Below are 53,770 nucleotides of genomic sequence, written 5' to 3'. Positions count from 1 at the left end.
CCGATCTTCCTCTACCCGGAGCTCGATGACAGGGGATGGAGCCACGAGCTCATGGCGTCCTCCTGCGGCAGTCCGGATTGCGAGGACAGCGTCACGCTCCGCATGGAGCGGTGGGGCGCATGAATATCGCGGCAGGCTTTCTCGGTGGCGCCAAGAGCCGTTTGTTGCCGCGCTCGATCCCCTTCCGCTTTTTTGCCGCCGCTGCCGCGTTCCATGTCATGATGTGGATGGAGCTGATTATCGGAGCGAGCGAAGCGGTGGGTTTCCGGGGCGGTCTTGGGCCTGCGCTCGCCTCCGTGCATCTGTTGACGCTTGGGGTGCTGACGACCGCCGCAATTGGCGCTTCGGTCCAGCTTCTGCCTGTTGCAACGCGGCGCACGCTGCACGCGGTCTGGCCAATCAAACTGATCTTCTGGCTGACCGTGCCGGGATTCACGGTGCTGATTGTCGGCATGCATGCGGCGCAGACGAATCTGCTGATTCCGGCCTCCGCAGCCACCGCGGTCGGCCTGCTGCTGTTCTGCGCCCTGCTCGCAGACAACCTGCGCCGCGCGGGCAGTCTTGCCGTAGTCGGCGCCTATGGCTGGGCGGCGCTGGTGATGCTGGTTCTGGTGATCGCATTAGGGGTTGTCCTGTCGTTCAACGAGGAAGCGGCCTTCCTGCCGGATCATGGCGCGGTCGCGCTTGCTCACATGATCCTCGGCGGCTTCGGGTTCATGGGGTTGCTCGCTCTTGGCTTCAGCCACGTCTTGATACCGATGTTCGCGTTGGCGTCCGCGCCGCCGAAACAGCCGAGTTACGCCGGCTTTGCGGCGGCCTCGACCGCGGTCATTCTCGGCGCGCTGGGTGCGCTTGCCGGCAGCCGAAGTCTTCTGACCCTCGCCCTGCTCGGCGGTCTCGCCGCAGCCGGTACGCATCTCTGGCTGATGCAGCGCGTGCTCAGCACCGGGATGCGCAAGCGGCTCGGACTCTCATTCATCCTCGTACGGGCAGCCTGGATCATGCTGCCGGTTACGCTGTTTGCCGGCCTTGCCGCGATGTACGGCTATGCAGGCCGCGGTGGAGGCACCCTGTTCGGCTTCCTGCTGCTGTTCGGATGGCTGCTCACCTTTCTGCTCGCGATCCTTCAGCGCATCATGCCCTTCCTCGCTTCGATGTTCGCACCGCCGCAGGCCAGTGGCGGCACTGCCATCGTTTCCGAGCTTGCCAATGCGCGATCGCTGAAGGTCCATGCGGTCTGCCATGGCCTGGCGTTGACGTTGCTATTGGCCGCAATTCTGCTCGGCGACGCCACGCTGGCGCGCGTGGGCGGCGCGGTTGGGTTGATCGGCGCAGTCGCCTTCGCCTGGTTCACAGCCGACGTCATTCGGAGGATCGTGCCAGCGAGCTAGCCAAATTCGACAAAGGCCGACATCGGGCGCCGGGCCGGGTGGCAAACCGTCAGCTCGCTTTGTCAAACGACAGCGATCAGCCCAGGGATCGATCAAAACACAGCTGTTGCGAGGGACGAAAGCCGCATCGATCGAGATAGCCGAGCAACACCCTGTCGTTCCAGTCGACCTCAGTTCGCAGGTTCTCAACCCGCAGCGTGCCCAAATTCATCAGCAATTGCGAGATCAGGGCTTGCCCGACGCCCCTGTGCTGGTAGTCGGGATGAACACCGATGGTGTCCAGCACCGCCGTGGTATCGACACGACCGAATTCGCCGAGGTCCACGCGAGCCATGATGAAACCGACCGCCACGCCGTCAAGCTCGGCGACGAGAGACACGCGCACGTCGGATTCACTCAACGCATCCTGGAGCTTGCGTTCGAAATACTTGACCCGTTTGCGACCGGTGATCCGGGAGTCGATCTCTACCAGGGCAACCAGGTCGCCTGCGGCCATCGAACGAACCGGTATCCGGTCGCGCGCAAGCGGTCCAAAGTCCGGTGCGGCCTCGGCGTAGCTGACCTCGAATGCCTCGTCCACATGATGAGGGATGAAGATGGCTTCGGTGCTTTGGGCCATGTGCTCCTTCCAATCCTGTTTCAATCGCCAACGGCAGTTTCGGGGAGCGGCGTCAGGGCCGACCGTTCGAGCACCAGGCGCGGCGCCAGGTTGAAGCCGCAGGCATCGAAGAAGCGCAGCAGGGCATGGTTGGTCCAGCCGGCCTGCGATTGCACTGACTGCACGCCCGCCTCGCGCAACTCGCCGGCGAGGCCGTCCATCAGGGCATGGCCGAGGCCCTGCTCCCGGCTGCTGACCATGACCCCGACGGCGTCGAGCGTGGCGATGGCCCGGTCGCGGCCATATTCACCGCGCAGTATGCGGGCGAAGGCAAAGCCGGCCAATACGCCGTTTCGGTCGACGCCAACCTGTACGTAATCCTCCGGATGCTTTCTGGCCTGAGCCAGCCGTTTCTCGAAGAACGCGCGGCGCGGTTCACCGAAGTGATGCGAATCGATGGCGATCACCTGCTCGAGATCGGCCGGACGCAGCCGCCGTACTCCAGTTTCGATTTTCAAGGCGGCGTTACCCATGCGAAAGCTCCCTCGGTGCAAAGCCCTTCACGCAAATGTCTCATGCATTCTCGACGTATTCCTGATAGAGCCGCGCCTCGGTTTCGGCATCCATGCTCTCCTCGATCACCGGGAGCAGCGCCATTTCCTCTTTCTGGACGTGGGCAAGCATGCGGTCGCTGAGATCCTGGGCCAGATGCTTGAATTCTTCCCACTCGGCCGGCGCGAACCCGTTGGCCGCCGCAGTGCGCGCGATCTCCGCAACGCGTGTGCCGATCGGGCGAATGGCGGCGTGCTCGCCGGTCAGGTGCTCGCCGATGCCGGCATCGCCGGCGGCCTCCAGATAGGTGAAGATGTGATCCTCCTCGAACGCGAAGTGGCGTTCGATCTCCGCCTCCATGCCGGCCGAAAGGTCGGACAATAGCCGCGCGACATTGCCGTTGGCCATGTCGGGAGGCCCGCCGCGCCGTCCCCGCGCCAGCATCTGCTCCAGCCGCTCCATCAGGGCGACCGTCGCGCCGTGCTCATCATGCAGGGCCTGGCTGATTCGGTTGGAGTAGCTCATCGGGTATCCCTCAAGACGATGCGGTCCGGCCGGGACCGGCCGACCGTCAGCCATGCAGCTGCTCGTACTTGACGAGCAGATCGTCCTTCGATTCCTCCCAGTCCGGATTGGGCAGGATGCAATCCGCCGGACAAACCAGCTTGCATTGCGGCTCGTCCTCGGCGCCGACGCATTCCGTGCACTTCATGGGATCGATCACGTAGATCGGATCGCCGGCAGAAATCGCCTGGTTCGGGCACACCGGCTCGCAGGCGTCGCAAGCCGTGCAGGCCTCGTTGATCATCAGTGCCATTGCGTCATCTCCCTACGCTGTCATGCGGCCCTGGAAACGCGGCTGCCTGCCGCGAGCTTTTCATGGCGGAACGCACCCCAGAGTGCGGCCCCGATCGCGCCCGCATAGATCGACTCCGGATGGCTGCGGACCGCAATCGACATGTCCTTGATGTGCGAGATATCCTCCTCGAGCGCCGCAATCAGGCCGCTATCGAGCGCAAGCCCGCCGGTGACCATGACCACGCCATCGCGCGCGCCGATCGATTTCAGGAGTTTCGACAGCCGCGCTGCCATCGACAGATGGATGCCTTTCAGGATGTCCGGCGTCGAGATACCGCGCGAGACCATGTTGATGACGTCGGTCTCCGCCAGCACCGCGCAGATGCTGCTGACGACCTCGGGATTCTTGCCCTGGCAGGAGAGCGATCCGATCTCCTCCTGCGCGATGCCGAGATAGCGCGCGATGTTTTCCAGGAACTGTCCGGAGCCTGACGCACACTGGCTGGTCATCTTGTAGCTCAAGACCTTGCCACGCTGGTCGATCAGGATCGCGCGGCCATGCAGGGCGCCGATGTCGAGCGCCGCCCGCGACTCGGGATCGAGATGGATAGCGCCGCGGGCGTGGGTGGTCATCGAGTAGAAATGGCCGGTGTGAAACGGCACGCTTTCGCCCTCGCCCGTGGTCGCGACATAGTCGACGTCGTCGGGGCGCATCTTCGCGTCTTCGAGCACGGCGTCATAGACGACGCGCGCCAGCTCCAGCGGATCGCGCTGCCGGATGCGCATCAGATGGCGCGAGAGCCAGACTTCCTCGCCGTTCTCGACCTTGAACAGCGCCGCCTTGATCGTGCTGGTGCCGATATCGATGCCCGCTGCGACCGTCATTGCTCGCTCCCGTCCGCCTGTCCCAGATGCGCCCGGCGCGCGAACTCGGCGGCGCCGAGTGCGCCGGTATAGATCGAGTCCGGATTGATATTGATGACCACGTCTCCGTAGTTCTCCTTGATCACCTTGCGCAGTTCGCGCACGGCGGCCTCGTTCTTGGCGACGCCGCCAGTGAAGGTGAACTCATTGGTGATGCCGCCCGAGCGCGAGATGATCGAGATCGCGCGCAGGATGATGGCGCGGTGCAGGCCGGCCAGGATGTCCTCGCGCTTCTCGCCGAGCGAAAGCCGGTCGCGCAGCTCGGCGCCGGCGAACACGGTGCAGGTCGAGTTGATGCGCGCCGGCTTGTCCGACTGCATCGCCAGCGGACCGAGCTCATGCAGACCCATGTTCATCTCGTCGGCGATATAGCCGAGATAGCGGCCGCAACCCGCGGCGCAGCGATCGTTCATCTGGAAGTTTTCGACGATGCCGGCGGTATCGATCTGGATACCCTTGGTGTCCTGGCCGCCGATATCGAGCACGGTGCGCGTTTGCGGATACATCAAATGGGCACCGAGGCCGTGGCAGAGGATTTCCGAGCGGATGTGCTCCTTGGAGAACGGCAGCGTAACCCGGCCGTAGCCGGTGCCGACCAGGTAAGTTTCCTCCAGCTCCACGGCGAGCGCCCTCTCGATCATCTTCTGGATGTCGTCGGCTGCCGATTTGACCGACGGCTCCGATTTCAGCACGCGCCCGAGGGCGCGGCGGAATTTCTCGCTCAGCTCACCTGCCGGCGGCCTGTTCTCCACCTCGATAATCGATTTGTCATAGACGTTGAGCAGGAGGTCATAGGGCAGCCCCGCCTCGCGCGCGACCTCCTCGGCATGGCTGTGGTAACGCGATCCCGCGATGTCCCGGAAGAAATCCGACTTGCGCTTGGCACCCGGCGCGTAGAGTTCCGGCGCTTCCTGGCGAAGCCGCTTGAACACCTCGCCAAGCGAGCTCTTCACGCCGGACCCGACCTTGGCAAAACGCTCGCCCTGGACCTGTCCGACACAGGTCTGCTCGAGATCGTCGAGCTGCTCCAGAAACTGCTCGAGACGGAAGGCCCGCTCCAGCGCTCCGAGGAACGTGTCGAGCTCGATCAGGCCGTTGGCGTCGGTCAGCGCCCGGCGAAAAAGAGTGAACTGGGCGTCGACGCGGGCCTCCTGGCTCGCCACGCGCGCGGCCGTTGCGTAGTTGGAGCGCGAGTTCGTGATGCCATGGCCGATGGCATTGCGGTCTTCATCGAGCAGGACCGCCTTGGTCGTTGTCGAGCCGAGATCGATACCGACGAATGTCTTCATGCGTTCCTCCTCAAGCCGCCGCGTTGGCGCCCGAGCGCTTCTGATCGATCATCTGGAAGTAGCTCTCGAGGCGGTTCTTGATGTTGGCCGCCGAGAAGTAGCGCGGATCCACCAGGTCCGATTCGACAAAGGCCGCAGGCTTGCCGGTACGCTTCTCCACTTCCCGCATCATCAGCAGCTGCCCGGCCGAAAAGCTGTTGCAGCTCTTGATCGAGTTGATCAGAAGCCCGTCCGCCTCGTACTCGTTGATGTAGTTCACCAGCATGTCGATCCGCATCGGCAGGCTGCGGTTGGTGTACACGCCGAGGCAATATTCGGCGAGCGTCTCCAGCGGATTATTGGGATCGTGGCGGAAGCCGAAGTCGTAGACGCCGCCGACCTTGGTGTAGCTGGAGGCGACGACAACGGCACCTTCGTCGTAGAACATCTTCCAGAATTGCCGGAAGCTCGTGTAGTTGGGCGGCCCTTCCACCACCAGGCGATACTTTTCCTTACCCATGTCGCCGTCGGGCGTGACGGGGCCCTGCCCCTTGGCCAGGCGATCCTCGACTTCCTCGCGCAGGAAGCGGTAGTAGTCGATCGCGTCCTGGGTGCCGCGGAAGGCGCCGAAGATCGGCCCGATGTAGTAGATGCCGCCGAAATAGGCGTCGATCGGCGACGGCTTGGCCTTGGCGCTCTGCAGCACGCGCACGAGATCGTCCTCGGCCTTGCTGGATCTCTTCAGGTTCTCGCGCAGCCGGTCGATGTCGAATTTCACGCCGGAAACGCGTTCCAGCGTCGGGATCACCTCCTCGCGCAGCTGCTTGACCATGTAGTCGATCATGCCCTTGGTGATCTTGCCGTCGCCCATGTAGGGCGTGTGCAGCATGATGGTCTCGCACTTGTATTGCTCGCGCAGCAGCTCGAACCACTTCATGAAGGTGAAGCAGCCGGTGTAGGAGAGCAGCAGCACGTCGGGATTGGGAAACTTCTTGCCATTGGGCGCGATGTTGCCCTTGGCCATCATGCCGATATCGGACTTCACATAGGTGCAGACGTCCTCGGAGTGGCCGATCTTCTCCGCCTCCAGCACGTAGCTGCCGCTGACGCGGCGCAAGCCGCTCTGGATGGCGTTGACCTCGGGCAGGTTGTTGACGAGGTCGAAGCACATCACCAGCTCGTTGAGATTGCCGGGGACGAAGGTGGCTGCCACCTTGGCGCCCGTCTCGGGCGCGCTGGTCAGGCGGTCGTAATGCGCCGCCATCATCTCCTTCTGCTTCAGCATGGAGGCATCCTTGATGACCTCCTTTGCCGGCGCTCTTGCAGCCGCCTTCACTGCCGGCTTCACTTCCGCCTTGGGCGTCGCGCTCCTGGCCGTCGTCATGCTGCGCTCCATAGTTTGATCGAATCGGCGAAGGTGCCAGCCTGCTCGCGGATCGGCTGCATCTGCCCTGAATTCTCCGCGTATTTGAACGCGATGTAGGGGATGCCCGCTTCCTTCAGCACGTGCTGCAGCATCGGCCGCTCCAGCAGGGCCGGATCGCAGAAACTCGGGGCGGCGAAGATCACGCCCTCCGCGCCGGTGCGTTTCACCGCACGGACGAGGTGCTGCCCCTTCTCCTTCTGGTTCGGCTCGTACTTGGCCGCGGTCGACTCGGAATGATGCAGGAAGGCGTTCGAAAGATTGCGCAGCGGATCGCCTTCGACCGCGACGTCACCGGTCAGCCAGCGCGTGACCAACAGCAGATCGTCGTCCACCACGTAGCAGCCGGACAGTTCCAGCGACTTGATGAGGTTGAGCGGCGGCTGCTCGCAGAACATGCCGGTGAGCACGACGCGGCAGTTGTCGCGCACCGGCCGCTCTTCCGCGCGCACGGCGGCAAGGTAGTCGCGCAGCAGATCGCTGTGCTCCTCGACCGGCACCAGGAGACCGGCGCGCACCATCAGATAGACCTCGGCGGCGGGCGCCTGCCAGGGCCGTTCCGCGCGAAGGCCGTAGAGCTCGCGAATCAGCCTGCGGTTCTCGTTATAGACCGCGATCGAGGCGCGCAGCTCATCGTCGGTGATCGGCTTGCCGCGGAGTTCGCCGAGGTCGTGGCGCAGCTCGGCGAGTTCGTTGACGTAGAAATTTCCGCCGATATCGTCGCGATAGTTCTGCGGCACGTCGAAGTAGCGCGAATAGACCTTCGGGAACATCAGCTTCCACATGCCCGACAGATTTCGGATAACGTCGCAGATCGACGGGAACAGCATGCCGTCGACGAAATCCAGCCGGCCCGACACGCCGAGCTCGATGGTCGAGCGCGGAATGCGACAGATGTAGCTCTGGTAATAGGCGTCGCCATGGATCACCTCGAGCTGGTCGCCGCCGCCGACAATGCCGAGCGGCAGCATGCCGGCGGCATGAATGATCTCGCGCGGCACGTAGATCGGCATGTAGCCGACCACCTTGCGGCTATCGTCGGCCGCCTTCCACTCACGGGCAGCCGTAAAGGAGAGATCCTCAAACAGCGCGCTGGCGCGTGCGACGATATCGGCCGTAGCCGAGGGGTTCAGCGATGTAGCCATTGCGGCGGCCTCTTTGCGATGAATGCCTCGAGGCCAGCCACGGCATCGTGGGTGGCCATCAGTTCCTCGAGATAGAGCCGTTCGACGGCGCGGATCTTGTCCTTGACGCGGGCGACGTAATCGAGCCGCGCGGCTTTGACGGCGTAGCGCAGGGAGCTTGCGCTCTTTGGCCTCAGGTGCTCCTCGAAATAGGCAAGCGCGGCGTGCTCGGGATCGGCGGCCGCGTCACACGCGATGCCCATGGCCGCCGCTTCGGTGCCGGTGACGCTGCGGCCGGAAACCAGGAGATCCAGCGCGCGCTGCGGACCGATCAGCTCGGGCAGCAGGCAGCTCGCCGCCGGCGCGAACACGCCGAGCTTCATCTCGGGCTGGCCCAGCGTCGCATCGGGAGCTACGAACAGCAGATGCCCAGCCAGGGCGACTTCCAGCCCGCCGCCGAGACACTGGCCGCGCACGGCGACCAGCAGCGGCACCGGGAATTCGATCATGCGCGCGACGAGGCCGTGCAGCCCCGCGAGCATCGCCGCGCAATGCTCCGGCATATGCTCCTCGACGCTGGCGCCGAAGCTGAAATGCGGTCCTTCGGCATCGAGCAGGACCGCGCCGAGCCGGTCATTGCCGCTGTGCCGCGCCAGCGCCGCATCGAGCGCCGCGATCATCGCGGCGTCGATCAGGTTGGCCTTGGGTCGGTTGAGCCGCAGCCGCAGCAGCCGGCCATCGGCCTCGAACCATGTCTTGAGCGGCCCGGTCACCTCTATGCCCTCGCGCGCGGCTGAATGCTTTCGGTGAGCTCGTCGGTCCACGGCGCGTTCGCCGCCAGCGCCCGGCGCAGCGCGACGAAGTCGATCTCCCTGCCGGTTTCGCGGGTGCCCTCGTTGAAGGCGCGGAAGCCGGCGCGCGCTTCGGTCATCATGTTCAGCGCCAGCCAGTCGCGCGCGTTCTCCTTGTTGCTGTTCCAGGCGTTGAGCTTCGGCTTGCGCAACTCCTCGACCGTCTTGGTCGTGCATTCCGGGAACGTGTAGAGCAGCTTGGTGCAGAGCGCCTCGACCCGCTCATCGAGCAGGCTGAGGTCGATGGTGCCGCGCTTCAGCAGCGCCTGCCCTTCGGCCGCCGCTGAACCGGACTTGAACTCGCCGTGGACGATGCGGCCATACTCGTCGAGGAATTGATCGGTGACGACCGTCGGATTGGCGACGAATTCTCCGTCGATCTTCAGAGCAGGAACGATCTCGCTGACGATGCCGAGACGATAGGCCTTGTGTGCCGAGAACGGCTCGCAGAGGAGGCCCGACACCATCGCCTGCTCGCAGCCGATCATATAGGGCAGGAAATCGGTCGCCCCGCCGATCGGCGCCGAGCCGTGCTTCGGTCCGGCCTGGCCGAAACGGGCGAGATCCTGCGCGATCGAGAAGTCGCAGGCCATGCCGATCTCCTGGCCGCCGCCGATACGCATGCCGTTGACCCGGCAGACCACCGGCTTGTCGCAGCCGAGGATGGCCGAGACCATGTCGTTGAACAGCCGCATGTAGCCGCGGTACTCCTGCGGATTGCCGGCGTAATACTCGGCATATTCCTTGGTGTTGCCGCCGGTGCAGAACGCCTTGTCGCCGGCGCCGGTGAAGACTACCGCCACGACGTCGCGCGCCGCGCTCGCGGCGCGAAACGCCAGGATCGTCGCCTTCACCATGTCAGTCGTGTAGGAGTTGAACTGGCCCTGATTGTCGAGCGTGATCCACGCGTTGAACAGTCCGGGCACCGGCTTGCCGTCGATGCCCTTCACCGGGCGCTTCTCGTAGTGCACGTTCCTGGAAACGGTTTCGCGCACTGCATCGGCGACGAGATCGTGATCCTTGGCTTCGCCATTCTGCGCGGCAATGACACGGGCGACGGTTGCGGTCATGGAATGATCCTCACAGTTGGGGAACGAGTACGGCGCGGCGCTTCAGGGCGCCCGTATGCGCCGCCTCAAACACCTGATTGATCTCTCCGAGCGGATGCTTTTCGACGAACTGGCCGACCTTGATGCGTCCGTCCATGACCAGCTCGAGGGCGGCCGGATAGAGATCGGGCGGGCAACCCCAGTTGCCGATCGCGCGCGCGTGGAATGCCATCAGGTTCGACAGCCGGATTTCCACCTTGTCCATGGTGAAACCGACGACGGCGAGGGTCGCACCGTGGTTGATCAGGCTGAATGCGGTTTCCTGGCCGGCGCGCGTGCCGGAACATTCGAAGATGATCCACTCGGTCTGCGGCAGGCCGTGCCGCTTCGCGTAGTCCTGGATCGTCGCCTTGATGTCGCGCGGCGTCATCTGCCTCGCGTTCAGCGTCAGCGCGATGCCGGGGCCGGCAATGGCGGCGAGCTTGTCCTCGTTGACATCAAGCGCGATGACGACCCCGCCGAGCGCGGCGGCGATCTGGGCGGCGTAGCCGCCGACGCCGCCGACGCCGTTGACGACGACGAGATCGCCCTTCTTGACCCCCGCCTGCACGACTGCCTGATAAGGCGTGGTCACGGCGTCGGCGATCACGGAGAGGTCGGCAAGCTCGATTCCGACCGCCGCGAGGCGCCGTTCATCGACGACGCAGAGACCGTGCGCCGGCACCGTGATATGAGTGGCGAAGCCGCCATGAATATCGTTGCCCGGCATCTTCTGGTTCGGGCAGATCGTCGCCTTGCCGCGCCGGCAGGCGTCGCATTTGCCGCACGGGATCACCGCAGGAACGATCACCGCCCTGTCGACGTAGAAGAGCGCGTCGGCGCCCGCCTCGATGACGCGGCCGCTGATCTCGTGGCCGAGCGCCAGAGGCAGCTGGTGCTTGGTGCGCACGCCGTCGTAGTAGTAGCCGAGATCGGTATGGCAGACGCCGCAGCCGGCGATTTCGACCACGACTTCGTCGGCAGCGGGAGCCGCGAGTTCGAATTCGGCCGGGACCAGGGGCTTGCCCGTGCCCGTCATCACCCAGCGTACTGGCTTGGCGCTCATCCCGATGTCCTCCGCTTCTTGGGGGCTTGCGTCCGTCGCTCGAAACGCGCCGCCTTTGTCCGCATTCTCCGATCAACAACCGCGGCGGCGCCTTGACTGAAGGCAAGGCGGAGCAAAAAAACGTATTCTAGTACTTAAATACATATTGGGCCGGGAAAGAGCCCAGACCAGGAGGCAATCGCCATGGCAGCTTCGCCAAGCATCTCGGTCGCGATCGTCGGCAGTGGCGGCGCCGGCGCCCTTACCACGGTGAATTTGCTGCTCGAAGTCGCCAGTTCCGCGGGTTGGCACGGACTATTCACGCGTACCCTCGGCCCGCAGATTCGCGGCGGCGAGGCGGCGGGCCTGCTGCGGCTGGCCGTGCATCCCGTCGATTGTCTGCCGGATCAGTTCGATCTGATCATCGGCATCGACTGGCTGAACGCGCACCGTTTCGGCGCCGAGATCAAGGCAGGTCCGCAGACACTGGTGATCAGCGATCCCCGCGGCGGCGAGCCGCCGCCGATGGTGACGCAGTCCGGAGCCCGCGTCGTGGAAGTCGAGATGAAGGAAATCGCCAAGTCCATTTCGGGCGGGCGACCCAACATGATCGCGCTCGGCATCGCCAGCCGACTGCTGGGCTTTACGGTCGAACAGGTGTTCGTCCTGGTCGAAAAGCAGCTTGGCGGCAAGGGCGCTGCGGCCATTGAGGCCAGCCGTGCCGGAATCAAGGCCGGTTATGCCGCCGCCGCCGGCATCAAGTTCGATGCGCAGCTCGCCGCGCCCGTTCCCAGCAAAGCGCGCCGATGGCTGCTTTCGGGCAACGAAGCTACGGCGCTCGGAGCCATCCGGGGCGGCATTCGTTTCGCCGCCGCATATCCGATTACCCCGGCAACCGAAATCCTCGAATGGCTATCGCCGAGCCTTGCCAAAGTAGGCGGGATCCTGCTGCAGGCCGAGGACGAACTCGCTGCGATCAACATGATCATCGGCTCATCCTACGGCGGCACGCCGGCATTGACGGCGACCTCGGGTCCCGGCCTCTCGCTGATGATCGAAGCCATTGGCCTGGCAACCGCCTCCGAAATCCCGATCGTGGTCGTTGACGTGATGCGAGGCGGTCCATCGACGGGTATTCCCACGAAATCCGAGCAAACCGATCTGAATATCGCCATTTACGGCCTGCACGGCGATGCGCCCCATCTCGTGCTGGCGCCCCAGTCGGTCGCCGATTGTCTCTTCACTACTCAATGGGCGACCTATCTCGCCGAAACGCTGCAGGCGCCGGCTATCGTCCTCTCCGATCAGTTCATGGGACAGGCACGGGCAGCCATCGAGCGCCCTGCCGACGTGGCGTTCATCGGCGCACGCGCGACCGCGGCCGGGATAACCGGCGCCTACAAGCGTTATGCGCTGGCCCCCGGCGGCGTTTCGGCGATGGCACTTCCGGGGATGCCGGGCGGCCAGTATACGGCAGACGGGCTGACCCATACCGAGCGCGGCATCCCGACCAGCGGGGCCAATGACCATCTGGCCCAGCTCGACAAGCGGCGCGACAAGCTCGATCGCTTCAATTTCGGCGACCACTGGGCGAGCGTTGAAGGAAGCGGCGACCTCGCGATCATCACATGGGGCTCGCTCACCGGCGCTGCGCGAGAAGCGGTCGGACGCGCTGCCGCAGACGGAACAGGCGTCCGCGTGATCGCGCCGCGCCTGCTGGCGCCGGTGCAGCCGGAGCGGCTCGCCGCGGCCCTCGACGGGGTCAAACGGGTCCTGATCGTCGAGCAGACGCATAGCGGCCAGTTCCTGCGCTACCTGCGCGCCCATTACGACCTGCCGGCCCAGGTCCGCGCATTCCACCGGCCGGGGCCGCTGCCGATCACCGCCGGCGAAATTCATCGCGCCATCATGGACTGGAGATGACGATGTCGGGGCTTACCACACGCCTTGCCTGCAAGCCGGCGGACTACAAATCGGATCTGAAGCCGATCTGGTGCCCCGGCTGCGGCGACTACCACGTGCTGATGTCGTTCACGCGCGCTTTTGCGCAGTTGCGGCTGCCGCCGGAAAACATCGCGGTCGTTTCCGGCATCGGCTGCTCGTCGCGAATCCCCGCCTACACGAACTGCTACGGCTTCCACGGCGTGCACGGTCGCTCGCTGGCTCTGGCTGCCGGGTTGAAAGTCACGCGGCCCGATCTCACCGTCGTCGTCGCAAGCGGCGACGGCGACGGATATTCGATCGGCGGCAACCATTTCCTGCATGCCTGCCGCAGGAACATCGACATGACCTATGTGGTGATGGACAACCGCATCTACGGCATGACCAAGGGCCAGCCCTCGCCGACCACCGAGCCGGAATTCGACACGGCGCTGACGCCGGGCGGCACCGGCGTTGCGCCGTTTCACCCGCTCGTCGTCGCACTTGCCTCGGGCGCGAATTTCATCGCGCGCTGCTTCTCGGGCCAACCGAACGAGACCGCCGACGTTCTGGCGGAAGCCATCAGGCACCCCGGATTTTCCTTCGTCGAGGTTCTCAGCCCCTGCGTGACCTTTCGTCCGGACGAAAAGGAGTGGAAGGACCTGGTGCGCCCGGCGTCCGTGCCGGAGACCAGCGATCAGGGCAAGGCGGCGCGCCGCCTCATGACCGACGACGGCTTCAATCTTGGGATTCTCTACCGTGGCAACCGCAGGCCGTTCCAGCCCGCTGTCGGCGCGAGTGAAGTCGACCTGGCGGAGCTGGAGAAGGATTTCGAGCTATGAGCAAGCCGGCCGGTCCAAATATCTCCAACCTGCACGATCTCCTGGCCGTGGCCTGGCAGATCGAGAGCGATGCGGTCGAGCGCTACAACCTGCTGGCCGATCAGATGGAAACCCACAATAGCCCGGAACTGGTGAGGATCTTCCGCGATCTCGCGCGGGCCGAGGGCATCCATGGCGATGAGATTCGCCGTCTCGCCGGCAGCTTCGATGTCGTCAATCATGCCCGCCAGATGGCGCAATTCGGACGCTTGGAGAGCCCCGAGGAGGCCGAGCTCGATGCTGCGCATTATCTGATGACGCCCTGGCACGCCTTACAGCTTTCGCTCGCCGGTGAAAACCGCGCGCTGGCCTACTTCGCTGGGATCGTGGAGACGGCAACCGATTCCAAGGTCAAGGCGCTGGCGGAGGAGCTGGTCGAGGAGGAAGCCGAGCACGTCAATCTGGTGAACCGGCTGTTGCGTCGCTATCCGCGTCCCGCCGACTCCTGGGCGGACGACCCGGATCCGCCCGCTTCGCCGGAGTGAGCGCCGGCGCTCAGCTTGAGGCCTTCCGCAGGTCCTTGACCCTTACTGCCTTGCCCTGCGAGCGCGGCACCTCGCCTTGCCGCTTCACGGCAATATCGCAGGTCACGCCGATCATCGACTTGATATGATGCCGCACCTCGGCCGCCTTGCGTTCGCGCGCTTCGTCGCCGTCCGGCGCTCCCGGCGCGAGCTCTACTTCCACCGTCATGGCATCGAGCGCGCCGGCGCGCCTCAGCACGATCTGATAATGCGGCGAGAGCCCGGGGAAACCCACGAGCACGGCCTCTAGCTGCGAGGGGTAGACGTTGACTCCACGGATGATCAGCATGTCGTCATCGCGTCCGGTCACCCGCATGATGCGCAGATGGGTGCGGCCGCAGGCGCAAGGAGCGTCGTCGAGCCGCGTGATGTCGCGCGTCCGGTAGCGGATCATCGGCAGTGCTTCCTTGGTGAGTGTCGTGATGACGAGCTCGCCGACCTCGCCGAATCGTCTCGGCGCCAGCGTCTCGGGATCGATGACTTCGAACAGGAAGTGATCCTCCCATCCATGCAGCCCCGACTGGGCAACATGGCACTCGCAGGCGACGCCCGGCCCCATGATCTCCGACAGCCCGTAGATGTCCACCGCCTTGATGCCGAGCCGCTCCTGCAGATCACAGCGCAGGGCTTCGCTCCATGGCTCCGCGCCGAACACGCCGCAGCGCAGCGGCGATCGCCGCAGATCGACGCCGACTGCTTCCGCCACCTCGGCGATGTTGAGCGCATAAGACGGTGTCGCGCACAGAACGTTCGCTCCGAAATCATTGAGCAGTGCTACCTGGCGCTCGGTGCCCCCGCCGGACATCGGAACCACCGTGCAGCCGAGCCGCTCCGCGCCGTAATGCGCGCCGAGCCCCCCGGTGAACAGGCCATAACCATAGGCGTTGTGAACGAGGTCGCCGGGCGCGGCACCCGCGCAGGCGAGCGAGCGCGCCATCAGGCCGGCCCAGCGGTCAAGGTCGACGCTGGTATAGCCGACTACGGTCGGCCGGCCGGTGGTTCCGGATGAGGCGTGCAGCCGCGCCAGTTGCTGGCGCGGCAGCGCAAACATTCCAAAGGGATAATTGTCGCGCAGATCCGTTTTCAGGGTGAAGGGAAAGCGGACGATGTCGGCGAGAGAGGTGAGACTTTCGGGCTCCACCCCAGCCGCGTCGAAGGCGCGCCGGTAGTGCGGCACATTGGCATAGGCATGTTCCAGCGTGCGCTTCAGCCGCTCGAGCTGAAGCCCGGCCAACGCAGTGCGCGACATCGTCTCGGCGGCAGGATCGAACATGAAGACCTCCGCATCGCGCATTGCGCTGTGTCTGTTCATGACGTGATCTCCCTTTGGTTCGGGGGGCCGCTCTATTGCAGCCCCGCCGAAGTGACCGCTGACGTCCATCCCGGCTTCACGGCCGGACCGGCCCGCCCGGTGCCGCGCACCGGAGTGTGCGGCAGCGCAAAGCCCTGATTGTAGCCGGCTCGCGTGATCAGCAGGAATTTGAATGCGAGTCCGGCTGCGGCAGCCGCGACACTAGCGACGATGAATAGTGGCGCTGCCAGACTGTGAATGAGCAGGCCGGATATGACGCCGACGGCCGGAACAACGAGACCTCCGACCAGCAACCACGGACGATAGCCATCAAGCGCGGCAAGCGCCTTGGCTGGCGCGCCGCTCCGCGCCAGCGCGCGGCGATAGGCGAACCAAGCCGCAGCCCGCACCGCCGCGAGCGCGACGGTTGCGATCGCAGCACCAAGCGTCAGCGGTGCAAGCGCCGGCAACAACAGGCAGGCAACCAGAAGCGCGCCGGCTCCCTCGGTCAGCCCGGTGGCGACGATCAGCGGCACGATACGAGCTTCGCGCCAGGCGGGAATGCCCTTTGCCTCGCGCAGGATCATTCCTTGACAGAGCAGGAACGTCAGCGCGAGCACGGCGGCCACAAGCCACAGCGCGATATTTTCGGTCCACACGGCGGCGAGCGCGACCGGAAAGAAGGCCATGGCGACCCACGCTTCGCGCGACATCCACGAGCGTTGCGGCTGGCGCAGCACCGAGTACGCCCGCAACGGACGGCCGATCTTCATCACCACCAGCAACAAGCCGACCCCTATCAGCGCCATGGCGAGCAGCCCGAGCAGAGCTGGCGGGCCGACGGTCACCGCAGCCACCGCGGCGCCGGCGAACAGGCCCGGACCTATTCCGCCGGTCAGGAAATTGCCGGCCGCTTTCCAATCCCAGTGCTTCTGGTGCCACGGCTCGACGCCGCGCGAGCGAAGGCGCGACGGTGTCGTCGGCACAGGCGGCTCATCGCGATCCCCGTCAACGATCAGTGCGCCGGCGTGTTCGTAGAGATAGTAGAACCCCGGCCCAGTACCGATCTCCTCATGCATACGGAAATGCTTGTGCTGCTTGAGCAACATCGAGACATTGCTGGAGGGGTCGTCGAGATCGCCGAACTGCAGCGCGCTGGCGATGCAGGCATTCGCGCAGGCGGGCGTCGCGCGCGGATCGACGCCTGGGGTGAGGCCGTTCTCCAGGCCGAAGTCGATACGGTCGGAGCAGAAGGTGCACTTCTGCGCGACGCCGATCCGTGCCGGATCCTCCCGCTCGGCCTCGTTCTGCATCTGCCGGCCGGGGCCATAGGCGAAATCGGCAGCATCGACCTTGAAACGCGCCTGGTACGGACAGGCCACGTCACAATAGGCGCAGCCGATGCAAACGTCGTAGTCGATCGTGACGATGCCGTCGGCGCGCTTGCGCGTCGCCGTCGACGGGCAAACGTGCATGCACGGCGGATCTTCGCAGTGCTGGCAACCCACTGGAACATAGCTGCGCGATACATCGGGATACGAGCCCGCCTCGACGTCCAGCACCTTGCGCCATTGCACGGCCGGCGACGTCGCGTTGGCATGCTTGCATGCCGCCGTGCAGGTCTGGCAGCCGACGCAGCGCTCGAGATCGGCGATCATCGCCCAGCGCGTCATGCCGCGCTCCGAAGTTTCGTCACCTTCACCCGGACGAGGTCCGCGGCGGAGCCAGTGGCATCCGTGAGGTCGAGCAGCATCGGCACCAGCGCGTTCATGCTCGGGGCGTCGAAGTCCTTGGCATAGGGCGTCGCCCAGTGCTCGAACTGCCCGATGATCAGCAGTGTGTCGGGGCGAATGCCCTCGCGCAGCACGACGCGGCCTTCCGTGGCATTGAGCGGGGAGCGTACCTCGATGCGGTCACCGTCCTGGACTCCCATCCTGGCGGCCGCGCTCTCGCTCATGACAACGCTGCCGTGGCCGATGACGTTGTCGGCAACTTCCCTGATCAATTGCAGGCCGACATTGTTGCCCCAGGAATACTGCATGCTGCGCGAGGTGACGAGCCAGAACGGATAGTCCGACATGTCGACCTTGAAGTGGCGGGCGAGCGCGTCCTCCCACAATTTGCCGAGGTCGCGCCAATGCGGGATCGCCTCGTATTCCTCGAGTTGGCGGTCCCACCAGGTGATGCCCTGCTCGTGCAGGCGGCGGCCGAGCTCCTTGCCGACGCGGAACAGACGCTCTTGATAGGGCTGTTCGAAGCGCAGCCCCTGCTCGACGAGACGCGGATAGAGATACCACATCAGGCGCGGGAAGCGCGTGACGCGAAAGCCATGCTCGCGGAACCAGTCGAGGCCCTCGCTCGATTGACCTTCCGTGATCTCCGCGCTCGCCGCGCGGCAAGTCGCGTCCCAGATCTCCTCGACCCCGTGCGGCATGGAAGGGTCGAGCGAGAAATCGTAGTTCCTGCCTGACAGCTTGACGCCGTGACCGCCGCGGTTGATCGCGGCATTGTAGGCTTCGAGGATACCGGAGCGGCGCGCCAGCTCGGTCGCGATCCAGGTGAAGTCGCGCGCTTCGCCCTGAGGTGTGACGGCGGGGTCTCGCAGCGCAAAACCCTGATAGTCCCAAAATTGCTCGATGTATTTGGTGCCGCCGATCCGCAGCAGCTGAAGCCCTTCGAGGTCCGTGCAGTCGGGCAGCAGCACGTCAGCCATGTGATTGGTCTCGTCGCGCGTCAGCGCGAAGCAGACCGTGAACGGGAAGTTGGCGACCGCCTCGCCGATCCGCTTGGTGTCCCAGAAGGAGATGACCGGGTTGGTGCGGTAGACGAACCACACGTCGGGCGGCGATGCATGGGGGAAATGCTCGAAGTCTTCGCTCTGCTGCATCCAGGCGAGATGGGTCGGACCCAGCGCCTGGCTCCAGGCCGAGTTGGCGACGAGCGGCACCAGCGTGCGATGACCTGAGCGCGCCGGCGGACGCGATATCCAGCCCTCCTTGCTGGTCGGATTCATGGGATAATCCATAAAGCCGTCCGCACCCGGCTTGACGCTCGACCAACGATTGTCGGCCGGGCGGTTGAGCCGCACGGTGCTGCCAAGCGTGCCACCCGGCACTTCAAGCGCGCCGAGCAGGCACGGGATCAGGGTGCGGGCCCAGCAGCATTCATAGCCGCCCCAGCCATTGTTGACGGTCTTGCCGAAGGAAATCGACACCGGCCGGAACGGCAAGGTGACGCCATCGATCTCGATGGTCTCGCCGACATGGGCATGATCGAGGAATTCGTTCGTCACCCGGCGGATGGTGGCCGCCGGCACGTCGCAGATCGAGCTCGCCCATTCCGGCGAATAGGACTTTACGTGCTCGACGAGGTGCGCGAAGGCCGGGCGAACCTCGATGCCGTGATGCACGATCACCTCGTTGTCCGGCCCGACCTCGATGCCGTCGACCTTGAACGTTCCCTCAAGCGCGGGATCGACGCCCTTGGCATCAAAAGCCACGGCGCGCCCGCTTCCGCGGTCGAACATCAGCGGCTTGCGGCTCTCGACGCTGCGCAGGAAATAGCCATTCGGTCCGATCAGATAGGGCGACGAGGTGACGTTCTTGAGAAACGGCAGGTCGAGCCGCTGGCGCGGGTGCTCATGCAGCAGCACATAGATCATGGCGAACAGGAACGCCACGTCCGTCTTGGGCTTGATCGGTATCCATTCGGCCGACGCGCCGCCGGTGACCGAGAGATGCGGTTCGACCTGCACCCGCTTCATGCCGCGGTTGCGCGCGTCAGCGTGGCGCTTGACGCCGCACACGCCGCCGGACGCTTCGACATTGGCGCCGAACGAGATCACGTATTCGCACAGGGGCGTATCCGGTGCGACCGTGAATGCGCGATGCCATAGTTCGCCGTACAGATGCTCCGAGTGCGTGCACTTGACGCCCTGTCCGGAGCCGAAGCTCATGTCGACCGGACCCCAGGCGCCGAGAAACGCCGGCAGCGTCCCCATATAGGCCGTCGGCGTACCGCCACCACCGAAACTCGCCGCGACACGGGGATAGCCGGCCTGGTCGGTCAGACCGGCGGCGCGCGCCGCATTGAGTTTTCCCGCCACGAGATCGAGCGCTTCATCCCACGAGATGGCCACGAAGCCGGGATCCTCGTTGCGCCCCTTCTTCGGATTGGTGCGCTTCATCGGGGTCAACACGCGATTGGGCGTATAGGCCTTCTGCACCAGTCCGAACGCCTTGACGCATACCTTGCCACCGGCCGGGTGAATGTCTGCAGCGTCGAAGTTCGGACCTATCTCAGTGGCGACATTGTCCTGAATGCGCACCTTGAGCAGGTCCGGACCGGCGACGCACTGATAGCAATAGGTCGATACCGTTCGTTCGTTGTGCACCGGCCTGCTTTGCGCCGACTTGCCCGGCATCGCCTCTATCCCGCTTTGACGGCTCGTTTGGCAGCCTTCGCTTTCAGACGTTCGATCGTCTTGCCGACGTCGACGACGAAGCGTCCATGCGTGCCGCTGCAGATCGGCTCGATCTCATCCGTGGCCGTCACGTCGAACGAAACCTTGCGTCCTTCGACCGCAGTCACGGTGACCTTGATCTCGACCGACATTCCAAGCAGGGTCGGCGCAGCATGCTTGATGGCGATGTCGGTGCCGACAGAATCCTCGCCGGCATCGCCGTACTCGAGCAACAGATCACGGCAGGTGTGCTCGATGTCGCGCACCAGATACGGCGTCCCGTAGACACGACCCTCCTCGCCCATGAATCCAATGCTGCGGTCGCGGTCCACGGTAAGCCGGCTCGTGCGTGAAACTCCCGGCCGGAGATTCGCCCTCATTGCTGCTCTCCCTCGAATTGCTCCTTGGTTCTTTCCGATTAGATTGATTTTGCGAATTGACTTTCTTGACCGATGTCAACGGCTGCTCGCATTTGCTCAGATTCCCAAATACGCTTCGCGGACTCGCTGATCGCTCTGGACATCGGCCGCATTTCCGCTCAACGCCATCCTGCCGGTTTCCAGCACGTAGGCACGGTTGGCGATAGCCAGCGCAGCGCTGGCATTCTGCTCCACCAGCAGGATGGTCAGACCTTCGTCCTTGAGCGACCGGATCACCGCGAGCACGTGATCGACCAGCTTGGGTGCCAGCCCCATGGAGGGCTCGTCGAGCAGCAACAGGCGGGGCTTCGCCATCAGGGCCCGTCCGATCGCCAGCATCTGCTGCTGTCCGCCGGACAACGTTCCTGCCGGCTTTTCCCAGAACGCCTCAAGCATCGGGAACAACTGCAGGACGCGCGTCAGGTCGTGCTTGAGATCGGCCGAACGGCGCGACCACGCACCCAGCCTCAGATTATCCTTCACAGACAGCGGCTCGAACACCTGCCGGCCTTCAGGCACCTGGGAAATGCCGGCCGTCACGCGCGCATGAGCGGGCAACAGCTCGATCGGCCGACCCTCGAACCGTATGGTGCCGCCGGTGATCGGTTGAACGCCCGAGACGGCGTGCAGCAACGTGGTCTTGCCGGCCCCGTTTGCGCCGATCAGCGTCACGATTTCCCCTCGCTCGACATGCAGGCTCACGCCGTGAAGGACCTCGATGCGGCCGTAGGCGCTCCTGACGTCTTCAACGGAAAGCACGGGCAGCCTCCCTTGCACCGTGTTCGCCCAGATAGGCTTCGATCACCGCGGCATCGGCGCGCACCTGTTCGGGCGCGCCTTCGGCAAGCGCCCGGCCCCTCGCGAGAACAAGGACGCGGTCGGAGATATTCATCACCAGCCGCATATCGTGCTCGACCAGCATGACCGTGATCCCATCCCTCACGAGCGAGCGGATGACGCGATCGATCTCCTGGGTTTCGACCGGATTGCAACCTGCGGCCGGCTCGTCGAGCAGCAGCAGCTTCGGATCGCTCGCCAATGCGCGCGCGATCTCGAGGCGCTTGAGTGCGCCATAGGAAAGCGCAGCGGACGCACGCCCTGCTTCATCGGCAAGTCCGACCCGGGCGAGCGCCGCGAAAGCCACTTCACGGGTCGCTGCATTCTGGCGCCTCACCGACGGCCAATGCACGAGATCGGCCAGTATCCCCGTATCCTCGTGGCGATGGTGACCGACCATCACATTTTCCAGCACCGACATTTGCGAGAATATCTGGAGGTTCTGAAACGTCCGGGATAATCCCCGGCGCGCCAGTTGATGAGGCTCGAGCCCCGTTACGGTTTCGCCGGCAAAGCGGATGCTGCCGTGGTTGGGTGCATAAATTCCAGAAACCAGATTGAACAACGTCGTCTTGCCGGAACCGTTCGGCCCGATGATCGAAAACACCTGTCCGGCTTCGACCGCGATGCTGATTTCGTCAACGGCCCGCACTCCGCCAAACGAGACCGACAGCCGGTCTGCCTCCAGGATCTTCATCTGCGCCACCCCGCAAGCGACGCGGCAATCGAAGGCACAATGCCGCGGCGCAGGAAGATCATGAAGACCATTACGATCAGTCCGAGCATGGCCTGCTCATAATCGTGGAAGACGGTGAGCGCCTGCGGCAGCACGACCAGCACGAAGGCCCCTACCAGCGAGCCGACGATCGATCCCATGCCGCCCAGCACGACCATCGCGACCAGTTCGATCGAGCGCAGGAATCCGGCAGCATCCGGCGTGATGTACCCGTTGAACAGCGCGAGAAACGATCCGGCGACCGACGCATACATCGCGGAGATCACGAAGATCGTCAGCTTCTTGCGTGCCACGTCGATGCCGAGCACGCGTGCTGCGATCTCGCTGTCGTGTATGGCCTGCAACGCACGGCCGGTGGGGCTGTCCATCAAGTTGAGCGCAAGCAGGAACCCGACGACAAAGGTCGCGCCGGCGATCCAGTACCAGGTGGTCGCACCTCGCACACTCCAGCCGAACAGCACCAGCCTGGGCACGCCCATGCCGTCCGGCCCTCCGGTCCAGCGCGCCTCGTTGGTCAGCACGATGGCAAGGAGCAATCCCAGCCCAAGCGTCGCGACGGCGAGATAATGCCCCCTCAACTTCAGAATCGGCCGGCCGACCAGGAAGGCTATGGCGCCCGAGAGCAGTGCGCCGCCGAGCAGGCAGAGCCATGACGGCACGCCAAGATGGACCGGACCGATGGCGACCGAATACGCTCCGATCCCGAGAAAGCCGGCATGGCCGAGGCTGACCTGACCGGCAAAGCCCATCAGCAGATTGAGGCCCACGACCGCGAGCGCAAAGATGAAGACAAGCACGCCGATGCGGTAGTAGTAGGTCGACGGAAAGAACAGCGGCAGGATCACGATCAATGCGCCGATCACGATCGCCGGCATCAATCGGGTTTCGAGCAGCGCACGCAATCTACACCCGCTCGACTTTGGCCCGGCCGAACAGGCCCTGGGGAATCAGGATCAGGACGACGAGAATGATGAGGAACGCGACCGCATCCTTGTAGTTCGAGGAAACGTAGCCGGCCGCAAAGGCCTCGAGCATGCCGATCAGCAACCCGCCGATGACCGCTCCCGCGGCACTGCCTATTCCGCCGAGCATGGCCGCGGCGAATCCCTTCAACGCCAGCAGCGTTCCGGCATCGTAGCTGGTCAGCGCAATCGGCGTGATCAGTACGCCCGCAATCGCCCCGATCGCCGCCGATACGGCAAAGGAGAGCGCGACGACGCGCCGCGTGTCGACGCCGATCAGCCGCGCGGCGAGGCGATTGGCGGCGGTGGCGATCACGGCCTTGCCCAGCAGGGTGCGGTCGATGAAAAGCCAAAGCAGGGTCACGATGACGGTCGCGCTTGCCAGCACGACCAGGCTTTGCGGCAGGATGGCGGCTCCGCCGAACTGGATCGGTTCGGCACCGAGCAGCGGCGGCAGGCTGTGAAAGCGCCTGTCGAATACGATCTGCGCCATGCCGCGCAGGAAGATCGAGGCACCAATCGTGATCATGATCAGGGCAACGGGGCTCGCGCCCCGCGCCGGCTCGATCGCAAAGCGGTGCAACGCCAATCCGACGGCTGTGGTCGCAACGACTGCGACAAGCGCGGCCAGCGGCAGCGGCACGCCGGCAATCGCTGCGAACACCGTCGTCATCCCGCCCAGCATGACGAACTCGCCCTGGGCAAAATTTATGATGTCGGACGCCTTGTAGATCAGCGTGAAGCCGAGGGCGACCAGCGCGTAGATGGCGCCGACGGTCAAGCCCGACGAAATGAATTGCAGCAACTCGGCCATCGTTCCAGCGGCCTCGCATGACTCGGTTCGATCGCAGCAAGGCAGCGCGGGCAGGCTCACTTGGCCTGCCCGCCCCTGCTGCTCAGGTATCGGGGATCAGCGTCCAGTCGCCGCCCTTGATCTCCAGCACGCGGAATGCCGACAGATCGAGGCCCATGTGATCGGCCGCCGACATGTTCACGATGCCGCCGGTTCCAACGTAACCCTTGGTACGCTCGATCTCGTCACGGATCTTCGAGGAATCGGCGCCCTTGGCGCGCTGCATCGCCCCGACCAGGATCATGAAGCCGTCATAGGCATGTCCGCCGAAGGTGGAAACCGCCTGGCCGGTTTTCGCCTGATAGGTGCGGGAATAATTCACGACGACGGACTTCTGCGGATCGCTCGCCGGGAGCTTGTCGGCGATGAGAAGCGCCGCAGCAGGCAACCGCACCCCCTCGGCCGCGGGACCTGCGAGCTCGATGAACTGCTTGGAAGCCACGCCATGGCTCTGATACAGCGGCAGCGTGATTCCGAGCTGCCGGTAATTGCGCGTCACGATCGCCGGTCCCTGGCCGAAGCCGGGATTGACCACCGCCTGCACCTCCGCCTTGTTGCGGATGTTGGTGAGTTGCGGCGTCATGTCGCTGTCGCGCGGGCCGTAATTCTCCTCGGCGACGATATTGATTCCCGCCTTTGGCGCCACCGCGACGCACTGGTCGCGCATCGACTTTCCGAACGCGTCGGTGCCCGAGATCAGCGCCACCTTCGTCAGCGAGCGACGCTTGAGGTCGCCGAAGATCTTTTCGCAGGCCATCTTGTCGGTGTGCGGCGTCTTGAAGACCCATTTTCGCACGGGCTCGATGATCTGGATGGCGCCGGCCAGGGAGATAAAGGGAATCTTGGCCTCTTCGAAGACCTGGACCATGGCAAGCGTCGTGCCGGTGGTGCTGCCACCGACCATCGCGACAACCTTGTCCTCCTCGACCAGGCGCGTGGCAAAGGTGCGTGCGTTGTCGGCGCTGCCGCCGTCATCGTAGACGACCAGCTGCAGCTTCTGGCCGTTGACGCCGCCCTTGGCGTTGATTTCGTCGACGTAGATTTCGAGCGTCTTCTTCTCGGGATCGCCGAGGAACGATGCCGGCCCGGTCACCGAGAGAACGGAGCCAATCTTGATTTGAGCCGATGCCGGATTTCCGGCAGTCAATAGCGCGACCAAGCCGACGGTCGCAGCTGCGGCGCAGCGTTGCAACACACCCATGGGAATCCCCCTTGATAGTAGTTTTTATGTATGGATGCTTATCAGAACCGCCGAACGCCTAACTTGACCGAATTCAAGACAGTGGCTTCCGGGCTGCCAGCTGCTCGGCCGCGACTTGCCGACGAGCCGCCGTCGCGCCCCATATCAATGCAGCCGCAAATGCCGCAATCGCCATCACGGTCGCAACGCCACTCCATTGCCTGGGCACATCCCATTCGCCGAGGCCGCCGGCCATTCGCATTGCCAGCGAACCGTGCAGGATGGCGAGCGGCACGTAGAGCGCGGGGCTGTAGCTGATCCTCAGCCGGATCACCGCAGGCAGAATGATGAGCGCATGCCCGAACACCATCGAAAGGACGAAGCCGATCAGAACGGCATGCAGCATCATGTCGTACCTGAACGCCGCAGCTGGCGTCGCGATTGCCATCAGTACGCCCGCGACACCGAGCCACAGATAGCCCGCCAGCATGCAGGCGGCGAAATATCGCGGTGCGCCCGCCATGCGTATGTTGCGGCGCGCGATGTCGTGGCGCAGCAGCCATAGCGTGCAGGCGAGCAGGCCGAGACCATAGAGGCGGGCGCCGACATCGTCGTCGATGCCCAGGCCTGCACCGACCACGATCAGCGCGACGGAGATCACGAAGAGAAGCCGGCTGCCGCGTCGCGACGGCAGCAATCGACTCATTTCAAGCCGCTCACCGCCGATGGTCAGCACGAGGAAGGCGATCCACCAGCCGACCACCGACGGCATCCCCGCGCCGGCCAGCCACAGCGCGCTTCCTGCGCCCCACGACAGCGCACCGAGAAGCAGCGCGGCGGTGAATATGGCAGGTTGCATCCGTAATATCAGAGCCGATACGGCGGCGAGCATGCCGGCAGCCGCCAGGTAGAGCGCTGCGCCCATCGATGACGTCGCTCCGGCCAGCAGCGCGAGCGTGCCGAGCCCGGAAAGGACCGGCGCCGCGTAAGGCCATCCCTTGCCGAATGCAACGGCGCGCTCGACGCCGATCACCGTTCCGAACAGACCTGAGATCATCAGCGGTCCATGCAACGCGGCAAGCCAGGCCACGCCCGGCATATCCCAGCCCAGACGCCACAGGCCGCCGGCAAGCCCGGTCGCGAGCGTCACCGGGGCAACGGCAAGAGCCGCAAGCCTCAACCGCCACCAGTCCGGCCGGCCCGACGCATGTGGTGCCGGGCTCATCGGAGTTGCCGGAGGCGACGTAGTGCGCATGGAATGCGTTCCGCCACGATCACATCGCAAGCGATTCCCGCCCCGCCGCCGTCATCATGGCCGGCGCCCAGGGTGGCTCCCACACGAGGCTCACCGTGACGACCAGGGTCGGAAAACGCCGCGACAGGGCGGCTCGCGCTTCCTCCAGCATCATCTCTCCCAGCGGACAGGCACGGGTCGTCATAGTGATGGCGACATCGATTGCGTCGGCCGTCCGCTCGGCTTGATAGACGAGCCCGAGATCGACGATATTGATGCCGATCTCCGGATCGATGATGCCGCGCAGCACATCCAGAATGTCAGGATCCCGTGTCATCGGTCGTCCCTCGGAGCTGACCTTCGATAGCAGCTGCGGACGGCTCCTTATTGATCCGGCACAAACTCGGCGGCGAGGCGATCGCGCAGCGAACGGCGAGCTGCGGCGGACAAGTCGCTCGCAATGACTGGAAACACGCGCTGACGGTGAACATGAGTTCACATTCCCGCGACTCGATTTTCGTCCGGGTCTTGCGATTTCGTTTGCTCCCTCTTGAACAGAGGGCGCGGAGAAGGCCGGGCGCCGGCTGCGCCCGCAGCACCGTGTGCAACGGTAGTAAGAAAACGCACACGGATTTGACAGGTACAGCCAGGACATCCCGACCTTCCCCGCGCAATGGTTTTCGGATTATACGTGATCTCCCCGGGGAGCGGCCTTTCTTGCCCCCGTAGCCGGCGGGAATCTCCCAACCGGTGTAGCGCCAGGGTCGCGGCGCCAGGACCACACGATTTCACCGTCCGCCGCCGACGTTTCGCCTGGCATGCGAACACACCTGACGCCGGCAGCGGCCCATCGCAACCCGCACCACGTTTCGTGACGATCGCGAAACGTCCCTCACGGTGGCACGGGCTGGGGAGACGTATAACGTAAATCGGAATTCCGGTAAAGAGAAATATTTTTGATTTAGGGGCTTGACACGATTCCGGCAAACCGAAGTGATTTGCCTCGTCGTGTTGAATTTGCAACACTCGCTCCACACTCCATGATAGGGGCTGGCGGCGCACGTTCCTATGCCGCGAGCCGCGGACGGGCCGGATTTCAGGCGGGAATCGCGTGCTCCGGGCAGTTGGTCAGCCGCGCCGGCACGCCGACGGCGGTGCATCCTGCGGGCACGTCTCGCGTGACGACGGCGCCGGCGCCGATCTTGGCGAAATCGCCGACGCCGATATCGCCGATCACGCTCGCGCCGGACGAGAGCAGCACGAAGCGGCCGATGCGCGGAGCGCGCGCGGGATTTTCCGCGGTTCGGCCGATGGTGACGTTCTGCAGGATGGTGACGCCGTCGCCGATGGTGGAGAGCGCGCCGATGATGATGCCGGTGGCATGATCGAGGAACACGGAGGTGCCGATCGATGCCGAGGGATGGATGCTGACCTGCAGCCGCTCGGAGGAAGCGCTCTGCATCAGCAGCGCGAAGTCGCGGCGGCCGCATTGCCAGAGCCAGTTGGAGACGCGAAAGGCCTGCAGCGCCACGTAGCCCTTGAAGTTCAAGAGCGGCGGCAGCAGCGCCGTGGTCGCGGGATCGTGATCGACGATGCCCGCAAGATCGAGGCTCGCGGCCCCGACCAGATCCGGCGCGGCGGCAAACGCCTCGTTCGCCACGCCGGCGAACCGCGCGCGATCGTCATCCTTCGCCCCGAGCCGCTGGCCGATTTGCTGCGCCAGCGCGCCGCCGAGATCGGCATGACGGAGGATGGATTGCTCGAGCGACGCCGCAAGCACGGGATCGCCGGCCGCGATCGCCTCCGCCTCGCGGCGGACCGATTGCCAGAGTTGTTCGGCTGACGCCATCCTGCGCTCCCGCTGACGCAGGGAATGTAGGATGGGCCGAGCGCCAGCGAAACCCGTCGCGCTCTGCAACAAAGGTGACGGGTTTCGCGAAGAGCTCAACCCGTCCTACCGACCCCCTTGACGAGAATCGGAAATCGTCCCATATTGCCCGGGCGTGACGATCGCACCTGCCCCCAAAGGGCAGCTTAAGGCCGCCCAGGGCTTCGCCCGGCGGCCTTTTGCGTTTCAGGGTGCCGCTTGCCCAACAAACCCGGTCATTCCGGGGCAAGGCGCCGCATCGAATCATGGTGCGCACTCGCGCGTCCAAGAGGCCCCGGAGTTTTACGGGCGCATGGTTAACGGCCTCGAAACCAAACCAAGTCTATGTTCCATCGACAGGTTTTGAGGTCCCTCCAACGCCGCAGGGATCTGACTGGCGCGATCCGTCCGCGCACTCGGTCGGGTGCTTTTTCGAGGGACTCCATGCGGCACAGCATTGCCTGGCAGATGATTCTGCCAGTTCCGGTCGTCACCGTCGTTGCCCTTCTGCTTGCCTGGCTGTTGCTGCCATCGGTCGTCGCCCAGCACGCAGTCGATGGCGCGATCCAGTCGGCGCAACTGACGGTCCGGCAATTCAAGACGCTGCGGGCCTACTACACAAAGTTCGTCATCGGCAAGGTCGTCAATCAGGGCGGCGGCCTCAAGCCCAATTTCGACCACCAGACCAATCCGGCGGCGATTCCCTTGCCGGCGACCATGATCCTCGACCTCGGGGACATGCTCAGGAAGGAAGGTACCAATCTTTCGCTCTATAGTCCGTACCCCTATCCCAACCGTCAGGATCGCCAGCTCGATGCGTTTGCTCGCGCAGCCTGGGACTATCTGGTCGCCAATCCCGACGGCGTTTTCAGCCGACGCGAGACGATCGACGGCAAGGAGGCGGTTCGTGTCGCGGTTGCCGACCGCATGACCGATCCATCCTGCGTAAGCTGCCACAATGCCCGCGCCGATTCACCGAAGCGGGACTGGAAACTCGGCGACGTGCGCGGCGTGCTGGAGAACGCAACCGCGATCGACGGCGCGATGGCGCGCGGCAGTGAGCTGACCAACCGCATCCTGATCGGGATCGCGCTCGCCGGAGCGATGCTGGCCGCAATCGGCATGCTGATCGCCCGTCGCATCGGCTATCCAATTCGGACCATCACCCACGCGATGCACAGGCTTGCGGATGGCGACGAGACCGTCGAGGTGCCCGAGAGCCACCGCAAGGACGAGATCGGCGTCATGGCCAGCGCGCTGAACGTCTTCAAGGAGAATGCCATCAAGGCGCGGCACCACGCCCAGGAGCGGCAGGAGCAGATCCGCCGGGCGGAGGCGGAGAAGCGCGCAGCAATGTTGCAACTCGCCGATACGTTCGAGCATAGCGTCGGCGCCATCGTCCATACCGTCGCCAACGCAGCCGGCGCGATGCAGGCGACCGCGCAAACGATGTCCGCAACCGCGGGGCAGACGACGCGCCTGGTCGACGTCGTCGCCGGTGCGGCAGGCAAGGCCAGCGGCAGCGTCAACACCGTCGCCGCGGCAGCCGAGGAACTCAGTACTTCGATCGGCGAGATCACCCGGCAGATGGCACAGTCGACCACAATCGCGGGCAAGGCCGTCGACGAGGCGAGGAGCACTGACGCTACCGTCGAGGGTCTGGCGCAGTCGGCGCAAAAGATCGGCGAGGTGGTCGGGTTGATCGAGGAGATCGCCAACCAGACCAACCTGCTCGCCCTGAATGCGACGATCGAGGCCGCTCGCGCCGGAGAGATGGGCAAGGGTTTCGCGGTGGTGGCGAGCGAGGTGAAAACACTGGCGGCTCAGACCGCCAAGGCCACCGAGGAGATCAAGGGCCAAATCGGCTGCATCCAGGGCAGCACCTCGGTCGCGGTAGAGGCGATCCGCAGAATTGGCGCCACGATCGCCGAGATCAATCAGATCGCCGCCGCGATCTCCTCGGCGGTCGCGCAACAGCGGGTCGCCGCCACGGAGATCGCCGCCAATATCGGCCAGGCGGCTCACGGCACCAGCGAGGTCTCCTCAACGATCGCCGGCGTCGCGCAGGCCTCCAGCGAAGTCGGCACCGCTGCGGACCTGGTGCTTGGCGAGACGCGCGAATTGGCGCAGCAATCGGACAACCTGAAGCGCGAAATGACGGCGTTCCTCGCATCGGTCCGCGCGGCGTAAAGGCGAGCCCTTTCTCGGATCGTCCTCGCGTTGATCTGGCAGGCGGCACGTACAACCCGCCCGCCCCGCCCTCGTTCAACCGCGCGGCTATACGGTTGACGTACATCGTCCAGGAGGCTAATGGTTCCCGGCGATGATCTTGAGCTTCCAGGACAAGCGCACGGAGCGATTCGCCAGCGGCGAATACGTCCCGGCATTTAAGGGGTTCGAGCGGCAGGGCTGGAAACGGCTGGAGATACTTGAGGCGGCCGCCTCACTTGCCGATTTGGCAGGCCTTCCAAGCAACCGGCTGGAAGCCTTGAAGGGCAATCGTGCAGGCCAATATTCGATCCGCATCAATCAACAATGGCGGATCTGCTTTGAATGGCCGAAATCGGCCTTGGGACCATTGAACGTAGAGATCGTGGACTATCACTGAGAGAGTCGAGCCATGGCCCGCCCTGCAATCCACCCCGGCGAAATCCTCGCCGATGAATTGAGCGAACTTCAGATCACTCCAACCGAACTGGCGCGGCAGATCGCCGTGCCGGCGAACCGTATTTCGCAGATCATTCAGGGTAGGCGGGCGATCACCGGTGACACTGCGCTTCGTCTCGGGCACTGGTTCCAGACCAGTCCGCAATTCTGGCTGAACCTGCAATCGGCCTATGAACTGCGCGTTGCCAGCGATGCTGTCGGAAATAGGGTAGCTCAACTCCCGACCAGGCTGGGCAAGCGACGCGCCCGGGGATAAGCAAACCGCCCGTCTGCTTTCGCAAACGGGCGGCTCGTGGCCATCAGGACTTTGGGGGCATTACGCCTGAAGGCTGGCTGGTGGGATCAGCCCTGCGGCGGCTGGTCGTTCGGCGGCGTCGGGCGGGTCTTGTGCTGCGCCATGAAGGCGTCGAACTCTTCCTTGTCCTTGGCGTGGCGCAGGCGCTCGAGGAAATTCTTGAACTCGACCTGCTCCTCCTCAAGGCGCCGCAAGGTTTCCGTGCGGTACTCGTCGAAGGCGCGGTTGCCGCTCGACGGCGGGCCAAAGCCCCAGCCGCCGCGCTCCATGCGGCCGCGCATGCGGTCCATCCTGTACTGCATCCGCTCCATCTTGTTGGCCCAGCGATCGCGATCGTGGTGGCTCCAGCAACCCATTTTTCTGCTCCCGAGTGTGAAAAAGAGAAGGGCAAGTCCGATCGGCCACCAGATGATGAAACCGAGGATCGTCACGATGATCCAGCCCGGATGCCACGGCGATTCGAGCATGCGCGGGCGGTCGTAGCGTTCTTCCCCCTGGGGGGTCGGGCCGCCGCGCCAGCGATTGACATCTGCGGTGTAGGCCATTTCCCTTCTCCATCACGGCATCACGCCGTTGTGAATGTAAATAACATTTACATAGATAGCCCAACCATTGGGATTGTCAAGCGGTCGCCCAAGGGCGTCCGCCAACTTATTTTTGGAATCTTATTTCGGGCGGCCCCAAGGACCGGAAGCAGGACCGGCCGGTGCATCGGCGGGCGGGACCGGCGGCGGCTCGGCCGGCTTTGCGCCCGCCTGCCCGTTCGGCCTGCGATCGGTCGGAAAGCCGAGACCGCGCAGATAAATCAGCACCTCGGCCTCGAGCAGATCTTCCGGCGACATCGGCAGCTTGCGGCGGGCCGCATCGCCGCGCCCGAACAGCGAGGCGATGCCATGCGACATCGACCAGATGTGCAGGGCCATCATCATCGCCGGCGGCCGCGGCACGCCCGGCGGCGCCAGCGCGGCGAGCCGCTCGGCGGCGGCGCGGATGATGGCGAATGCGCGCTCGGAAGCAGCCTGCAGCGTCGGATTGCCATCGACCGGCAGGCCGGATTCGAACATCGCCGAATAGAACGAAGGCTCCTCGCGGGCGAAGCGCAGATAGGCCTTGCCCACCCGCTCGAAGGCGGTGACGGTGTCGGGGCGGCCGTCGTCCCACGCCTGCGCCAGCATCGCCTCGAACTGCTCGAAGCCGCGCTGGGCGATGCTGGACAACAGCTCGTCGCGATCGCGGAAATGGCGATAGGGCGCCGCCGGGCTGACGCCGGCCATGCGCGCGGCATCGGCGAAGGTGAACCCGGCCGCGCCCTTCTGCGCGATCAGGTCGAGCGCCGCCTGCAGCAGCGCCTCCTTCAGATTGCCGTGGTGATAGCCGCGCTCGGCGCGCTGCTGATCCTTGTCCTTGCGCCAGCTCATGTGAAAGGGTTTTACATGAGCCGGGTGCAAAGGTCACTAGCGGGCAATGCCGGGGGCGCGGGCCGTTAATGAACGTTAACCGGCGGGAATCGGCAGCACCGGCATGATCTCCACGCGTTCGCCGGGGAAGATCAGGAAGTGCGGGTGGTCCTCGAACATCCTTGCGGCGGCCTCGTGCGAGGCGGCGCGCACCACGGTAAAGCCGCCCATCTCGTTGGCGATATCGACGACGCCCCTGGCATCGACCTTCTTGGTCTTGCCCAGCGGGCCGCCCATCTCGAGGATGGCGCCTTGGTGCCTTGCCACCCAGGCCTTCCAGGCGGCGATACCCTCGCGCTCTTTCGCCTGGCGCTCGGAAGGCGGCATCGCATTCCAGGCGGCCATTTTCGGATTGGTGTTGCTGCCGAGGAAAACGGCGAGATAGGTGTCGTTGCTCATGGAATTCTCCCTTGCGGTGGTGCGGACGAGCAGGGCTAGCGGCGGACGGCCCTGCCCTGCAGCACGGTGAAGTCGGCGGCGACGCGCTGCATCTGTTCGGGATAATCGGTGACTTCGTGGACCTGGCGAACCTCGATGATCTCGTTCGCCGAGGCCGGACATCGCTTGGCCCACCCGATCGCCGCCTGCAGCGAATCCACCTCGATCATCCAGTAGCCGCCGAGCACTTCCTTGGATTCGGTGAAGGGGCCGTCGGTCACGACCGGCTTGCCGGTGGCAAAGGAGACGCGCGCGCCCATCGAGGGCGGATGCAGGCCGTCCAGCGTGATCAGCACGCCGGCCTGCCGCAGTTCTTCGTTGTAGCGCATCATCGCCGCCATCCGCTCGGGATCGAGCTGCACGTCCGGCGGCGCGCTCTCGTAGCCGAGCGGGATCAGCAACATCATGAATCGCATCGTCTGCTCCGTGTCGAACCCGTAAAACCCGCCCTTCGCCGGCGCTCCTCCACATGACGAACGGAGCCTTGCGGCACCGACAGGTCGGGCGAAATTTTTCTGGCGGTATTGCGTTGCAGGACGGCAGCGTCCGGCGGACGATCGCTTCGCATGGAACCGCCTTCCCGGCCGGATCAACCTGCCTTAAGAGGGCACACGCGGCGCATTCGCGTCGGCGAGCCCCAATGACAAAGCCGGAACACCCGATGACCTCCTCCACGTCCAAAGTCGCCCTCGTCACGGGAGCAGCGCGCGGCATCGGCCTTGCGACGGCCAGGCGCTTCCTCGCCGAGGGCTGGCGCGTGGCGCTGCTGGACATCGAGGGCGAGCTCCTCAATGGCGCGGTCGCCGCGATTGCCGATCCCGAAAACACGCTGGCGCTGCATTGCGACGTCTCCGATGCAAGGGGCGTTGCGGATGCCATCGATGCCATCGGCAAGCGCTTCGGCCGGCTCGATGCGCTCATCAACAATGCCGGCATCGCGGTGTTCACGCCGATCATGGAAACCTCCGATGCCGACTGGAGCCGGGTCATGGAGGTGAACCTCACCGGCCCGTTCCTGTGCACCAAGGCCGCCGTGCCTGTCATGCGCGAGCAGGGCGGCGGCGCGATCGTCAACATCACCTCGATCTCGGCGGTGCGCGCCTCGACGCTGCGCTCGGCCTACGGGACCAGCAAGGCCGGGCTGGCGCACCTAAGCAAGCAGCTCGCGGTCGAGCTGGCTTCGCTCGGCATCCGCGTCAATGCGGTAGCGCCCGGACCGGTCGAGACCGCGATGGCCAAGGCCGTGCACACGCCGGAGATCCGCGCCGATTATCACGATGCGATTCCGCTCAACCGCTATGGCCTCGAGGAGGAGCTGGCGGAGGCGGTCTTCTTCCTGTGCAGCGACCGCTCGAGCTACATCACCGGGCAGGTCCTCGCTGTCGACGGCGGGTTCGACGCCGCCGGCATCGGCCTGCCGACGCTGCGCGGGCAGCGGCGGAACGGGTGACGACCTCGCGCTCTTGCGCCAGGCGCGGCGATGCCCAATTTTCATCGCATCGGTGGTACAGGTTGAAGAGATGAGAATCCTGGTTGCAGCTTTGGCGCTGTGCGCGGGCATCACCGCCGCGCGCGCGGACGTGCGCATCCTCTCCAGCCCGGGCGGGCAGGTCGGTCCGTTCATCGAGCTGTTCGACAAGGTGCGCGAATCCGGCGAGCGCGTGGTGATCGACGGGCCGTGCCTGTCGGCCTGCACGCTGGTGCTGATGACGGTGCCGGACGAGCGCATCTGCGTGACGCGGCGCGCGGTGCTCGGCTTCCACGCCGCGCGCTCGATGGACCGGCGCGGACGGCTCTATGCCGAACCGGAGGCATCGAAGGCGGTGCATCAGGCCTATCCCGAGCCGATCCGCAACTGGATCAGCCGGCGCGGCGGCCTGAGCTCGCGGATGCTGCTGCTGCGCGGGCGGGAGCTGGCGGCGATCTATCCGCGCTGCCGGTAGATGAATTCGTCGCTGGCTTCGTAGGGTGGGTTAGCCGGTCCACGAAAACCAAGGCTTCATCGAGTCAAGGTAGCAGGCGTAACCCACCATTCCGCGCAAGATGGTGGGTTACTTGCACCTTCGTGCGCGGACAGATTGGCGGGCGTGGTGCGGCTAACCCACCCTACGGTTCGCTGCCTCAATAGTCCTTCAGCAGCCGCTCGATGTAGTCGAGCTCGATCTGCGGACGGTTGGGATCGGCGAGGCGCCGGCGCAGCTCATCGAGGATGCGGCGGACGCGCTCGACGTCGATCTCGCCGGGGATCTTCACGGTGAAGTCGTCGCCGAACTCGCGGCCGTGCAGCGGCCGGCCGAGCGGATCGGTCTGGTTGCCGCCGCTCTGCTGGCGGCCGGCGCGATTGCCGGGGCCGTCCATCTGGCCGTCGCCATCGCCCGGCTGCATCGATTCGGCAAGGCTCTGCGCGCCCTTGCGCAACGCATCGAGCGCCTTGCCCTGCGCATCCACCGCGCCGTCGGCATTGCCCTCGCCGAGCCGGCCGGTGGCATCGCCCATCGCGCCGTCGGCCTGGTCGAAACCGTCCTCGCCCTGCTCGCCTTGCCCGCCCTGTTGTCCCCCTTGGCCCTGCTGACCCTGCCGGTCGCCGCGCTGGCCCTTGTCGCCGCGCTGCCCCGGGCTCATGCCGCGCTTGGCGAGCTCTTCCTGCAGCTTCTTCAGGCGGTCGCGCAGCGCCTGCTGGTCCTGCTGCAGCTCGCCCATGTCCTGGTTGCCCTGCTTGCCGCGCAAGCGGTCGCGCCGCGAATCCTGGCCCTGCTTGAAGGTCTTGTCGCGCAGCTGCTGCTGCTTGCGGATCATGTCGCCGAGCTCGTTGAGCGCCTGCTCCATCTCGTCGTCGCCGCCCTGCCCGGGCCGGGCCATCTGCAATTCGCGCATCATGTCGCTGAACTGCTTGAGCAGCTCGGCCGCCTTGGCGTGATTGCCGCGGCGCGCCTCCTGCTCGATCTGCCGCAACATGCTGTCGAGATCGCGCTGCGTCAGCATCTTGGTGTTGCGATCGAGCGGCCGCGAGAGCTGCTGCGGGTTGTTCTTGAGCTGCTCGGCGAGCTGGCGCAGGTACTTGTCCATCGCCGCGCGCAGGTTCTCGGCCAGCTTCTTGATTTCCTCCTCGCTGGCGCCGCGCTCCAGCGCCTGCCTCAGCGCTTCCTCGGCCGCGCGCAGCGCCTTCTCGACGTCGGAAATGTCGCCGTCCTCGATGGTGACGGCGAGCGCCCACAGGCTGGCGACGACGGCGCGCATCGCATCGTCGGTGCGGGCCGCCTCGAGCTCGCGCGCCACGCTGTAGAGGCCGAGATAATGGCCGGCCTGCGGGGTGAACAGTTCCGGGGCGATCATCAGCGCGTCGAGCGCGGCGTAGACCGCGCCGTTCTGGTCGGCGTCGAGCGCGAGGATGCGGCGCTGCTCGATCAGCGCGCGCGCGAGCGGCTTGGAGAACAGTCGCTCCGGCAGGCGCATGTTGAACGGCTCACTGCTGCCGGTGTTGCCGGCCTCGTCCCTGGCCGTCAGGGTCAAGGTGACGTCGGCGCCGGCATAGGGGTCTTCGCTCAGGTCCTTCAGCGTCTGGCCGACGCCGTTGCGGGTGCGCGCGTTCGGCAGCACCAGCGAGAACTGCGGCGGCTCGAACAGCGGCCGCGGCGCAGCCGCGCTCTTGCCGCCCTTGTCGGCCCCGGTGCTGCGCGCGACGAACCGGGCGCGGGCCTCGGTGACGCCGTAGTCGTCATCGATCTTGTAGGACATCTGCAGCGCGCCGCGCGGCTGGCGCTCGGGATCCTTCGCAAGGGTAATCGTCGGCGCGCGATCGGGCGTCGCGGTGAAGCGCCACTGCGGCTGGCCGGAGGGCGCCCGGACGTGGACCGTGCCGTCACCCGCCACGGTGAAGTGCCGCTCATTGGTGCCCTTGGGCGCCTGCTCGGTGGCGGCAGCTTCGCTCACGCCGCCACCTGCGACGACGTCGAGGGTACCGCCCGACGAGCGCACGATCACCGTGCTGCCGGCGGGCACGGCCAGCGGGCCGCCGACGGGAGCCGCGCCTTCCTTGTTGGCGGAAGACAGGATGATCGGCGGCTTGCCGGTATAGACCGGCGGCGTCACCCAGGCGTCGACGCGAATATTCGTCGGTGTCAGCACGCCGCTCCAGTCGAAGGCCGAAGCGACGCGCAGATTGCGCTCATCGCCCGCGGCGAAATAGGCGGCGACCATCATGACGATGACGAGGCCCCGCACCGCCCAGGGATCGTGGATCGCAAGCCGCGGCGACGGCAGGCCGGCACGGATGCGCGTCAGCGAGGCGAGCGTGCGGGCGCGGCTCTCCTGCCACAGCGCCAGCGCGATCGGGTCCTTCGTGGTGACGGTGTCGGTCAGCGCCGTGGCGGGGCGATGGCGGACGCCGGTGCCGCGGTCGAGGCGGCCGAGCGCCTCTGTGCGGGTCGGCCAGCGAAAGCGAATCAGCGGCCACAGCGCGACAGCCGCCGCTGCGGCAAACAGGATGAGCCCGGCCGTGCGCGCCAGCGAAGGCAGCGGCAGCCACAGGCCGGCCCAGGAAACCGTGAGGAACAATCCGGCAAGGGTCAAAAGCCGCGCCAGAGGCGGCCAAGCGCGCTCCCACGCAATCGCGTAGGTCGCCCGATCGAGGGCCTGCGACAATTTCAGCCGCGCCACATCGTCCGGCTCATGCGCGGGCTTTGAGGGATCGGGATTGGCGCCGTTCAACAACATCTCCGAAGTTGACCGAAGCAGACACTAACATAACGGCGGCCCTGAGGCACGCGTTCCCCGCCCTATCCCACCTCTTTCGACGCATAACACGAAGGCGTGACTGCCGCGGACAGACCCCGTAATTTCCCGGCCGAACCGCTGCAAAAAGCTCCAATAGAGGAAACGTCATGGATCAGAAGATGTGGGACAAGGGATTGGGCATCCGCAAGGCCGTGCTGGGCGAGGCTTACGTCTCGAACGCCATGAAGAGCGTCGACAACTTCAACGCACCGTTCCAGGACCTGCTCAACGAATATTGCTGGGGCGCGGTGTGGGGCCGCGAGGAACTGCCGCGCAAGACCCGCAGCATGCTCAACATCGCCATGATCTCGATCCTCAACCGCCCGCACGAGTTGCGCGCGCACCTGAAGGGCGCGCTGACCAACGGCGTCACGCGCGAGGAGATCCGCGAGATCCTGATGCAGGTTGCGATCTACGCCGGCATGCCGGCCGCGGTGGACAGTTTCCGCATCGCGCGCGAGGTGTTCGCGGAGATCGACAAGGGGTGACAGCCACCGCCGTCATTGCGAGCGAAGCGAAGCAATCCAGCTTCCTTCGCAGTCCCAACAAGAATGGATTGCTTCGTCGCTTGCGCTCCTCGCAATGACGAACGGGAGGGCCTTCCAAATGGATATCGGATTCATCGGCCTCGGAAAGATGGGTTTTCCGATGGCGCGGCGGCTGATCGAGGCCGGGCACACACTCACCGTGTTCGACACGCAGAAGGCGGCGATGGACCGGCTGGCCGCGCTCGGCGCCACAGCCGGAACATCGCCGAAGGACATTTCGGATAAAGTCGAGACCGTGATGGTGAGCCTGCCCTCGCTGCAGGCTTCGCTCGAAGTCGCCACCGGCAAGGGCGGCGTGATCGAAGGCCGACGCGTCAAGCGCTTCATCGACCTGTCCACCATCGGCTCGCAGATGGCGGTGAAGATCCATGATCTGCTGGCAAGTGCGAATATCGTGCAGATCGACAGTCCCGTGAGCGGTGGCGTCGCCGGCGCCGAGAAAGGCACGCTGGCGGTGATGGTGTCGGGCCCGCGCGCCGAGTTCGAGGCGGTGAAGGCCGCGCTCGCCGTGTTCGGCAAGGTGTTCTACATCGGCGACAAGCCCGGCGCGGGGCAGACCATGAAGCTCGCCAACAATTTCCTTTCGGCCACCGCGATGCTGGCGACCTGCGAAGCCGTGGTGATGGGCACGAAATCCGGCCTCGATCCGGCCGTGATGATCGACGTCATCAACGCGGGCTCCGGCATGAGCACGGCGAGCCGCGACAAGTTTCCGCGCTCGGTGTTGCCGCGCAGCTTCGATTACGGCTTCACCACCGCGCTGATGGTGAAGGACGTGCGGCTGGCGGTGGAGGAGATGCGCTCGCTCGGGCTGTCGATGGAAGTCGCCGAAGCGGTCGGCCGGCTGTGGGACGTCGTCATCCGCGAGCAGGGCGCGGAGTCCGATTTCACCGAGGCGATCAAGCCGATCGAGAAGGCCGCCGGCGTGGTCGTCGGCGGCGCGAAGAGAAGCCACGCGGCGAAGTAGACTCGCCGTCGTCCCTTTCGTCATTGCGAGGAGCGCAAGCGACGAAGCAATCCAGCTTTCTTGTTGGCGGCGTAGGAAGCTGGATTGCTTCGCTTCGCTCGCAATGACGGTCTGGCGACGGCCGCACTCACAACCACGGCGCGGTGCGATCCATCGCGATCAGCGCGTCGACGTCGATGCGGGGGCGGACCACCGCGTACTGATCGTCCTTGACCAGCACTTCCGGCACCAGCGGCCGCGTGTTGTAGGTGCCGGACTGCACGGCGCCATAGGCGCCCGAGGTCATGATGGCGATGAGGTCGCCGGACTTCAGCCGCGGCAGCTTGCGGTCCAGCGCCAGATAGTCGCCGGTCTCGCAGACCGGGCCGACGACGTCGGCGGTGAGCACGGCCGCTCCCGCGGCCGGCTGGCGCACCGGCAGGATGTCGTGATGCGCCTCGTAGAGCGTCGGCCGGATCAAATCGTTCATCGCGGCGTCGATGATGACGAAATTCTTGCCGTCGCCGTGTTTCATGTAGATCACGCGGGCAACGAGGATGCCGGCATTGCCGACGATCAGCCGGCCCGGCTCGAACATCAGCGTGCAGCCGAGATTATGGGTGACGCGCTTGACCATGGCGCCATAGAGATCGGGCGTCGGCGGGGCCTCGCGGTCCATATGATAGGGAATGCCTAAACCGCCGCCGAAATCGATATGCGAGATGGTGTGGCCGTCGGCGCGCAGCACATGCACGAAGTCGGACAGGATGCGGTAGGCAGTCTCGAGCCGGCTGAGATCGGTGATCTGGCTGCCGATATGCATGTCGATGCCGGTGACCTGCAGGCCCGGCAATTTGGCGGCGCGTGCGTAAACCTCTCGCGCGTGCGCGATCGGGATGCCGAACTTGTTCTCGGACTTGCCGGTGGCGATCTTGGCGTGCGTGCCGGCATCGACGTCCGGATTGACGCGCACGGAAATGCGCGCGGTCTTGCCGGCTTCCACCGCAAGGCGCGACAGCAGCTCGAGCTCCGGCTCGGATTCGACGTTGATGCAGAGGATGTCGGCGGCGAGCGCGGCGCGCAGCTCATCTTCCGTCTTGCCGACGCCGGAAAACAGGATCTTGCTCGGCGGGATGCCGGCAGCCAGCGCGCGCTTCAATTCGCCGCCGGAAACGACGTCGGCGCCGGCGCCGAGTTTCGCCAGCGTGCGCAGCACCGACTGGTTGGAGTTCGCCTTCATGGCGTAGCACACCAGCACCTTTTCGCCGGCGAAGGCTTCGGTGAAGACGCGGTAGTGCCGCTCCAGCGTCGCGCTGGAGTAGCAATAGAAGGGCGTGCCGACGCCGGCGGCGATATCCACAAGGCTGACCGCCTCGGCGTGCAGCACGCCGTGGCGATAATCGAAGTGATTCATGGCGGCGTAGCTTAATTGCCCAGCAGGGGATCGAGAACAAATGGTCGTTTGCGGCCTCTGGACGCCGCCGGTCCCGGCTCGGTCACGCTGGGCGGCGCGGCACCGCGGTCCAGCGCAGCCTCCGGCGCGGCATCGGACGCGGCGTTCATGGCGTTCGGCGGCAGGTCGAGGCCGCCCTTGCGGCCGCAGCCGCCGAGCGCGAGCGCGCTGGCGCTCAACACGAGAATGGCCCACCCCGACGGGGTCAGGCGCCGCTTGCTCTTCACTGTCGAAATCCCCAATGCGGGCCGCACCATACAAAGATTGCCTTGCTCTGGCGAGACCCGGATCAACATGAAATCCCAGCGAAATTTGGGAGACGGGCCCTACTTTCGCTCTTTTTCCAGACGCTTCGCCCATGCCCTGGCCTGGGCGGCCACGTTCTTCGGCGCAGTGCCGCCGAACGAGGTGCGGCTTTTCACCGACGAATCCACCGACAGCACCTTCAGCGCGTCGGCCGTAATCCTCGGCTCGACCTCCTGCATCGCCTTCAGCGGCAGCTCGTGCAGAGCAACGCCCTGTTTCGAGGCCAGCGCGACGATGCGGCCGGTGACGTGGTGGGCCTCGCGGAACGGCATTTTCAGGGTGCGCACCAGCCAGTCGGCAAGGTCGGTGGCGGTGGCGTAGCCGTCGCCGGCCGCAGCTCTCATTTTCGTCTGATCCGCGACGAGGTCGAGCACCATGCCGGTCATCGCGCGGATGGCGAGCGAAAGCGCGGCGAATGCTTCCATCGCGCCCTGCTTGTCCTCCTGCATGTCTTTTTGGTACGCGAGCGGCAGGCCCTTCATCACGATCAAGAGCGCATTGAGCGCGCCGATCACGCGGCCGGTCTTGGCGCGCACCAGCTCGGCCGCATCCGGATTGCGCTTCTGCGGCATGATGGAGGAGCCGGTGGTGAACTTGTCGGAGAGGCGCACGAGCCCGACCAACGGCGAGGTCCACAGCACGATCTCTTCGGCGAAGCGCGACAGATGCATGGCGCAGATCGCCGCCGCCGACAGCGTCTCCAGCGCGAAATCGCGGTCGGAGACCGCATCGAGCGAATTGGCCATCGGCCGGTCGAAGCCGAGCGCTCTTGCCGTGGCGGCGCGGTCGATCGGAAACGAGGTGCCGGCAAGCGCAGCAGCGCCGAGCGGGGATTCGTTGAGCCGCTTGCGCGCATCGGCAAAGCGGCCGCGGTCGCGCGATGCCATCTCGACATAGGCCAGCAGATGGTGGCCGAACGTCACGGGCTGCGCGGTCTGCAGGTGGGTGAAGCCGGGCATCACGGTTCCGGCATGCTCCAGCGCACGTGTGACCAGCGCGTGCTGGAAGGCGGCGAGCGCAGCGTCCGTCTCGTCGATGACGTCGCGGACGTAGAGGCGGAAGTCGGTCGCGACCTGGTCGTTGCGCGAACGCGCGGTGTGCAGGCGGCCCGCGGCGGGGCCGATCAATTCGGACAGCCGGCTCTCGACATTCATGTGGATGTCCTCGAGCGCGCGCTTGAAGTCGAAGTCGCCCTTGCCGATCTCGGCAAGGATGGTGTCGAGGCCCTTGGCAATATTTTTCGCGTCGCTCGCCGTGATGATGCCCTGGCTCGCGAGCATCGCGGCATGCGCCTTGGAGGCGGCGATGTCCTGGGCATACATATGGCGATCGACGTCGATGGAGACGTTGATTTCCTCCATGATCGCGTCGGGGCGCTCGGAGAACCGCCCGCCCCACATCTTGTTGCTCATGACCTCACTCGTCGCTTATTCGTGACTTGATAGTCCTTGCCAAAAGCGGCCCGGCGCGCGAAACGCCGGGCGGCTTTCGCGCGTAATAGCTCTGCATAGCCATATCTCGCTCTGGAAGACAAACGATATGCCGGACAACCCCTCGCCCCTCCCCGCCCCCGGGCGCCGCCTGCCGGTCGCGATCGGCGCGGTGGTGGCCGCCGGCCTGATCGGGCTCGGAGGGTATTATGCCCTGGGCCTGAAGCGCGGCGCGGGCGGCGATGCCGCCTGTATGCCTGCCGTCGAGACGGCGAAGAGGATCGCCCCGCTGGCCCATGGCGAGGTGGCGGCCGTAACCATGGCCTCCGCGCCGCTGCGCCTGCCGGATCTCGCCTTCGAGGATGCCGCGGGCAAGCCGAGAAAGCTGTCGGACTGGCGCGGCAAGACTGTGCTTTTGAACCTCTGGGCTACCTGGTGCGTGCCCTGCCGGAAAGAGATGCCGGCGCTGGACGAACTGCAGGGCAAGCTGGGCGGCAAGGATTTCGAGGTGGTGGCGGTCAATATCGACACCCGCGACCCCGAAAAGCCGAAGAATTTCCTGAAAGAGGCGAATCTCACCAAGCTCGGCTATTTTGCCGACCAGAAAGCCAAGGTTTTTCAGGATCTTAAAAGCATAGGTCGGGCGCTGGGCATGCCGACCTCGGTGCTGGTGGACGCGCAGGGCTGCGAAATCGGCACCATTGCCGGGCCCGCCGAATGGGCGAGCGAGGATGCGATCAAGCTGATCAGGGCGGCAGTGAAGCCGGCCGCGGCGGGGTCTTAAGCCAGCTTGTCGAGAGAACCGCCGACACCGGGCCCGAGATTGGCCTGCGACGGCTGGCCGAGCAGGGTCGCTACCGCGAATTTCTCCGCCTCGGCATTGTTCTTCATGATGGATGCGGCGATCTGCCCCTGAACGTTGCCGGCCTGCATCGCCAGCAGGCTCGAAACCATGGCCATCATTTCCATACGCGGTACTCCCGGTCGTGCCGGCACCGTACGGGGCGAGGGTTAACGATGTCCGAAGGATTTGTAGGGTGGCCAAAGGCGCATCGCGCCGTGCCCACCTTCAAGAGCACGGAACATAGAGGTGGGCACGCTACGCTTTTGCCCACCCTACGGCAGCGTGTTGATGGCTGAGATCAGCGCGTCGGGACCGGCTTGTCGCCGCGGTAGTCGTAGAAGCCGCGCTGCGTCTTACGGCCGAGCCAGCCGGCTTCGACGTATTTCACCAAGAGCGGGCACGGCCGGTACTTGGAGTCAGCGAGGCCTTCGTGCAGCACCTGCATGATGGACAGGCAGGTATCGAGGCCGATGAAATCGGCGAGCTCCAGCGGGCCCATCGGATGGTGGGCACCGAGCTTCATGGCGGCATCGATGGCTTCGACGTTACCGACGCCTTCATACAGCGTGTAGATCGCCTCGTTGATCATCGGCAGCAGCACGCGGTTGACGATGAAGGCCGGGAAATCCTCCGATACCGCGACCTGCTTGCCGAGCCTGCCGACGAAGGCTTTTGAAGTCTCGAAGGTATCGTCGTTGGTGGCGATGCCGCGGATCAGCTCGACCAGCTCCATCACCGGCACCGGATTCATGAAGTGAATGCCGATGAATTTTTCCGGGCGGTCGGTGGCGGCGGCAAGGCGCGTGATCGAGATCGAGGAGGTGTTGGAGGCGACGATCGCCTCCGGCTTCAGCACGGCGCAGAGGTCGTGGAAAATCTTGCGCTTGACCTCCTCCTTTTCCACCGCGGTCTCGATCACGAGATCGCAGTCGGCCAGGCCATCGAGGGACTCGGCGGACGCGATACGTCCGAGCGCCGCCTTGCGGGCGTCCTCGGTGATGTGCTGCTTGGCGACCTGGCGCGACAGATTGCCGTTGATGGTCGCCATGGCCGACTTCAGCCGGTCGGCGGAGATGTCGTTGAGCACCACGTCGAGGCCGGCCAGCGCCGCGACATGGGCAATGCCGTTGCCCATCTGGCCCGAGCCGATCACGCCGACCTTCTTGACTGTCACCGTCATCTCATCCACCGGATCTATTTGCCGGAACGGCGCGCGGAGCGCGCGGCCGGTCCTTCCCCCTAAATAGACATCGGCCGGATGTTCGTCATCCGGCCGATGCAATCATCGTTACTTTCCGAGCTTGGCAAGCTCGCCGGTGAGTTCCGGAACCGCCTGGTAGAGGTCGGCGACCAGGCCGTAATCGGCGACCTGGAAGATCGGCGCGTCCTCGTCCTTGTTGATCGCGACGATCACCTTGGAGTCCTTCATGCCGGCCAGGTGCTGGATCGCGCCGGAAATGCCGATGGCGATGTAGAGCTCCGGCGCCACCACCTTGCCGGTCTGGCCGACCTGCCAGTCGTTGGGCGCATAGCCGGCATCGACCGCGGCGCGCGAGGCGCCGACGCCGGCGCCCAGCTTGTCGGCGAGCGGCTCGATGTATTTGGCGAAGTTCTCCCGGCTCTGCATGGCCCGTCCGCCGGAGACGATGATCTTGGCCGAGGTCAGCTCGGGGCGGTCGCTCTTGGCGACTTCCTCGCCGACGAAGGTCGACAGGCCCGGATCGGCCGCCGCCGCTGCGCTCTCGACCGGCGCGCTGCCGCCCTCAGCCGTAGCGGCAAAGGTCGAGGTGCGCACGGTGATGACCTTCTTGGCGTCCTTCGACTTCACGGTCTGGATCGCGTTGCCGGCATAGATCGGCCGCTCGAACGTGTCGGGCGCGACGACCTTGATGATCTCGGAGACCTGCATGACGTCGAGCAGGGCTGCGACGCGCGGCATCACGTTCTTGAAGCGCGAGGTCGCGGGCGCGACGAAGGCGTCGTAGTTGCCCGCGAGCGAGACGATCAGCGCGGCCAGCGGCTCGGCAAGATCGTGCGCGTAGGCATCGCCCTCGGCGAGCAGCACCTTCTTGACGCCAGCGAGCTTGGCGGCGGCATCGGCCGCGCCCTTGGCGCCGGCGCCGCCGGCGACCAGCACATGCACGTCACCGCCCAGTTGGGAGGCTGCGGTCAGCGCCTTGTTGGTGGCGTCCTTGAGGTGGCCGGTTTCGTGTTCAGCAATCAACAGCGTTGTCATCAGAGAACCCCGGCTTCGGTCTTCAGCTTGGAGACGAGTTCGGCGACGTCCTTCACCTTGACGCCCGCCTTGCGGCCCGCAGGTTCAGTGGTCTTGAGAACTTCGAGATGCGGCGTGAGGTCGACGCCGTAATCGGCGGCGGACTTGTCGTCGATCGGCTTCTTCTTCGCTTTCATGATGTTGGGCAGCGAGGCATAGCGCGGCTCGTTGAGGCGGAGATCCGTGGTGACGATCGCCGGGCCCTTCAGCTTGACGGTCTGCAGGCCGCCGTCCACTTCGCGGGTGACCTTGAAGTCGCTTCCCTCGACCTCGAGCTTGGAGGCGAAGGTCGCCTGCGACCAGCAGAGCAGCGCGGCCAGCATCTGGCCGGTCTGGTTGGAATCGTCGTCGATGGCCTGCTTGCCGAGAATGACGAGGCCGGGCTTCTCGGCATCGACCACGGATTTGAGGATCTTGGCGACCGCGAGCGGCTCCACATTGCCGTCGGCCTTGACCAGGATGCCGCGGTCGGCGCCCATGGCGAGACCCGTGCGGATGGTTTCCGAGGCCTGCTGCGGCCCGATCGAGACCACCACCACCTCGGTCGCCTTGCCACCTTCCTTCAGGCGCAGCGCCTCCTCGACGGCGATTTCGTCGAACGGATTCATCGACATCTTGACGTTGGCGAGCTCGACGCCCGATCCGTCGCCCTTGACGCGGACCTTGACGTTGAAGTCGACGACCCGCTTTACCGCAACAAGAACCTTCATCGATCCTCTTTCGCTCAAATCCAAAGGGAAATGCTTGCTTGGGCGCGGAACCTAAAGCGCCGGTCCCCCCCGGTCAACGCGCGAAAGGCCAGAAATTGGCCCCGAAAGCAAGCCCAAGACAGGAGCAAAGGCAGCCCAGGAGGGTCCGCCTTTTTAACGGTTCTGGCCGGGCACCCAGAGCACGTCGCCGGCGCCGTTGTTGTTGGCGGCGCGGGCCGCCACAAACAGGAAGTCCGACAGGCGGTTCATGTAATGTATGGCAGCCTCGCTGACCGGCTCGTCCGGCTTGGCGGCAAGTTCCACCATGATCCGTTCCGCCCGGCGGCAAACGGTGCGTGCGACATGCAGGTATGCGGCTGCCGGGGTGCCTCCCGGCAGAATGAAGGAGGTAAGGGGGCTAAGCTTTTCGTTCAGGGCGTCGATGTCGCGCTCCAGCCGTTCGACCTGGCTCGACAGCACGCGCAGGCGCTCGGCCTTGCCCTCGCGCTGGGGCACCGCGAGATCGGCGCCGAGATCGAACAGGTCGTTCTGGATCAGGCCGAGCATGCGGTCGAGCTCGGGCGCTTGTGCCAGATGCAGCCGCACCACGCCGATGGCGGCATTGGTCTCGTCCACGGTGCCGTAGGCTTCGACGCGCAGATCGTATTTCGGCCGCCGCTCGCCGCTGCCGAGCGCGGTGGTGCCGTCGTCGCCGGTACGGGTGTAGATGCGGTTGAGCACGACCATCGCCGACTCCTCTAGCGCCCCATCGCCCAGACGGCGACCATGGTGATGACGATGGCGACGAATTGCAGCAGCACCCGGAGCCGCATCAGGCTTTGCGAGCGGTTGGGCGAGCCGCCCTTCAACATGTTGACGAGACCGAGCAGCAGGACCAGGGCAACGGCGCCGACCGCAATTGGAAGCAGAATCGTACTGAGAAAAGAGGCCATCGGCGCTACATAACACCGCACCAACGGCTTCGCCACACGCTGTGGAGCCCGGTAACGATCTGGCTTTTAGTTCAATAATATCAGATGGTAGCCCGGCTACCGGGTCAATCAGGCAGGGGTCCAGGTGAAGGCTGTTCGCTACGTCTACCACGTCGCGGAGGACGCGTTTTACACCTTCCTCGCCGATGACGGCTGGGCCATCGCCAGCCATATCGCGCTGTCGACGCTGATGGCGCTGTTCCCGTTCCTGATCGTGCTGACGTCGCTGGCGGGCTTCTTCGGCTCCAAGGAGCTGGCCGACCAGGCGGCGGAACTGCTGCTGCAGGTCTGGCCCAAGCGGGTGGCCGACGCGATCTCGGGCGAGATCCACGACGTGCTGACCACCACCCGAAGCGACATCCTCACGATCGGCGCTGCGCTCGCGATCTATTTCGCCTCCAACGGCGTCGAGGCGCTGCGCACCGCACTCAACCGCGCCTATGCGGTGATCGAGCCGCGGCGCTGGTACTGGCTGCGGCTGGAATCGATCGGCTACACGCTGGTCGCAGCGTTCGCCTCGCTGGCGATGGCTTTCCTGATCGTGCTCGGGCCGCTGATGCTGGAGACCGCGCGCCGCTACATTCCGTTCTTCGTCGAGAGCAACGAGCGGCTGCTGTTCTATGCGCGCTACGGCATCACCATCTCGGCGCTGGTCGTGGCGCTGTTCATCCTGCACGCCTGGCTGCCGGCCGGACGCCGCGGCTTCCTGCAGATCCTGCCCGGCATCGCCTTCACCATGGTGGCCTCGCTGATCTCGGGCATCGTTTTCGGCCAGTACCTGACGCGCTTTGCCGGCAATTACGTCTCGATGTATGCGGGGCTGGCGTCGGTGATTATCGCACTGGTGTTCCTGTATTTCATCGCGGCGATCTTCGTCTATGGCGGCGAGCTCAATGCTGCCATCATCAAGTCGCGGCTGCCGCACGGCGTGTCGCTTCAAGCAGCGCAGTCGCTAAAGCCCGCGGACTCACAGGCTTGACCAGGAAGGCGTCGGCCCCGGCGACGCGCGCCGCCGCCTCGTCCTCGGCGCGGCCGGAGACCCCGATGACGGGAATGTGCCGAAGCGGCGGCGCCAGCGCGCGGATGCGTTTGATCGCCTCGACGCCGTCGATCCCCGGCAGCACCATGTCCATCAGCACCGCGTCGAACTCGCCCTGCGCAAGGCGCTCGGCCACCGCCTCGCCGCTGCCGATGAATTCGGCCTGATGGCCGAGCTCGGTCAGGATCGCCTTCAGGATCACGCGGCCGAATGGATTGTCCTCGACGCTGAGCAGGCGCAGCGGCCGTGCGGACCCGGGCAGGACTTCGCCCGGTCCTCCCGATGCGGGCGCGGCCCTGGCGAGCGGCAGCGTCACCATCAGCGTAAAGGTGGTGCCGCCGCCCTTGCGGGGGGCGACCACGATATCGCCGCCCATGGCGCGCGCGAGCTGCTTGACCGACGACAGCCCGAGGCCGGCGCCGCCGAAGCGCGAGGCGATGGAGACATTGGCCTGTGAGAACGGACGGAACAGCCGCTCGACCTCCTTCAGCGAGACCCCGATGCCGCTGTCGGACACCGCAAAGGCAACGCCGGCCCTGCCGTTGCCGCCGCGCGCCGGCGTCACCGACAGGGCGACCGCGCCCGCTTCCGTGAATTTCACGGCGTTGTCGATCAAATTCTCCAGCGCCGCGCGCAAGCGGACGGAATCGCCGACCACCAGCGCCGGCAACTTTTCCGAAATCTCGACCGTGGCCTGCAGCCCCTTGGCGGCCGCCCGCCCGGCCAGCGAGTCGCCGGCGCTGCGGGCGAGCGCGCGCAGGTCGAACAGATCCTGCCGACTATCGCCGGCAGTGCGGCTCCGCGCCGCATCGACGAACAGGGTGGCAAGGCTCGCCAGGTGCTCGGCCCCGGCCTTGATGGTGTCGACCCAGCGCCGCTCCCGCTCGCCGAGATCGGAGGTGGCGAGCAGGTTGCTGATGGCGAGGATGCCGGTAAGCGGCGTGCGCACTTCGTGGGCGAAGGCAGCGAGCGCGGCCTCCACCATTCCCTGCTGCCTCTGCTTCGATCCGGCCGGCTTGGCGACCTTGCCGCGCTTGCGCGCCGGCTTGGCCGAGCTGGCGGCGCGCTTCTTCGTCGGCCGCTTTTTCGGCGGCCGTACCTTGCGCGTCGGGCGCGATCTTGCCGCCATGATTCTGGTCCCCGGCCGAACCCAGCATGACACGGCCAAGCGGCCGGAGTCACGGCAGGGCTGCGGCGGTTGTCCCCCGAAAAGCTACGGCAGTCCCACAAGTTGGCGGATTTTCGTCGGAGTGGCGCCGCCCGCCCGCAGCTCGCGCAAGCCGGTTGCTTGCGTCGACTTGGACAACTTCTGGCTGGCTTCGTCCCGGATCAGGCGGTGATGCCGATAGGCCGGCTGCGGGATGGCCAGCAGTTGTTGCAGCAACCGGTGCACGCTGGTTGCCCAGAACAAATCTTCACCACGCACGACGTCGCTAACGCCCTGCAGCGCGTCGTCGATCACGACCGAGAGGTGATAGCTGGTCGGCGTCTCCTTGCGCGCCAGGATGACGTCGCCCCAGGCTTCCGGCCGTGCCACGACCTCGCCCGTCTCGCCGGCGGGACCTGCGCCCTGCTCGCGCCACGCCAGCGGCCCGGCGCGGGCAATGGCCGCTTCCATGTCGAGGCGCAACGCAAAGGGCGCGCCCGAGGCGATCAGGCGATTGCGCTCCGCTAATGAAAGCGACTTCGCCGTTCCCGGATAAAGCGGCGCGCCGTCGGGATCGCGCGGCCATGGCGCATCCTTCTCGCGCGCTGCCACCAGCCGCGCGATCTCGGCGCGGCTCTCGAAGCTCGGATAGATCAGGCCCTGCGCCGACAATATGTCGACGGCCTCGCAATAGGCGGAAAAGTGTTCGGACTGCCGCCGCACCGGCGTCTCCCAGGTTAGGCCGAGCCAGGCGAGATCCTCGTAGATGGCCGACTCGAATTCCGGCCGGCAGCGCGTGGCGTCGATGTCCTCGATGCGCAGCAGGAACCTGCCGCCGCGCTCTCGCGCCAGGTCGAAGTCGAGCAGCGCCGAATAGGCATGGCCGAGATGGAGATAGCCGTTCGGACTCGGCGCAAAGCGGAAAACGGGTGGCGGCATGTGGCAATACTCGTCATGGCCGGGCAAAAGCGCGAAGCGCATCTTGCTTAAAGCGTCCCGGCCATCCATCGTCCCAAGACTCCTTTGATGAGATGGACACGCGGGTCAAGCCCGCGTGTGACATGTTGAGACAGCCAATGCTCGTCCGCTTCGAAAGCCAGTCCGACCTCGAAGATGCCATGGAGGCGCTGATGAAGCAGGACCCGCGGCTGAAGCCGATCCTGGCGCAAACGGGTATGCCGGCGCTGCGCCAGCGCGAGCCGGGCTTTGCGGGGCTTGCCCATATCGTTTGTGGTCAGCAGCTTTCGACCGCCAGCGCCGCGGCGATCTGGGCGCGGCTGTCAGCTGCGTTCGACCCGTTCGATCATGTTGCGATCCGCAAGGCGCGCGCCGACCGGCTCGGGCGGCTGGGTCTTTCCGCCGCCAAGATCAAGACGCTGAAATTCATCGCCAGGGAACTCGCGGCCGACCGGCTGAACCTCGACGTGCTCGCCAACGAGGACGTCGATGCCGCACACCATGCGCTGACCGCGCTGCACGGCATCGGCCCGTGGACCGCCGACATCTACCTGCTGTTCTGTCTCGGCCACGGCGATGCTTGGCCCGCCGGCGACCTCGCCGTGCAGGAGGCCGTGAAGCTGGGACTGGGGCTGAAGGAGCGGCCGAACCCGAAAGAGATGGCGCCGCTCGCCGAACCCTGGCGGCCCTATCGCGGCGCGGCCGCGCATCTGTGGTGGAGCTACTACCGCGTGCTGAAGAAGCGCGAAGGCGTGATCGCGAAGTAGGCCTCACGTCCCGCCATAGGGGCCCGGACTCGAAATCTGCAAAACAACCCCATGCAAAGTAGAAATGGGCCTCCTTGCGCGGCGCGCGGGCGTCCCAACCTCCCACCCCTAGCCCCGAAGCAGCGCCCGATCCTCGCGCGCGCATTCCGCGACAAATCCGACCACCGCGCGCACGGCCGGCATGTCGACGAGATCGGGATGGGCGAGCAGCCAGAGGTCGGCGACGCTGATCAGCTTTTGCGGGGCGACGCGCACGAGATCGGGATGGGCGTCGGCGACGAAGCACGACAGTGTCGCAATTCCGAGGCCCGCGCGCACGGCGGCGAGCATGTCGCCCTGCGACGAGCAGCGCATCACCACCGTGCCATGGCGGGTGATGTTGTCGCTCCAGCGCGCCAGATCGGCGTTGGAGGCCCGGTCGGCAAAGCCGATCACGCTGTGGCCCCTCCACTCGTCGCGGCGTTCCGGGAGCTTGCGGCGGACCGCATAGTCGCGCGAGCAGTAGAAGCCGGTGCCGAGCCGGCCGATGCGGCGGCCGACGAGATTCTCCTCGCCGGCATCGACGGGACGCAGCACCACGTCGGCTTCGCGGCGGCGCACGCTCGCGGGATAGGGATGGGTGATGATCTCGATCTGCAGATGATCGTGCTCGCGCAAAAATCTGCCCATGCGCGGCATCAGCCAGTGCGCGGCAAGCGTCGCGCCGATCGATATCTTCACGACGCCGCGGGCCTCACGCCCGGTCGCGGATACCGCGGATTCCGCCCGTAGCGCCGCCGCCGCCATCGCGTCGACGTGCTCGCGAAACTTGCGGCCCTGCGCGGTCAGTGACAGGCCATGGTCGGAGCGGGCGAACAGCCTTGTGCCGAGCTGCCGCTCGAGGGCGGCGACCTTGCGGCCGACGGTCGGATGGCTCGAGCGCAACTGGCGCGCCGCGGCAGCGAGGCTGCCCTTCTCGGCGACCGCGACGAAGGTCTTGCAGAGGTCCCAGTCCATCGCGGCACCATGTTCATTCGTTGATGATCGTCTGTTCAATATTGAACAAGGCGGCACCGCCGTCCAGCCTTATAATCGGGGCCGTCAATTGGCCCTTCCGGGTGGGCCGCTCGCCAACTGCGAAGCGAAGCCCGGACCGCAGCAAACAACATGGCAGGCCTCAAGGCCCGATCTTTCGAGGGAACATCGCATGCCGCTACCCGCTTCGCTCAAGGACCAACTCGAACTGCCCGTGCTCGGCTCGCCGCTGTTCATCGTTTCCGGCCCCGAGCTCGTGATCGCCCAGTGCAAGGCCGGCATCATCGGCTCCTTTCCCGCACTGAACGCGCGCCCCGTCGAGAAGCTCGACGAGTGGCTGAGCCGGATCGAGAGCGAGCTCGGCGAATACAGGGCGCAAAATCCTGCCGCTAAGGTCGCGCCCTATGCGGTCAACCAGATCTGCCATTCGTCGAACGACCGGCTGATGAAGGACATGGAGACCTGCGTGAAGCACAAGGTCCCGATCATCATCACCTCGCTGCGTCCGCCGCTGGAGATCGTCGAGGCCGCGCATTCCTATGGCGGCGTCGTGTTCCACGACGTGATCAACGTGAAGCACGCGCGAAAAGCCGCCGAACAGGGCGTCGACGGGCTCATTCTGGTGTGTGCCGGGGCCGGGGGGCATGCCGGCACGCTGTCGCCGTTCGCGCTGGTGCGCGAGGTCAAGCAGTGGTTCAAGGGCACGATCCTGCTGTCGGGCGCGATCTCAGACGGCTGGAGCATCGCCTCGGCGCTCGCGCTCGGCGCCGACCTTGCCTATATGGGCACGCGCTTCATCGCGACCGAAGAAGCCAATGCCGATCCCGCCTACAAGGCGGCGCTGATCGAGCATGCCGCGCACGACATCGTCTATTCCAATCTGTTCACCGGCGTGCACGGCAACTATCTGGGCCCGTCGATCGCCGCCGCAGGCCTCGACCCCGCCAATCTTCCGGTCGCCGACAAGTCGAAGATGAATTTCGGCTCTGGCGGCAACATGAAGTCGAAGGCATGGCGCGACATCTGGGGCAGCGGCCAGGGCATCGGCCAGATCGCCGACGCCCCGCCGGTGGCCGAGCTTGTGGCGCGGCTGAAGGCCGAGTTCACCGAGGCCCGTACGGACTTCAGCCGCCGAGCGATCGCCTGAGAAGCGCAGAAACGAGAAACAAAGCAGGAGGGACAGATGATGCGACTACGATATGCATTGGGAATCGCATTGACGCTCGGCGGTATCGGCTCCGCCATGGCAGCCGAAGAAATCCGCATTGGGCAGACGATGCCCTATAGCGGACCGGTGTCCGGCTTCGGCTTGATCGGAAAGACGCAGGAAGCCTTTTTCGAGAAGGTCAATGCCGAAGGCGGCATCAACGGCCGCAAGGTGAAGTTCATCACGCTGGACGACGCCTATTCGCCGCCCAAGACGGTGGAGCAGACCCGCAAGCTGGTCGAGCAGGAGGAGGTGCACTTCATGTTCGCCTCGCTCGGCACGGCCACCAACAATGCGG

At 65.4% G+C, this 53,770-nt stretch carries 57 protein-coding genes (1 of these 57 cut by a window edge); 17 read left to right on the top strand and 40 right to left on the bottom strand.

All coding sequences use genetic code 11. The features are described from left to right. Both ACT4OC_RS04920 and ACT4OC_RS04915 read left to right on the top strand, forming a co-directional pair. A protein-coding gene (locus ACT4OC_RS04920) for a DUF2249 domain-containing protein (protein WP_444837848.1) crosses the window boundary here: on the top strand, positions 1-123 show its 3' end. It extends 165 nt beyond the left edge of the window; only the last 123 of its 288 coding nucleotides appear in the window; its start codon lies beyond the left edge, outside the window; the stop codon is at positions 121-123. Next, a complete protein-coding gene (locus ACT4OC_RS04915) occupies positions 120-1,391 on the top strand; it encodes a hypothetical protein (protein WP_444837847.1) in 1,272 nt (423 codons plus the stop codon). Before ACT4OC_RS04920 ends, ACT4OC_RS04915 begins: the two co-directional genes overlap by 4 nt. A gap of 76 nt (positions 1,392-1,467) precedes the next feature. Here ACT4OC_RS04915 and ACT4OC_RS04910 read toward each other — a convergent pair whose 3' ends face one another. Genes ACT4OC_RS04910 through had form a run of 11 tightly spaced genes read right to left on the bottom strand, consistent with a single transcriptional unit; the run spans position 1,468 to position 11,083 of the window. Further along, a complete protein-coding gene (locus ACT4OC_RS04910; protein ID WP_444837846.1) occupies positions 1,468-2,010 on the bottom strand; it encodes a GNAT family N-acetyltransferase in 543 nt (180 codons plus the stop codon). Between the two features lie 20 nt (positions 2,011-2,030). Continuing rightward, on the bottom strand, positions 2,031-2,522 hold the full coding sequence (locus ACT4OC_RS04905) for a GNAT family N-acetyltransferase (protein WP_444837845.1): 492 nt from the start codon (positions 2,520-2,522) through the stop codon (positions 2,031-2,033). A gap of 40 nt (positions 2,523-2,562) precedes the next feature. Further along, a complete protein-coding gene (locus tag ACT4OC_RS04900; RefSeq protein ID WP_444837844.1) occupies positions 2,563-3,066 on the bottom strand; it encodes a hemerythrin domain-containing protein in 504 nt (167 codons plus the stop codon). A gap of 46 nt (positions 3,067-3,112) precedes the next feature. Beyond that, positions 3,113-3,358: a YfhL family 4Fe-4S dicluster ferredoxin gene (locus tag ACT4OC_RS04895; protein WP_444837843.1), complete on the bottom strand. Its 246-nt coding sequence runs from the start codon at positions 3,356-3,358 to the stop codon at positions 3,113-3,115. Between the two features lie 20 nt (positions 3,359-3,378). Next, on the bottom strand, positions 3,379-4,224 hold the full coding sequence (bcrD, locus tag ACT4OC_RS04890) for a benzoyl-CoA reductase subunit D (protein WP_444837842.1): 846 nt from the start codon (positions 4,222-4,224) through the stop codon (positions 3,379-3,381). After that, positions 4,221-5,552, bottom strand: coding sequence for a benzoyl-CoA reductase subunit A (gene bcrA / locus ACT4OC_RS04885; protein WP_444837841.1), 1,332 nt, complete (start codon positions 5,550-5,552; stop codon positions 4,221-4,223). Before bcrA ends, bcrD begins: the two co-directional genes overlap by 4 nt. A 10-nt stretch (positions 5,553-5,562) precedes the next feature. Then, a complete protein-coding gene (bcrB, locus tag ACT4OC_RS04880) occupies positions 5,563-6,915 on the bottom strand; it encodes a benzoyl-CoA reductase subunit B (RefSeq protein WP_444837840.1) in 1,353 nt (450 codons plus the stop codon). Then, positions 6,912-8,099: a benzoyl-CoA reductase subunit C gene (gene bcrC, locus ACT4OC_RS04875; RefSeq protein WP_444837839.1), complete on the bottom strand. Its 1,188-nt coding sequence runs from the start codon at positions 8,097-8,099 to the stop codon at positions 6,912-6,914. Before bcrC ends, bcrB begins: the two co-directional genes overlap by 4 nt. After that, on the bottom strand, positions 8,084-8,851 hold the full coding sequence (locus ACT4OC_RS04870) for a cyclohexa-1,5-dienecarbonyl-CoA hydratase (protein WP_444837838.1): 768 nt from the start codon (positions 8,849-8,851) through the stop codon (positions 8,084-8,086). The genes bcrC and ACT4OC_RS04870 overlap by 16 nt, the downstream gene beginning before the upstream one ends. A 2-nt stretch (positions 8,852-8,853) precedes the next feature. Continuing rightward, entirely contained in the window at positions 8,854-9,999 is a 1,146-nt protein-coding gene (gene oah, locus ACT4OC_RS04865; protein WP_444837837.1) for a 6-oxocyclohex-1-ene-1-carbonyl-CoA hydratase, read from the bottom strand. 10 nt (positions 10,000-10,009) lie between these two features. Beyond that, complete coding sequence (had, locus tag ACT4OC_RS04860) at positions 10,010-11,083, bottom strand: 6-hydroxycyclohex-1-ene-1-carbonyl-CoA dehydrogenase (protein WP_444837836.1); 1,074 nt, start codon at positions 11,081-11,083, stop codon at positions 10,010-10,012. Between the two features lie 183 nt (positions 11,084-11,266). On the opposite strand from had, the gene ACT4OC_RS04855 reads away from it, so the two are divergent. The 3 genes from ACT4OC_RS04855 to ACT4OC_RS04845 are packed head-to-tail and all read left to right on the top strand — an operon-like array spanning position 11,267 to position 14,348. Then, positions 11,267-12,985, top strand: a complete 1,719-nt coding sequence (locus ACT4OC_RS04855; RefSeq protein WP_444837835.1) for a 2-oxoacid:acceptor oxidoreductase subunit alpha — start codon at positions 11,267-11,269, stop codon at positions 12,983-12,985. A gap of 2 nt (positions 12,986-12,987) precedes the next feature. Further along, positions 12,988-13,824 carry a 2-oxoacid:ferredoxin oxidoreductase subunit beta gene (locus ACT4OC_RS04850; RefSeq protein ID WP_444837834.1) on the top strand — a complete coding sequence of 279 codons (837 nt, stop codon included), beginning with the start codon at positions 12,988-12,990 and terminating at the stop codon, positions 13,822-13,824. Beyond that, complete coding sequence (locus ACT4OC_RS04845; RefSeq protein WP_444837833.1) at positions 13,821-14,348, top strand: ferritin family protein; 528 nt, start codon at positions 13,821-13,823, stop codon at positions 14,346-14,348. The genes ACT4OC_RS04850 and ACT4OC_RS04845 overlap by 4 nt, the downstream gene beginning before the upstream one ends. Before the next feature lie 10 nt (positions 14,349-14,358). Here the strand turns inward: ACT4OC_RS04845 and ACT4OC_RS04840 are convergent, their stop codons facing one another. The 12 genes from ACT4OC_RS04840 to ACT4OC_RS04785 form a co-directional block, all read right to left on the bottom strand. Further along, positions 14,359-15,699 carry a phenylacetate--CoA ligase gene (locus ACT4OC_RS04840; protein WP_444837832.1) on the bottom strand — a complete coding sequence of 447 codons (1,341 nt, stop codon included), beginning with the start codon at positions 15,697-15,699 and terminating at the stop codon, positions 14,359-14,361. Between the two features lie 32 nt (positions 15,700-15,731). Then, a complete protein-coding gene (locus ACT4OC_RS04835; protein ID WP_444837831.1) occupies positions 15,732-17,351 on the bottom strand; it encodes a DmsC/YnfH family molybdoenzyme membrane anchor subunit in 1,620 nt (539 codons plus the stop codon). After that, the gene (locus ACT4OC_RS04830) at positions 17,348-20,101 is read right to left on the bottom strand and encodes a molybdopterin-dependent oxidoreductase (protein WP_444837830.1); all 2,754 of its coding nucleotides are present in this window, start codon (positions 20,099-20,101) and stop codon (positions 17,348-17,350) included. Before ACT4OC_RS04830 ends, ACT4OC_RS04835 begins: the two co-directional genes overlap by 4 nt. Positions 20,102-20,106: 5 nt before the next feature. After that, complete coding sequence (locus ACT4OC_RS04825) at positions 20,107-20,472, bottom strand: thioesterase family protein (RefSeq protein WP_444837829.1); 366 nt, start codon at positions 20,470-20,472, stop codon at positions 20,107-20,109. A gap of 144 nt (positions 20,473-20,616) precedes the next feature. Further along, positions 20,617-21,318: an ABC transporter ATP-binding protein gene (locus ACT4OC_RS04820; protein ID WP_444837828.1), complete on the bottom strand. Its 702-nt coding sequence runs from the start codon at positions 21,316-21,318 to the stop codon at positions 20,617-20,619. Then, the gene (locus tag ACT4OC_RS04815) at positions 21,305-22,093 is read right to left on the bottom strand and encodes an ABC transporter ATP-binding protein (protein WP_444837827.1); all 789 of its coding nucleotides are present in this window, start codon (positions 22,091-22,093) and stop codon (positions 21,305-21,307) included. Before ACT4OC_RS04815 ends, ACT4OC_RS04820 begins: the two co-directional genes overlap by 14 nt. Further along, positions 22,090-23,007 (bottom strand): branched-chain amino acid ABC transporter permease, encoded by a 918-nt coding sequence (locus ACT4OC_RS04810; protein WP_444837861.1) that lies wholly within the window; start codon positions 23,005-23,007, stop codon positions 22,090-22,092. Before ACT4OC_RS04810 ends, ACT4OC_RS04815 begins: the two co-directional genes overlap by 4 nt. Positions 23,008-23,035: 28 nt before the next feature. Then, positions 23,036-23,908: a branched-chain amino acid ABC transporter permease gene (locus tag ACT4OC_RS04805; protein WP_444837826.1), complete on the bottom strand. Its 873-nt coding sequence runs from the start codon at positions 23,906-23,908 to the stop codon at positions 23,036-23,038. Positions 23,909-23,990: 82 nt separating this feature from the next. Then, positions 23,991-25,148, bottom strand: coding sequence for an ABC transporter substrate-binding protein (locus ACT4OC_RS04800; protein ID WP_444837825.1), 1,158 nt, complete (start codon positions 25,146-25,148; stop codon positions 23,991-23,993). Between the two features lie 73 nt (positions 25,149-25,221). After that, entirely contained in the window at positions 25,222-26,352 is a 1,131-nt protein-coding gene (locus tag ACT4OC_RS04795) for a hypothetical protein (RefSeq protein WP_444837824.1), read from the bottom strand. Between the two features lie 49 nt (positions 26,353-26,401). Continuing rightward, positions 26,402-26,698, bottom strand: coding sequence for a metal-sulfur cluster assembly factor (locus ACT4OC_RS04790; RefSeq protein WP_444837823.1), 297 nt, complete (start codon positions 26,696-26,698; stop codon positions 26,402-26,404). Between the two features lie 759 nt (positions 26,699-27,457). Beyond that, complete coding sequence (locus ACT4OC_RS04785; protein ID WP_444837822.1) at positions 27,458-28,210, bottom strand: serine O-acetyltransferase; 753 nt, start codon at positions 28,208-28,210, stop codon at positions 27,458-27,460. Between the two features lie 462 nt (positions 28,211-28,672). Here ACT4OC_RS04785 and ACT4OC_RS04780 point away from each other — a divergent pair, with 462 nt between their 5' ends. The 3 genes from ACT4OC_RS04780 to ACT4OC_RS04770 all read left to right on the top strand — a co-directional run bounded on the left by ACT4OC_RS04780 (position 28,673) and on the right by ACT4OC_RS04770 (position 31,151). Next, positions 28,673-30,418 (top strand): methyl-accepting chemotaxis protein, encoded by a 1,746-nt coding sequence (locus tag ACT4OC_RS04780; RefSeq protein ID WP_444837821.1) that lies wholly within the window; start codon positions 28,673-28,675, stop codon positions 30,416-30,418. A gap of 133 nt (positions 30,419-30,551) precedes the next feature. Beyond that, positions 30,552-30,836, top strand: a complete 285-nt coding sequence (locus tag ACT4OC_RS04775; RefSeq protein ID WP_444837820.1) for a type II toxin-antitoxin system RelE/ParE family toxin — start codon at positions 30,552-30,554, stop codon at positions 30,834-30,836. Between the two features lie 12 nt (positions 30,837-30,848). After that, positions 30,849-31,151, top strand: a complete 303-nt coding sequence (locus ACT4OC_RS04770) for a HigA family addiction module antitoxin (protein WP_444837819.1) — start codon at positions 30,849-30,851, stop codon at positions 31,149-31,151. A gap of 86 nt (positions 31,152-31,237) precedes the next feature. On the opposite strand, the gene ACT4OC_RS04765 is transcribed toward ACT4OC_RS04770, so the two are convergent. The 4 genes from ACT4OC_RS04765 to ACT4OC_RS04750 form a co-directional block, all read right to left on the bottom strand. Continuing rightward, entirely contained in the window at positions 31,238-31,735 is a 498-nt protein-coding gene (locus ACT4OC_RS04765) for a DUF2852 domain-containing protein (RefSeq protein WP_444837818.1), read from the bottom strand. Positions 31,736-31,855: 120 nt separating this feature from the next. After that, complete coding sequence (locus tag ACT4OC_RS04760; protein ID WP_444837817.1) at positions 31,856-32,608, bottom strand: TetR/AcrR family transcriptional regulator; 753 nt, start codon at positions 32,606-32,608, stop codon at positions 31,856-31,858. Positions 32,609-32,683: 75 nt separating this feature from the next. Next, positions 32,684-33,046 carry a hypothetical protein gene (locus ACT4OC_RS04755; RefSeq protein WP_444837816.1) on the bottom strand — a complete coding sequence of 121 codons (363 nt, stop codon included), beginning with the start codon at positions 33,044-33,046 and terminating at the stop codon, positions 32,684-32,686. A 35-nt stretch (positions 33,047-33,081) separates the two neighbouring features. Beyond that, on the bottom strand, positions 33,082-33,501 hold the full coding sequence (locus ACT4OC_RS04750) for a YciI family protein (protein WP_444837815.1): 420 nt from the start codon (positions 33,499-33,501) through the stop codon (positions 33,082-33,084). A gap of 245 nt (positions 33,502-33,746) precedes the next feature. Between ACT4OC_RS04750 and ACT4OC_RS04745 the strand changes: the two genes are divergently transcribed. Both ACT4OC_RS04745 and ACT4OC_RS04740 read left to right on the top strand, forming a co-directional pair. Further along, positions 33,747-34,535 (top strand): SDR family NAD(P)-dependent oxidoreductase, encoded by a 789-nt coding sequence (locus ACT4OC_RS04745; RefSeq protein ID WP_444837814.1) that lies wholly within the window; start codon positions 33,747-33,749, stop codon positions 34,533-34,535. 70 nt (positions 34,536-34,605) lie between these two features. Then, positions 34,606-35,028, top strand: coding sequence for a hypothetical protein (locus ACT4OC_RS04740; protein ID WP_444837813.1), 423 nt, complete (start codon positions 34,606-34,608; stop codon positions 35,026-35,028). A 178-nt stretch (positions 35,029-35,206) separates the two neighbouring features. On the opposite strand, the gene ACT4OC_RS04735 is transcribed toward ACT4OC_RS04740, so the two are convergent. After that, on the bottom strand, positions 35,207-37,792 hold the full coding sequence (locus ACT4OC_RS04735) for a TIGR02302 family protein (protein ID WP_444837812.1): 2,586 nt from the start codon (positions 37,790-37,792) through the stop codon (positions 35,207-35,209). Positions 37,793-37,965: 173 nt separating this feature from the next. Between ACT4OC_RS04735 and ACT4OC_RS04730 the strand changes: the two genes are divergently transcribed. Beyond that, the gene (locus ACT4OC_RS04730) at positions 37,966-38,346 is read left to right on the top strand and encodes a carboxymuconolactone decarboxylase family protein (protein WP_444837811.1); all 381 of its coding nucleotides are present in this window, start codon (positions 37,966-37,968) and stop codon (positions 38,344-38,346) included. 118 nt (positions 38,347-38,464) lie between these two features. Beyond that, positions 38,465-39,373 carry an NAD(P)-dependent oxidoreductase gene (locus ACT4OC_RS04725; RefSeq protein ID WP_444837810.1) on the top strand — a complete coding sequence of 303 codons (909 nt, stop codon included), beginning with the start codon at positions 38,465-38,467 and terminating at the stop codon, positions 39,371-39,373. A 127-nt stretch (positions 39,374-39,500) separates the two neighbouring features. On the opposite strand, the gene lysA is transcribed toward ACT4OC_RS04725, so the two are convergent. The 3 genes from lysA to argH are packed head-to-tail and all read right to left on the bottom strand — an operon-like array spanning position 39,501 to position 42,523. Beyond that, on the bottom strand, positions 39,501-40,766 hold the full coding sequence (gene lysA, locus ACT4OC_RS04720; protein WP_444837809.1) for a diaminopimelate decarboxylase: 1,266 nt from the start codon (positions 40,764-40,766) through the stop codon (positions 39,501-39,503). A gap of 11 nt (positions 40,767-40,777) precedes the next feature. Continuing rightward, positions 40,778-41,101, bottom strand: a complete 324-nt coding sequence (lptM, locus tag ACT4OC_RS04715) for an LPS translocon maturation chaperone LptM (protein WP_444837808.1) — start codon at positions 41,099-41,101, stop codon at positions 40,778-40,780. Positions 41,102-41,131: 30 nt separating this feature from the next. Then, positions 41,132-42,523 carry an argininosuccinate lyase gene (argH, locus tag ACT4OC_RS04710; protein WP_444837807.1) on the bottom strand — a complete coding sequence of 464 codons (1,392 nt, stop codon included), beginning with the start codon at positions 42,521-42,523 and terminating at the stop codon, positions 41,132-41,134. A 127-nt stretch (positions 42,524-42,650) separates the two neighbouring features. Between argH and tlpA the strand changes: the two genes are divergently transcribed. After that, positions 42,651-43,325, top strand: coding sequence for a thiol:disulfide interchange protein TlpA (tlpA, locus tag ACT4OC_RS04705; protein WP_444837806.1), 675 nt, complete (start codon positions 42,651-42,653; stop codon positions 43,323-43,325). Here tlpA and ACT4OC_RS04700 read toward each other — a convergent pair. From ACT4OC_RS04700 to ACT4OC_RS04675, 6 genes are all read right to left on the bottom strand, one after another. After that, the gene (locus ACT4OC_RS04700; protein ID WP_444837805.1) at positions 43,322-43,510 is read right to left on the bottom strand and encodes a hypothetical protein; all 189 of its coding nucleotides are present in this window, start codon (positions 43,508-43,510) and stop codon (positions 43,322-43,324) included. The two genes, tlpA and ACT4OC_RS04700, sit on opposite strands and share 4 nt — an antisense overlap. A 173-nt stretch (positions 43,511-43,683) precedes the next feature. Beyond that, complete coding sequence (locus ACT4OC_RS04695) at positions 43,684-44,565, bottom strand: 3-hydroxybutyryl-CoA dehydrogenase (protein WP_444837804.1); 882 nt, start codon at positions 44,563-44,565, stop codon at positions 43,684-43,686. A 108-nt stretch (positions 44,566-44,673) separates the two neighbouring features. Continuing rightward, a complete protein-coding gene (locus ACT4OC_RS04690; protein ID WP_444837803.1) occupies positions 44,674-45,621 on the bottom strand; it encodes an electron transfer flavoprotein subunit alpha/FixB family protein in 948 nt (315 codons plus the stop codon). Next, the gene (locus ACT4OC_RS04685) at positions 45,621-46,370 is read right to left on the bottom strand and encodes an electron transfer flavoprotein subunit beta/FixA family protein (RefSeq protein ID WP_444837802.1); all 750 of its coding nucleotides are present in this window, start codon (positions 46,368-46,370) and stop codon (positions 45,621-45,623) included. Before ACT4OC_RS04685 ends, ACT4OC_RS04690 begins: the two co-directional genes overlap by 1 nt. A gap of 153 nt (positions 46,371-46,523) precedes the next feature. Then, entirely contained in the window at positions 46,524-47,096 is a 573-nt protein-coding gene (locus tag ACT4OC_RS04680) for a cob(I)yrinic acid a,c-diamide adenosyltransferase (protein ID WP_444837801.1), read from the bottom strand. 11 nt (positions 47,097-47,107) lie between these two features. Then, the gene (locus ACT4OC_RS04675; protein ID WP_444837800.1) at positions 47,108-47,302 is read right to left on the bottom strand and encodes a twin transmembrane helix small protein; all 195 of its coding nucleotides are present in this window, start codon (positions 47,300-47,302) and stop codon (positions 47,108-47,110) included. A gap of 124 nt (positions 47,303-47,426) precedes the next feature. Between ACT4OC_RS04675 and ACT4OC_RS04670 the strand changes: the two genes are divergently transcribed. Continuing rightward, complete coding sequence (locus ACT4OC_RS04670) at positions 47,427-48,320, top strand: YihY/virulence factor BrkB family protein (protein WP_444837799.1); 894 nt, start codon at positions 47,427-47,429, stop codon at positions 48,318-48,320. On the opposite strand, the gene ACT4OC_RS04665 is transcribed toward ACT4OC_RS04670, so the two are convergent. Further along, the gene (locus ACT4OC_RS04665) at positions 48,247-49,509 is read right to left on the bottom strand and encodes an ATP-binding protein (protein ID WP_444837798.1); all 1,263 of its coding nucleotides are present in this window, start codon (positions 49,507-49,509) and stop codon (positions 48,247-48,249) included. The genes ACT4OC_RS04670 and ACT4OC_RS04665 overlap by 74 nt on opposite strands. Before the next feature lie 84 nt (positions 49,510-49,593). Then, positions 49,594-50,466 carry a tRNA glutamyl-Q(34) synthetase GluQRS gene (gene gluQRS / locus ACT4OC_RS04660; protein WP_444837797.1) on the bottom strand — a complete coding sequence of 291 codons (873 nt, stop codon included), beginning with the start codon at positions 50,464-50,466 and terminating at the stop codon, positions 49,594-49,596. 137 nt (positions 50,467-50,603) lie between these two features. Here gluQRS and ACT4OC_RS04655 point away from each other — a divergent pair, with 137 nt between their 5' ends. Beyond that, on the top strand, positions 50,604-51,251 hold the full coding sequence (locus ACT4OC_RS04655) for a DNA-3-methyladenine glycosylase family protein (protein WP_444837796.1): 648 nt from the start codon (positions 50,604-50,606) through the stop codon (positions 51,249-51,251). A gap of 108 nt (positions 51,252-51,359) precedes the next feature. Here the strand turns inward: ACT4OC_RS04655 and ACT4OC_RS04650 are convergent, their stop codons facing one another. After that, complete coding sequence (locus tag ACT4OC_RS04650) at positions 51,360-52,247, bottom strand: LysR family transcriptional regulator (RefSeq protein ID WP_444837795.1); 888 nt, start codon at positions 52,245-52,247, stop codon at positions 51,360-51,362. 190 nt (positions 52,248-52,437) lie between these two features. On the opposite strand from ACT4OC_RS04650, the gene ACT4OC_RS04645 reads away from it, so the two are divergent. Both ACT4OC_RS04645 and ACT4OC_RS04640 read left to right on the top strand, forming a co-directional pair. Beyond that, positions 52,438-53,412, top strand: a complete 975-nt coding sequence (locus ACT4OC_RS04645; protein WP_444837794.1) for an NAD(P)H-dependent flavin oxidoreductase — start codon at positions 52,438-52,440, stop codon at positions 53,410-53,412. 36 nt (positions 53,413-53,448) lie between these two features. Then, a partial coding sequence (locus ACT4OC_RS04640; protein WP_444837793.1) for an ABC transporter substrate-binding protein occupies positions 53,449-53,770 on the top strand: 322 nt, incomplete at its 3' end.

The sequence above is a fragment of the Bradyrhizobium sp. genome, assembly GCF_052389815.1.
In the GTDB taxonomy this organism is placed as follows: Bacteria; Pseudomonadota; Alphaproteobacteria; order Rhizobiales; family Xanthobacteraceae; genus Bradyrhizobium.
The sequence above is the reverse complement of the archived record's forward strand: the minus strand, read 5'-3'. Positions and strand labels throughout refer to the sequence as shown.

Coding starts and splice junctions, on each gene's coding strand:
- ACT4OC_RS04915 (WP_444837847.1), top strand. CDS start 120: ATGAATATCGCGGCAGGCTTTCTCGGTGGCGCCAAGAGCCGTTTGTTG.
- ACT4OC_RS04900 (WP_444837844.1), bottom strand. CDS start 3,066: ATGAGCTACTCCAACCGAATCAGCCAGGCCCTGCATGATGAGCACGGC.
- argH (WP_444837807.1), bottom strand. CDS start 42,523: ATGAGCAACAAGATGTGGGGCGGGCGGTTCTCCGAGCGCCCCGACGCG.
- ACT4OC_RS04785 (WP_444837822.1), bottom strand. CDS start 28,210: ATGGCGTCAGCCGAACAACTCTGGCAATCGGTCCGCCGCGAGGCGGAG.
- ACT4OC_RS04800 (WP_444837825.1), bottom strand. CDS start 25,148: ATGGGTGTGTTGCAACGCTGCGCCGCAGCTGCGACCGTCGGCTTGGTC.
- ACT4OC_RS04650 (WP_444837795.1), bottom strand. CDS start 52,247: ATGGACTGGGACCTCTGCAAGACCTTCGTCGCGGTCGCCGAGAAGGGC.
- ACT4OC_RS04680 (WP_444837801.1), bottom strand. CDS start 47,096: ATGGTCGTGCTCAACCGCATCTACACCCGTACCGGCGACGACGGCACC.
- bcrA (WP_444837841.1), bottom strand. CDS start 5,552: ATGAAGACATTCGTCGGTATCGATCTCGGCTCGACAACGACCAAGGCG.
- ACT4OC_RS04755 (WP_444837816.1), bottom strand. CDS start 33,046: ATGAGCAACGACACCTATCTCGCCGTTTTCCTCGGCAGCAACACCAAT.
- ACT4OC_RS04835 (WP_444837831.1), bottom strand. CDS start 17,351: ATGACGCGCTGGGCGATGATCGCCGATCTCGAGCGCTGCGTCGGCTGC.
- bcrD (WP_444837842.1), bottom strand. CDS start 4,224: ATGACGGTCGCAGCGGGCATCGATATCGGCACCAGCACGATCAAGGCG.
- ACT4OC_RS04665 (WP_444837798.1), bottom strand. CDS start 49,509: ATGGCGGCAAGATCGCGCCCGACGCGCAAGGTACGGCCGCCGAAAAAG.
- ACT4OC_RS04845 (WP_444837833.1), top strand. CDS start 13,821: ATGAGCAAGCCGGCCGGTCCAAATATCTCCAACCTGCACGATCTCCTG.
- ACT4OC_RS04730 (WP_444837811.1), top strand. CDS start 37,966: ATGGATCAGAAGATGTGGGACAAGGGATTGGGCATCCGCAAGGCCGTG.
- ACT4OC_RS04855 (WP_444837835.1), top strand. CDS start 11,267: ATGGCAGCTTCGCCAAGCATCTCGGTCGCGATCGTCGGCAGTGGCGGC.
- ACT4OC_RS04795 (WP_444837824.1), bottom strand. CDS start 26,352: ATGAGCCCGGCACCACATGCGTCGGGCCGGCCGGACTGGTGGCGGTTG.
- ACT4OC_RS04830 (WP_444837830.1), bottom strand. CDS start 20,101: ATGCCGGGCAAGTCGGCGCAAAGCAGGCCGGTGCACAACGAACGAACG.
- ACT4OC_RS04810 (WP_444837861.1), bottom strand. CDS start 23,007: ATGCCGGCGATCGTGATCGGCGCATTGATCGTGATCCTGCCGCTGTTC.
- gluQRS (WP_444837797.1), bottom strand. CDS start 50,466: ATGCCGCCACCCGTTTTCCGCTTTGCGCCGAGTCCGAACGGCTATCTC.
- bcrB (WP_444837840.1), bottom strand. CDS start 6,915: ATGACGACGGCCAGGAGCGCGACGCCCAAGGCGGAAGTGAAGCCGGCA.
- ACT4OC_RS04765 (WP_444837818.1), bottom strand. CDS start 31,735: ATGGCCTACACCGCAGATGTCAATCGCTGGCGCGGCGGCCCGACCCCC.
- ACT4OC_RS04745 (WP_444837814.1), top strand. CDS start 33,747: ATGACCTCCTCCACGTCCAAAGTCGCCCTCGTCACGGGAGCAGCGCGC.
- ACT4OC_RS04700 (WP_444837805.1), bottom strand. CDS start 43,510: ATGGAAATGATGGCCATGGTTTCGAGCCTGCTGGCGATGCAGGCCGGC.
- ACT4OC_RS04850 (WP_444837834.1), top strand. CDS start 12,988: ATGTCGGGGCTTACCACACGCCTTGCCTGCAAGCCGGCGGACTACAAA.
- ACT4OC_RS04895 (WP_444837843.1), bottom strand. CDS start 3,358: ATGGCACTGATGATCAACGAGGCCTGCACGGCTTGCGACGCCTGCGAG.
- lysA (WP_444837809.1), bottom strand. CDS start 40,766: ATGAATCACTTCGATTATCGCCACGGCGTGCTGCACGCCGAGGCGGTC.
- ACT4OC_RS04770 (WP_444837819.1), top strand. CDS start 30,849: ATGGCCCGCCCTGCAATCCACCCCGGCGAAATCCTCGCCGATGAATTG.
- bcrC (WP_444837839.1), bottom strand. CDS start 8,099: ATGGCTACATCGCTGAACCCCTCGGCTACGGCCGATATCGTCGCACGC.
- ACT4OC_RS04685 (WP_444837802.1), bottom strand. CDS start 46,370: ATGAAGGTTCTTGTTGCGGTAAAGCGGGTCGTCGACTTCAACGTCAAG.
- had (WP_444837836.1), bottom strand. CDS start 11,083: ATGAGCGCCAAGCCAGTACGCTGGGTGATGACGGGCACGGGCAAGCCC.
- ACT4OC_RS04805 (WP_444837826.1), bottom strand. CDS start 23,908: ATGGCCGAGTTGCTGCAATTCATTTCGTCGGGCTTGACCGTCGGCGCC.
- ACT4OC_RS04725 (WP_444837810.1), top strand. CDS start 38,465: ATGGATATCGGATTCATCGGCCTCGGAAAGATGGGTTTTCCGATGGCG.
- ACT4OC_RS04840 (WP_444837832.1), bottom strand. CDS start 15,699: ATGAACAGACACAGCGCAATGCGCGATGCGGAGGTCTTCATGTTCGAT.
- ACT4OC_RS04675 (WP_444837800.1), bottom strand. CDS start 47,302: ATGGCCTCTTTTCTCAGTACGATTCTGCTTCCAATTGCGGTCGGCGCC.
- ACT4OC_RS04775 (WP_444837820.1), top strand. CDS start 30,552: ATGATCTTGAGCTTCCAGGACAAGCGCACGGAGCGATTCGCCAGCGGC.
- ACT4OC_RS04645 (WP_444837794.1), top strand. CDS start 52,438: ATGCCGCTACCCGCTTCGCTCAAGGACCAACTCGAACTGCCCGTGCTC.
- oah (WP_444837837.1), bottom strand. CDS start 9,999: ATGACCGCAACCGTCGCCCGTGTCATTGCCGCGCAGAATGGCGAAGCC.
- ACT4OC_RS04740 (WP_444837813.1), top strand. CDS start 34,606: ATGAGAATCCTGGTTGCAGCTTTGGCGCTGTGCGCGGGCATCACCGCC.
- ACT4OC_RS04780 (WP_444837821.1), top strand. CDS start 28,673: ATGCGGCACAGCATTGCCTGGCAGATGATTCTGCCAGTTCCGGTCGTC.
- ACT4OC_RS04905 (WP_444837845.1), bottom strand. CDS start 2,522: ATGGGTAACGCCGCCTTGAAAATCGAAACTGGAGTACGGCGGCTGCGT.
- ACT4OC_RS04655 (WP_444837796.1), top strand. CDS start 50,604: ATGCTCGTCCGCTTCGAAAGCCAGTCCGACCTCGAAGATGCCATGGAG.
- lptM (WP_444837808.1), bottom strand. CDS start 41,101: ATGTTGATCCGGGTCTCGCCAGAGCAAGGCAATCTTTGTATGGTGCGG.
- ACT4OC_RS04815 (WP_444837827.1), bottom strand. CDS start 22,093: ATGAAGATCCTGGAGGCAGACCGGCTGTCGGTCTCGTTTGGCGGAGTG.
- tlpA (WP_444837806.1), top strand. CDS start 42,651: ATGCCGGACAACCCCTCGCCCCTCCCCGCCCCCGGGCGCCGCCTGCCG.
- ACT4OC_RS04760 (WP_444837817.1), bottom strand. CDS start 32,608: ATGAGCTGGCGCAAGGACAAGGATCAGCAGCGCGCCGAGCGCGGCTAT.
- ACT4OC_RS04695 (WP_444837804.1), bottom strand. CDS start 44,565: ATGACGGTGACAGTCAAGAAGGTCGGCGTGATCGGCTCGGGCCAGATG.
- ACT4OC_RS04750 (WP_444837815.1), bottom strand. CDS start 33,501: ATGCGATTCATGATGTTGCTGATCCCGCTCGGCTACGAGAGCGCGCCG.
- ACT4OC_RS04790 (WP_444837823.1), bottom strand. CDS start 26,698: ATGACACGGGATCCTGACATTCTGGATGTGCTGCGCGGCATCATCGAT.
- ACT4OC_RS04910 (WP_444837846.1), bottom strand. CDS start 2,010: ATGGCCCAAAGCACCGAAGCCATCTTCATCCCTCATCATGTGGACGAG.
- ACT4OC_RS04690 (WP_444837803.1), bottom strand. CDS start 45,621: ATGACAACGCTGTTGATTGCTGAACACGAAACCGGCCACCTCAAGGAC.